Origin of the sequence: Streptomyces sp. NPDC086023 (genome assembly GCF_044540325.1) — a bacterium.
GTDB lineage: Bacteria > Actinomycetota > Actinomycetes > Streptomycetales > Streptomycetaceae > Streptomyces.
The window spans coordinates 171,485-228,020 of record NZ_JBITRX010000012.1; the positions used below are offsets into that span (position 1 = coordinate 171,485).

The 56,536-nt window shown below is 72.9% G+C and carries 49 protein-coding genes, 1 tRNA gene, 1 pseudogene and 1 riboswitch (2 of these 52 cut by a window edge); of the genes and pseudogenes, 33 read left to right on the forward strand and 18 right to left on the reverse strand.

Going from position 1 to position 56,536, the window contains the following annotated elements; genetic code table 11:
• On the forward strand, positions 1-440 hold the final stretch of the coding sequence (mfd, locus tag ACIF6F_RS23970) for a transcription-repair coupling factor (protein ID WP_399949924.1). It extends 3,091 nt beyond the left edge of the window; the window shows 440 of its 3,531 coding nt (coding positions 3,092-3,531); its start codon lies off the left edge, out of view; the stop codon is at positions 438-440.
• A 73-nt stretch (positions 441-513) separates the two neighbouring features.
• On the opposite strand, the gene ACIF6F_RS23975 is transcribed toward mfd, so the two are convergent.
• Positions 514-690, reverse strand: a complete 177-nt coding sequence (locus tag ACIF6F_RS23975; RefSeq protein WP_399949927.1) for an antitoxin — start codon at positions 688-690, stop codon at positions 514-516.
• A gap of 108 nt (positions 691-798) precedes the next feature.
• On the opposite strand from ACIF6F_RS23975, the gene ACIF6F_RS23980 reads away from it, so the two are divergent.
• A complete protein-coding gene (locus ACIF6F_RS23980) occupies positions 799-1,524 on the forward strand; it encodes an HNH endonuclease family protein (RefSeq protein WP_399949930.1) in 726 nt (241 codons plus the stop codon).
• Between the two features lie 39 nt (positions 1,525-1,563).
• Here ACIF6F_RS23980 and ACIF6F_RS23985 read toward each other — a convergent pair whose 3' ends face one another.
• Positions 1,564-2,289, reverse strand: a complete 726-nt coding sequence (locus ACIF6F_RS23985) for a hypothetical protein (protein WP_399949933.1) — start codon at positions 2,287-2,289, stop codon at positions 1,564-1,566.
• 197 nt (positions 2,290-2,486) lie between these two features.
• On the opposite strand from ACIF6F_RS23985, the gene ACIF6F_RS23990 reads away from it, so the two are divergent.
• On the forward strand, positions 2,487-4,607 hold the full coding sequence (locus tag ACIF6F_RS23990; protein WP_399949936.1) for an N-6 DNA methylase: 2,121 nt from the start codon (positions 2,487-2,489) through the stop codon (positions 4,605-4,607).
• Here the strand turns inward: ACIF6F_RS23990 and ACIF6F_RS23995 are convergent.
• Positions 4,604-5,827, reverse strand: a complete 1,224-nt coding sequence (locus ACIF6F_RS23995) for an RNA-guided endonuclease InsQ/TnpB family protein (protein WP_399949939.1) — start codon at positions 5,825-5,827, stop codon at positions 4,604-4,606. The two genes, ACIF6F_RS23990 and ACIF6F_RS23995, sit on opposite strands and share 4 nt — an antisense overlap.
• Positions 5,828-6,107: 280 nt before the next feature.
• On the opposite strand from ACIF6F_RS23995, the gene ACIF6F_RS24000 reads away from it, so the two are divergent.
• Both ACIF6F_RS24000 and ACIF6F_RS24005 read left to right on the forward strand, forming a co-directional pair.
• Positions 6,108-6,752 carry a hypothetical protein gene (locus ACIF6F_RS24000; RefSeq protein WP_399949942.1) on the forward strand — a complete coding sequence of 215 codons (645 nt, stop codon included), beginning with the start codon at positions 6,108-6,110 and terminating at the stop codon, positions 6,750-6,752.
• On the forward strand, positions 6,749-8,266 hold the full coding sequence (locus ACIF6F_RS24005) for a protein kinase (protein WP_399949945.1): 1,518 nt from the start codon (positions 6,749-6,751) through the stop codon (positions 8,264-8,266). Before ACIF6F_RS24000 ends, ACIF6F_RS24005 begins: the two co-directional genes overlap by 4 nt.
• Positions 8,267-8,317: 51 nt before the next feature.
• On the opposite strand, the gene ACIF6F_RS24010 is transcribed toward ACIF6F_RS24005, so the two are convergent.
• From ACIF6F_RS24010 to ACIF6F_RS24020, 3 genes are read right to left on the reverse strand one after another with little or no spacing between them, the layout of a single operon-like run.
• A complete protein-coding gene (locus tag ACIF6F_RS24010) occupies positions 8,318-8,524 on the reverse strand; it encodes a hypothetical protein (protein ID WP_399949948.1) in 207 nt (68 codons plus the stop codon).
• Positions 8,521-9,000: a hypothetical protein gene (locus tag ACIF6F_RS24015; RefSeq protein WP_399949951.1), complete on the reverse strand. Its 480-nt coding sequence runs from the start codon at positions 8,998-9,000 to the stop codon at positions 8,521-8,523. Before ACIF6F_RS24015 ends, ACIF6F_RS24010 begins: the two co-directional genes overlap by 4 nt.
• A 36-nt stretch (positions 9,001-9,036) precedes the next feature.
• The gene (locus tag ACIF6F_RS24020) at positions 9,037-11,481 is read right to left on the reverse strand and encodes a YfhO family protein (protein WP_399949955.1); all 2,445 of its coding nucleotides are present in this window, start codon (positions 11,479-11,481) and stop codon (positions 9,037-9,039) included.
• Positions 11,482-11,691: 210 nt separating this feature from the next.
• Here ACIF6F_RS24020 and ACIF6F_RS24025 point away from each other — a divergent pair, with 210 nt between their 5' ends.
• Positions 11,692-12,312, forward strand: a complete 621-nt coding sequence (locus tag ACIF6F_RS24025) for a SurA N-terminal domain-containing protein (protein ID WP_399949958.1) — start codon at positions 11,692-11,694, stop codon at positions 12,310-12,312.
• An 82-nt stretch (positions 12,313-12,394) separates the two neighbouring features.
• Positions 12,395-13,369, forward strand: a complete 975-nt coding sequence (locus ACIF6F_RS24030) for a nucleoside triphosphate pyrophosphohydrolase (RefSeq protein ID WP_399949961.1) — start codon at positions 12,395-12,397, stop codon at positions 13,367-13,369.
• A 20-nt stretch (positions 13,370-13,389) separates the two neighbouring features.
• Here ACIF6F_RS24030 and ACIF6F_RS24035 read toward each other — a convergent pair whose 3' ends face one another.
• From ACIF6F_RS24035 to ACIF6F_RS24045, 3 genes are all read right to left on the reverse strand, one after another.
• A complete protein-coding gene (locus ACIF6F_RS24035) occupies positions 13,390-14,607 on the reverse strand; it encodes a globin domain-containing protein (RefSeq protein WP_399949964.1) in 1,218 nt (405 codons plus the stop codon).
• Between the two features lie 229 nt (positions 14,608-14,836).
• Positions 14,837-15,040, reverse strand: coding sequence for a hypothetical protein (locus ACIF6F_RS24040; RefSeq protein WP_399949966.1), 204 nt, complete (start codon positions 15,038-15,040; stop codon positions 14,837-14,839).
• Between the two features lie 11 nt (positions 15,041-15,051).
• Positions 15,052-15,903 (reverse strand): helix-turn-helix domain-containing protein, encoded by an 852-nt coding sequence (locus tag ACIF6F_RS24045; protein WP_399949968.1) that lies wholly within the window; start codon positions 15,901-15,903, stop codon positions 15,052-15,054.
• Positions 15,904-16,220: 317 nt separating this feature from the next.
• Between ACIF6F_RS24045 and ACIF6F_RS24050 the strand changes: the two genes are divergently transcribed.
• The 13 genes from ACIF6F_RS24050 (at position 16,221) to ACIF6F_RS24110 (ending at position 28,898) form a co-directional block, all read left to right on the forward strand.
• Positions 16,221-16,748: an ATP-binding protein gene (locus tag ACIF6F_RS24050; protein ID WP_399949970.1), complete on the forward strand. Its 528-nt coding sequence runs from the start codon at positions 16,221-16,223 to the stop codon at positions 16,746-16,748.
• 145 nt (positions 16,749-16,893) lie between these two features.
• A complete protein-coding gene (locus tag ACIF6F_RS24055; protein WP_399949973.1) occupies positions 16,894-17,115 on the forward strand; it encodes a hypothetical protein in 222 nt (73 codons plus the stop codon).
• On the forward strand, positions 17,099-17,656 hold the full coding sequence (locus ACIF6F_RS24060) for a DUF6879 family protein (protein ID WP_399949976.1): 558 nt from the start codon (positions 17,099-17,101) through the stop codon (positions 17,654-17,656). The genes ACIF6F_RS24055 and ACIF6F_RS24060 overlap by 17 nt, the downstream gene beginning before the upstream one ends.
• An 82-nt stretch (positions 17,657-17,738) precedes the next feature.
• Positions 17,739-17,951 (forward strand): hypothetical protein, encoded by a 213-nt coding sequence (locus tag ACIF6F_RS24065; protein ID WP_399949978.1) that lies wholly within the window; start codon positions 17,739-17,741, stop codon positions 17,949-17,951.
• A gap of 329 nt (positions 17,952-18,280) precedes the next feature.
• The gene (locus tag ACIF6F_RS24070) at positions 18,281-19,543 is read left to right on the forward strand and encodes a cytochrome P450 (RefSeq protein ID WP_399949981.1); all 1,263 of its coding nucleotides are present in this window, start codon (positions 18,281-18,283) and stop codon (positions 19,541-19,543) included.
• A gap of 116 nt (positions 19,544-19,659) precedes the next feature.
• A complete protein-coding gene (locus ACIF6F_RS24075) occupies positions 19,660-20,712 on the forward strand; it encodes a transglycosylase family protein (protein ID WP_399949984.1) in 1,053 nt (350 codons plus the stop codon).
• A 288-nt stretch (positions 20,713-21,000) separates the two neighbouring features.
• Positions 21,001-21,173: riboswitch (cyclic di-AMP (ydaO/yuaA leader) on the forward strand.
• Positions 21,174-21,178: 5 nt separating this feature from the next.
• Positions 21,179-21,862, forward strand: coding sequence for a transglycosylase family protein (locus tag ACIF6F_RS24080; protein ID WP_399949987.1), 684 nt, complete (start codon positions 21,179-21,181; stop codon positions 21,860-21,862).
• Positions 21,863-22,219: 357 nt separating this feature from the next.
• On the forward strand, positions 22,220-23,506 hold the full coding sequence (eno, locus tag ACIF6F_RS24085) for a phosphopyruvate hydratase (protein ID WP_399949990.1): 1,287 nt from the start codon (positions 22,220-22,222) through the stop codon (positions 23,504-23,506).
• A 101-nt stretch (positions 23,507-23,607) separates the two neighbouring features.
• A complete protein-coding gene (locus ACIF6F_RS24090) occupies positions 23,608-24,084 on the forward strand; it encodes a septum formation initiator family protein (RefSeq protein ID WP_399949993.1) in 477 nt (158 codons plus the stop codon).
• A 108-nt stretch (positions 24,085-24,192) separates the two neighbouring features.
• Complete coding sequence (locus ACIF6F_RS24095; RefSeq protein ID WP_399949996.1) at positions 24,193-24,756, forward strand: DUF501 domain-containing protein; 564 nt, start codon at positions 24,193-24,195, stop codon at positions 24,754-24,756.
• On the forward strand, positions 24,753-25,694 hold the full coding sequence (locus tag ACIF6F_RS24100; protein WP_399949999.1) for an exopolyphosphatase: 942 nt from the start codon (positions 24,753-24,755) through the stop codon (positions 25,692-25,694). Before ACIF6F_RS24095 ends, ACIF6F_RS24100 begins: the two co-directional genes overlap by 4 nt.
• A 359-nt stretch (positions 25,695-26,053) precedes the next feature.
• Positions 26,054-27,439: an NAD(P)/FAD-dependent oxidoreductase gene (locus tag ACIF6F_RS24105; protein ID WP_399950002.1), complete on the forward strand. Its 1,386-nt coding sequence runs from the start codon at positions 26,054-26,056 to the stop codon at positions 27,437-27,439.
• A 172-nt stretch (positions 27,440-27,611) separates the two neighbouring features.
• Complete coding sequence (locus tag ACIF6F_RS24110) at positions 27,612-28,898, forward strand: class I SAM-dependent methyltransferase (protein ID WP_399950005.1); 1,287 nt, start codon at positions 27,612-27,614, stop codon at positions 28,896-28,898.
• A gap of 152 nt (positions 28,899-29,050) precedes the next feature.
• Here ACIF6F_RS24110 and ACIF6F_RS24115 read toward each other — a convergent pair.
• The 3 genes and pseudogenes from ACIF6F_RS24115 to ACIF6F_RS24125 all read right to left on the reverse strand — a co-directional run.
• Positions 29,051-30,067 (reverse strand): annotated as a pseudogene (locus ACIF6F_RS24115) (PQQ-binding-like beta-propeller repeat protein); the annotation flags it as partial.
• A 139-nt stretch (positions 30,068-30,206) separates the two neighbouring features.
• Positions 30,207-32,753, reverse strand: a complete 2,547-nt coding sequence (locus tag ACIF6F_RS24120) for an ABC transporter permease (RefSeq protein ID WP_399950007.1) — start codon at positions 32,751-32,753, stop codon at positions 30,207-30,209.
• Between the two features lie 56 nt (positions 32,754-32,809).
• Entirely contained in the window at positions 32,810-33,571 is a 762-nt protein-coding gene (locus tag ACIF6F_RS24125) for an ABC transporter ATP-binding protein (RefSeq protein WP_399950202.1), read from the reverse strand.
• Positions 33,572-33,984: 413 nt separating this feature from the next.
• Here ACIF6F_RS24125 and ACIF6F_RS24130 point away from each other — a divergent pair.
• From ACIF6F_RS24130 to ACIF6F_RS24145, 4 genes are all read left to right on the forward strand, one after another.
• A tRNA-Leu gene (locus ACIF6F_RS24130) sits at positions 33,985-34,067 on the forward strand.
• A 244-nt stretch (positions 34,068-34,311) separates the two neighbouring features.
• Entirely contained in the window at positions 34,312-35,481 is a 1,170-nt protein-coding gene (locus ACIF6F_RS24135) for a hypothetical protein (protein WP_399950010.1), read from the forward strand.
• Positions 35,482-35,736: 255 nt separating this feature from the next.
• The gene (locus tag ACIF6F_RS24140) at positions 35,737-37,986 is read left to right on the forward strand and encodes an FG-GAP repeat domain-containing protein (protein ID WP_399950013.1); all 2,250 of its coding nucleotides are present in this window, start codon (positions 35,737-35,739) and stop codon (positions 37,984-37,986) included.
• 117 nt (positions 37,987-38,103) lie between these two features.
• The gene (locus ACIF6F_RS24145) at positions 38,104-38,955 is read left to right on the forward strand and encodes a Bax inhibitor-1/YccA family protein (protein ID WP_399950016.1); all 852 of its coding nucleotides are present in this window, start codon (positions 38,104-38,106) and stop codon (positions 38,953-38,955) included.
• A 111-nt stretch (positions 38,956-39,066) separates the two neighbouring features.
• Here the strand turns inward: ACIF6F_RS24145 and ACIF6F_RS24150 are convergent, their stop codons facing one another.
• On the reverse strand, positions 39,067-39,297 hold the full coding sequence (locus ACIF6F_RS24150; RefSeq protein WP_399950019.1) for a DUF4287 domain-containing protein: 231 nt from the start codon (positions 39,295-39,297) through the stop codon (positions 39,067-39,069).
• Positions 39,298-39,400: 103 nt separating this feature from the next.
• Here ACIF6F_RS24150 and ACIF6F_RS24155 point away from each other — a divergent pair, with 103 nt between their 5' ends.
• A complete protein-coding gene (locus ACIF6F_RS24155) occupies positions 39,401-39,721 on the forward strand; it encodes a hypothetical protein (RefSeq protein WP_399950022.1) in 321 nt (106 codons plus the stop codon).
• A gap of 85 nt (positions 39,722-39,806) precedes the next feature.
• Here the strand turns inward: ACIF6F_RS24155 and ACIF6F_RS24160 are convergent, their stop codons facing one another.
• The 3 genes from ACIF6F_RS24160 to ACIF6F_RS24170 all read right to left on the reverse strand — a co-directional run bounded on the left by ACIF6F_RS24160 (position 39,807) and on the right by ACIF6F_RS24170 (position 44,121).
• Positions 39,807-40,637: a hypothetical protein gene (locus ACIF6F_RS24160; RefSeq protein ID WP_399950205.1), complete on the reverse strand. Its 831-nt coding sequence runs from the start codon at positions 40,635-40,637 to the stop codon at positions 39,807-39,809.
• 388 nt (positions 40,638-41,025) lie between these two features.
• Entirely contained in the window at positions 41,026-42,246 is a 1,221-nt protein-coding gene (locus tag ACIF6F_RS24165) for an acetyl-CoA C-acetyltransferase (protein WP_399950025.1), read from the reverse strand.
• A gap of 855 nt (positions 42,247-43,101) precedes the next feature.
• The gene (locus ACIF6F_RS24170) at positions 43,102-44,121 is read right to left on the reverse strand and encodes an SGNH/GDSL hydrolase family protein (RefSeq protein ID WP_399950028.1); all 1,020 of its coding nucleotides are present in this window, start codon (positions 44,119-44,121) and stop codon (positions 43,102-43,104) included.
• A 137-nt stretch (positions 44,122-44,258) separates the two neighbouring features.
• Between ACIF6F_RS24170 and ACIF6F_RS24175 the strand changes: the two genes are divergently transcribed.
• Positions 44,259-45,644: a cystathionine beta-synthase gene (locus ACIF6F_RS24175; protein WP_399950208.1), complete on the forward strand. Its 1,386-nt coding sequence runs from the start codon at positions 44,259-44,261 to the stop codon at positions 45,642-45,644.
• Positions 45,645-46,047: 403 nt separating this feature from the next.
• Here the strand turns inward: ACIF6F_RS24175 and ACIF6F_RS24180 are convergent, their stop codons facing one another.
• Positions 46,048-46,416 (reverse strand): hypothetical protein, encoded by a 369-nt coding sequence (locus ACIF6F_RS24180; protein WP_399950031.1) that lies wholly within the window; start codon positions 46,414-46,416, stop codon positions 46,048-46,050.
• A gap of 184 nt (positions 46,417-46,600) precedes the next feature.
• Between ACIF6F_RS24180 and ACIF6F_RS24185 the strand changes: the two genes are divergently transcribed.
• Complete coding sequence (locus ACIF6F_RS24185; protein WP_399950034.1) at positions 46,601-47,446, forward strand: MurR/RpiR family transcriptional regulator; 846 nt, start codon at positions 46,601-46,603, stop codon at positions 47,444-47,446.
• A 74-nt stretch (positions 47,447-47,520) separates the two neighbouring features.
• Here the strand turns inward: ACIF6F_RS24185 and ACIF6F_RS24190 are convergent, their stop codons facing one another.
• Positions 47,521-48,882 carry a diaminopimelate decarboxylase gene (locus ACIF6F_RS24190; RefSeq protein ID WP_399950037.1) on the reverse strand — a complete coding sequence of 454 codons (1,362 nt, stop codon included), beginning with the start codon at positions 48,880-48,882 and terminating at the stop codon, positions 47,521-47,523.
• 105 nt (positions 48,883-48,987) lie between these two features.
• Here ACIF6F_RS24190 and hutU point away from each other — a divergent pair, with 105 nt between their 5' ends.
• The 6 genes from hutU to ACIF6F_RS24220 all read left to right on the forward strand — a co-directional run.
• Entirely contained in the window at positions 48,988-50,652 is a 1,665-nt protein-coding gene (gene hutU, locus ACIF6F_RS24195) for a urocanate hydratase (RefSeq protein ID WP_399950039.1), read from the forward strand.
• Positions 50,653-50,711: 59 nt separating this feature from the next.
• A complete protein-coding gene (locus ACIF6F_RS24200) occupies positions 50,712-51,902 on the forward strand; it encodes an allantoate amidohydrolase (protein ID WP_399950210.1) in 1,191 nt (396 codons plus the stop codon).
• Positions 51,893-53,293 carry a formimidoylglutamate deiminase gene (locus tag ACIF6F_RS24205; protein WP_399950042.1) on the forward strand — a complete coding sequence of 467 codons (1,401 nt, stop codon included), beginning with the start codon at positions 51,893-51,895 and terminating at the stop codon, positions 53,291-53,293. The genes ACIF6F_RS24200 and ACIF6F_RS24205 overlap by 10 nt, the downstream gene beginning before the upstream one ends.
• 239 nt (positions 53,294-53,532) lie before the next feature.
• Positions 53,533-54,702, forward strand: coding sequence for an imidazolonepropionase (gene hutI, locus ACIF6F_RS24210; protein WP_399950045.1), 1,170 nt, complete (start codon positions 53,533-53,535; stop codon positions 54,700-54,702).
• A 160-nt stretch (positions 54,703-54,862) separates the two neighbouring features.
• Complete coding sequence (locus ACIF6F_RS24215) at positions 54,863-55,534, forward strand: LPXTG cell wall anchor domain-containing protein (RefSeq protein ID WP_399950048.1); 672 nt, start codon at positions 54,863-54,865, stop codon at positions 55,532-55,534.
• A 50-nt stretch (positions 55,535-55,584) separates the two neighbouring features.
• Positions 55,585-56,536, forward strand: the 5' portion of a protein-coding gene (locus tag ACIF6F_RS24220) for a hypothetical protein (protein WP_399950051.1). It continues 122 nt past the right edge of the window; the window shows 952 of its 1,074 coding nt (coding positions 1-952); it begins with the start codon at positions 55,585-55,587; its stop codon lies beyond the right edge, outside the window.

Genomic DNA, 56,536 nt, shown 5'->3' on the forward strand with positions numbered 1-56,536 from the left:
AGCTGCCGGTCGACGCACACGTGCCGCACGACTACGCGCCCGGCGAGCGGCTGCGCCTCCAGGCGTACCGCGCCATCGCGTCGGCCAACTCCGAGGAGGACGTCAAGGCGGTCCGCGAGGAGCTGACCGACCGGTACGGCAAGCTGCCGGAGCCGGTGGAGAACCTGCTGCTGGTGGCCGGCCTGCGGATGCTGGCGCGGGCCTGCGGGGTCGCCGACATCACCCTCCAGGGCAACAACGTCCGCTTCGGGCCGGTGGAGTTGAGGGAGTCCCAGGAGCTGCGGCTCAAGCGGCTCTACCCGGGCTCGGTGCTCAAGCCGGCCACCTCGCAGGTCCTCGTGCCGCGGCCGAAGACCGGCAAGATCGGCGGCAAGCCGCTGGTCGGGCGGGAACTGCTGGCGTGGACCGGGGAGTTCCTGACGCAGATCCTGGGATCTTGACGCGCCGGAACCGCCCGCGCTCCGTGCGGGCGGTTCCGTACGTCTGCGGTCCGTGTCAGGGCGGACGCAAGGCCTACCTGGTCGGGTCGTCGTCGATGCCGAGCTTCTCCTCCACCTGCTGCTGGGCCTGGTCGACCTGCCCGGTGTACTTTCCGCCCGTCTTCTCGTTGACCTTCTGCTCCACCGCGTCGGAGGCCTGCTTGCCCCTGCCGCCGTGCAGCATCTCCCTGGCCTTGTCCATGATCCCCATGTGAGGGCTCCTTCCGGTTTCCCGAATGAGACGGTACGCCCGTTCGGAGTGGTTTGCCTGTTGAGGGGGTGATTGTCATGTACTGCGCGCCGTCTAGGATCTGGCGTCATGCATAGAACCCCTGCTTCCGCCGCCTTGTTGCTGGCCTGCGCCCTGGCCGTCTCCGGCTGTTCCGGGGCGAAGCCCTCCGAACCGGACGGCGGAGCCGGGGGAAGCGGCGGCGGGGGCGACGCGGCGGCCACCGCCCTGCGGGCCGTGGACACCCTCACGGTCAAGGGCCGGGCGCCGAAGAAGGGGTACTCGCGGGACGAGTTCGGCAAGGGCTGGCTGGACACCAACGCCAACGAGTGCACCACCCGGGACGACGTGCTCCGGCGCGACCTGGTGAACACCCGCTTCAAGGGCGACGGCTGCCGGGTGACCTCCGGCGTGCTGAAGAAGGACCCGTACGGGGGCAAGCGCCTGAAGTTCGAGCGGGGCGACTCGAACGTGGACATCGACCACGTGGTGGCCCTGTCCGACGCCTGGCAGAAGGGTGCGGGCAAGTGGGACCGCGCCAAGCGCATAGCCTTCGCCAACGACCCGCTGAACCTGCTGGCCGTCAGCGCCTCGGCCAACCGCCGCAAGGGCGACGGCGACGCGGCGAGCTGGCTGCCGGCCAACCGTGCCTTCCGCTGCCCGTACGTGGCCACGCAGGTGGCGGTGAAGAAGAAGTACGAGCTGTGGGTCACGGCGGCCGAGCGCGACGCGATGCGGCGGGTCCTGGAGGACTGCCGGGCCCAGACCCTCCCGTCCGGCGGCACCCCCACCCGCCCGCCGGGCAAGTACCGCTAGAACGGCCGCCGGACGCGGCCGCCGGTCGTCCGCCGGGGCCTAGGACTTCTTCCAGTCCTTGCAGCCCGCGGTCTTGAAGTACGCGTCCTTCGCGGTGATCGTCACCACGGCGCTGCCCGAGGCGTTGTCGTTCGCCGCGATCGAGTCGATGCCGTGCTCGGCGTCCTTCGCGCGCTCCCAGTAGCACTGGTCGTCGCTGTTGCCGGTGGACCGGTACGTGCCGGGCGCGATGTCCGTGCCCACCTTGTACATGCCCCCGTCGCCCTTCATCGCGGTGGCGGGGGTGCCGGCGGCCTTCGGGTCCACCGCCTCCCAGTCCTTGCAGCCGGTGGACTTGAAGATCTTGTCGCTCGCCTTCACCTCCACGTAGCTCGTGCCCGTGACGTTGTCGTTGGCGATGATCGAGTCGGCCTCGCCGCTGGAGTCCTTGGCGCGCTCCCAGTAGCACATGCCGTCGGTGTTGCCCGTGGTCCGGTACAGGCCCGGCTTGAGGTCGGAGCCGACCTGGAAGTCGCCGTCGCCGCCGAGCGCGGCCTTCCTGGCGCCGCCGGTCTTCTTCTTCGCGTCCTTCTTGGCGTCCTTGCTCGCGCCCTTGTCGGCGCCGGACGAGTGGCCGGTCTTCCTGCCGCCCGAGGATCCGTCCGTACCCGTGTCCGTGCACGCCGTGAGGGCGATCAGCGCCGCCGCGGCGCCGAGTCCGGCGAGCACCTTGCGGGCCGACCGGCCGTGACGGGGGCGCTGGTCCTGCTGCATGTTCTGGCTCATGACGATGTGTGCCTTCCTGCGTTCGGATTCCCTTGCGACGAACGGCATCACAGCAGATCGTTGTGAACCGAGTCAACGCGATTCACAAGGATTCCATGATTCACGCCGTGAAGGGATCCGTGTCGCGTGTACGGGTATGCTCGGCCGACACACCCGCCGACACGCCCGCAGAGACGGGCCGACCAGGGGAGCAAGAGGTGCCGGAGAACGCCGCAGAGGTCACCGCAGCCGAGATCGCCCGGCTCGCGGGCGTCGGCCGCGCCGCCGTCAGCAACTGGCGCCGCCGCCACGCCGACTTCCCGCGGCCCGTCGGCGGCACGGAGACCAGCCCCTCCTTCGCCCTCGCCGACGTCGAGGGCTGGCTGCGGGCCCAGGGCAAGCTCGCCGAGGTCCCGCTCCGCGAACGCGTCTGGCAGCAGGTGTCCGGCCATCCCGCCGGAGCCGTCGCCGCGCTCGTCCACGCGGGCTGCGCCCTGCTCGTCGTACGCGACCGGCCCACCGACTGGCTGGAGCTGTCCGCCGTCTCCGACGAGCGGATGGCCGACCTGCTGCGCCCCGCCCTGGCCCAGGTGCTCGCCGCCCGCCTCGGCCCCGGCCACCCCCTCGCCGGCCGGGAACCCGGCCCCGAGGACGTGCCGCTGCTGCGCGCCGCCGCCGAACTCGCCGCCGAACTCGGCGCCCGCCAGGCCTTCGAGTTCCTGCTGGGCCGTCACCTCGACGCCAACCCCCGCCAGTACACGCTCACCCCGCCCGGCCCCGCCGAGCTGATGGCCGCCCTCGCCGGCGCCACGGCCACGGGCAACGGCACCGCCGCCGCGCCCCTCACCGTCCTCGACCCCGCCTGCGGCACCGGCGGCCTGCTCCGCGCCGTACGCCACCCCGGGGCCAGGTATGCCCTGTACGCCCAGGACACCGCCCCCGAACTCGCCGCGCTCACCGCCCTGCGGCTCGCCCTGCACGGCGACGCCGACATCCGCGCCGCGGCCGCCGACAGCCTGCGCGCCGACGCCTACCCACAGCTCACCGCCGACGCCGTGCTCTGCCACCCGCCGTTCAACGAGCGCAACTGGGGCCACGACGAACTCGCCTACGACCCCCGCTGGGAGTACGGCTTCCCCGCCCGCACGGAGTCCGAGCTGGCCTGGGTCCAGCACTGCCTCGCCCGCCTCCGCGAGGGCGGCACCGCCGTCCTGCTGATGCCCCCCGCCGCCGCCTCCCGCCGCTCCGGCCGCCGCGTCCGCGCCGACCTGCTGCGCCGCGGCGCCCTGCGCGCCGTCATCGCCCTGCCGGCCGGCGCCGCGCCCCCGTACGGCGTCCCGCTGCACCTCTGGGTGCTCCGCAAGCCCGCCCCCGGCCTCCAGCCGGCCCCCGAACTGCTGCTCGTCGACGCCGCCGGCCTCGCCACCGGACCCGCGGGCGAACCCGCCGGCGGCCGCGACAAGGCCGCCTGGCCCGCCGTGCACGACGCCGTACTGGCCGCCTGGACCGCGTACGAGCAGACCGGCGGCGTCGAGGAGCAGCCGGGCGTCAGCCGCTCGGCCCCCGTCATCGAACTCCTCGACGACGACGTCGACCTCGCCCCCGCCCGCCACCTGCCCCCGCCCGCCGCCGGCGGCGGCCCCGCCGAACTCGCCGCCGTACGCGAGCGGCTGGACGCCACCCTGCAGCGCGCCGCCCGCCTCACCCCCACAGCCGCAGAGCCCGCCGCCCCCGAGGCCCGCCCCCGCCCGGCCGGCTCAGCGGGACCCGCCGCCACCACGCTCGGCGAACTCGCCCGGGCCGGCGCCCTCACCCTGCGCACCGGCACCGCCGGCGCCCCGCCCGGCACCCCCGTCCTCACCGAAGCCGACGTGTACGCGGGCACCGCTCCCTCCGGCACGGCCGCACCCGACCCCGGCGCCGCGGCCGACGAACCGGTGCTCACCGAGCCCGGGGACGTCGTCGTGCCCCTCCTCGGCGGCGGCTCCGTCGCCCGCGTCATCGACGCCGCCACCGCCGGCGCCGCCCTCGGCCGCAACCTCCAGCTGCTGCGGCCCGATCCGGCCGCGCTCGACCCCTGGTTCCTCGCCGGCTTCCTCCGCGGCACCGCCAACACCCGCCAGGCCAGCAGCTACGCCTCCACCGCCACCCGCCTCGACGCCCGCCGCCTCCAGCTGCCCCGGCTGCCCCTTGCCGACCAGCGCCGCTACGGCGAACGCTTCCGCGCCCTCGCCGAGTTCGAGGACGCGCTGCGGCTCGCCGGACGCCTCGGCGAACAGCTCGTCCAGGGCCTGTACGACGGCCTGACAGACGGTTCGTTGACGTGCTCACCGCCCTAAAGGACAGCGATTCCAGCCTGGGCCGTCGGGCCCTTCCGGGGGCTTCCTGTTTCACGGCGCTGTGCGGGCGCAGGGGCCCGTCTTACCGGCGCTCCACAGGCGTTTAGCCTGTCCGCCCGTCCGGCGGCCAGGACGTTGCGTGCGGCGTTGATGTCGCGGTCGTGGACGGTTCCGCATTCCCGGCATGTCCATTCGCGGACGCACAGGGGCTTGGGTCCGTCCTTGATCCCGCAGGCCGAGCAGACCTGGGATGTCGGCTCGAAGCGGCCGATCCTGCCGAAGTACCGGCCATGCTTGGCTGCCTTGTACTCCAGCATGCCGACGAACGCCGACCATCCGGCGTCGTGTACGGACTTGGCCAGGCGGGTGCGGGCGAGGCCGGACACCGCTAGGTCTTCCACGTACACCGCTTGGTTGTCGCGGATGATCTTCGTGGATTCCCTGTGGTGCCAGTCCCGGCGCCGGTCCGCGACGCGGGCGTGCTGCCGTGCGACCTTGATGCGGGCCTTGGCCCGGTTCTTCGACCCCTTGGTCTTGCGGCTGAGGTCCTTCTGCAACCGCTTGAGCTTGCTCTCGGCGCGGCGTAGGAAGCGCGGGGATGCGATCTTCTGTCCGTCGGAGAGGACCGCGAATGCCGAGAGGCCCAGGTCGATGCCGGTCTCAGCGGTCGTCTCGGGGAGGAACTCGGGGGCGGTGTCGACGACGAAGGACGCCCAGTACCGGCCGTCCGCATCCATGGTGACCGTGACCGAGGTCGGCACGGCCGGGAGCCGGCGGGACCAGCGGACCCGCAGGTCGCCGACCTTCGCCACATACAGGCAGCCGTTGTCGCGCAGGGAGAACCCGTTGGCGGTGAGGCGGATCGACTGCCTTCTGTCGCGCTTGGACTTGAAGCGGGGCGGCGCGACCCCGGGTCCCTTGCGCTTGCCGGTGACGGAGGCGAAGAAGTTCCGGTAGGCGGTGTGCAGATCACGGAGCGACTGCACCAGCACGACGGAGGACACCTCGCCCAGCCACACCCGTTCGTCGGTGCGTTTCGCGGCGGTGATGACCTGCTTCTGGAGGTCGGTGTCCTTGATGTACGGCAGTCCCGCCGCGTGGGCTTCCTTACGGACCCGCAGGCCGTCGTTGAAGACCACGCGGGCGCACCCGAACGCCCTGGCCAGCGCGTGGCGCTGGCCAGGCTCGGGGTACAGGCGGAAGTTGTACCGGAGCTGCACGGCCGTGATCCTATTCGCCGCGTCCTGCGGCGGCGCCCCGCTCACGGTGGTGCGGCAGTGCATCGAGCAGCAGCGCCGCCCGCTCCACCTTCGCATTGCGGACCGTTTCGGCTCACCCCACCCTGAAGGACAAGGCTTACGCCAGGCCATCTGGTCACGCCGGGGTGATCAACCCGGCAACGGTTCGGCACAACCCGGACCGACTGTCGGCATCGGTGTATACGCTCTTCACGCGACCCGACGCATCTCCACACGCCCGCCCCGCCCTGTCAGGAGCAGCATGCACGGCCCCGGCTTCCCACAGCAGCACCAGCCGCAGCCCGTCAACCGGCCCTCCGACGGGGCCCTGGTGGGCCTGCGCGTGCTCTTCTGCAGCCTCTCGCTGTTCAGCTGCGGGTTCCTCGCGTGGGCCGCGCCCCTGCGCATCGCCGTCGTCAACGGCAGCCGCCGCAACTGGTCGGTCTTCGCGGGCTGCCTCGCGCTGAACATCCTGGCGCTGGTGGGCATCGCCACCGACTCCACCGACGACCTCAGCACCTGGCACGGCAACCTCGGCATGGTCGTGATGCTGTCCACCGCCGTCGCGGCCCTCGGCTGGTTCCTGTACGCGGACATCACGTACTACGCCAGGCCGGCCGGCAACTGGGCCCCGCCCACCGCCTCCGCGCCGTTCCCCGGCCCGTACCAGGGGCCCCAGCAGGGGTACGGCTACCCGCCGGCCCACCACACGCCCGTGCCGCAGCCGCCGGTCGGCCAGAACCCGGCCCACCAGACCCCGGTCCCGCAGCCGCCGGCGCACCAGACGCCCGTACCCCAGCAGCCCGTACCGCCGCAGCGCCCCCAGAACCACGACATCGGGCAGGTCCGCGCCGAACTGGACGAGCTGAGCGAGCTGCTCCGCCGTGACCAGGAGCGCGACAAGTGACCGGACGCGTCATCGCCGACCGGTACCAGCTCGCCACCGTCCTCGGCCAGGGCGGCATGGGCCAGGTCTGGACGGCGTACGACCAGCGGCTCGACCGCCGCGTCGCGGTCAAGCTGCTCCGCCCCGACAAGGTCAGCGGCGGTGCCGCCGAGGCCGAGGAGATGCGGCGCCGCTTCGTGCGCGAGTGCCGCGTCACCGCCCAGGTCGACCACCCCGGGCTGGTCACCGTCCACGACGCCGGCAGCGACGACCAGGACCTCTACCTCGTCATGCAGTACGTCGAGGGCGCCGACCTCGCCGACCACCTCGCCGAACACGACCCCTACCCCTGGCCGTGGGCCGTCTCCGTCGCCGCGCAGCTGTGCTCGGTGCTCTCCGCCGTCCACGCCGTGCCCATCGTCCACCGCGACCTCAAGCCGCGGAACGTGATGGTCCGCCCCGACGGCACCGTCCTCGTCCTCGACCTCGGCGTGGCCTCCGTCATGGACGCCGACACCACCCGCCTCACCAACACCGGCACCCCCATCGGCAGCCCCGCCTACATGGCGCCCGAGCAGGCCATGGGCGGCGCCGTCGGCCCGTACACCGACCTCTACGCCCTCGGCGTGCTGCTGCACGAACTCCTCAGCGGCGGCGTGCCCTTCTCCGGCACCACCGCCCTCGGCGTCCTGCACCGCCACCTGTACGAGCCCCCGCTCCCGGTCCGCCAGCTCCGCCCCGAGGTGCCGCCCCAGCTGGAGGCCCTCGTGCTGCGGCTGCTGGCCAAGGACCCGCAGCACCGGCCGGCCTCCGCCCAGGAGGTGTACGAGGCCCTCGCACCGCTGCTGCCCTCGCACGGCACGCCCGGCGGCCCGCTCGACCCCACCCGCCCCTTCCTGCGCCCGCACGCGCCCTGGCCCGACCGGGCCGGAGCCGCCCCGGCCGCGCCCGTGGTGCCGCCCCAGCAGGCCCGCGCCGACGTGGCCGGCGCGGTGGAGGAGGTCAAGCGGCTGCTGGACCAGGGCCGGCTGACCCAGGCCGTGGACATCCTGGGCGGCATCCTCCCGGCCGCCGCCGCGCAGCACGGGGAGAGCTCACCCGTCGTCCGCTCCCTGCGCAAGCAGTTCGCGGCCACCCTGATGCACGACGGCCAGTACCGCCGCGCCCTGCCCGAACTCCGGCGGCTCGCCGACGAGTACGCGGCCGAGTCCGGCATCGGCCAGCCGCAGTCGCTGCGCTTCCGGTACGAGGCCGCGCAGTGCCTGGAACAGCTGGGCGAGCCGGCCGCGGCCCTGGCCGAGTACCGGTCGCTGCTGCCGTACTTCGAGAACCAGTACGCCAACTCCGACCGCGAGCTGCCGCTGGAGATCCGCCGCCGGATCGGCCACCTGCTGCTCGCCCTCGGCGACCGGGCGGCGGCCCACGACACCCTGGCCCGCCTCCTCTTCGACGCCGAGCGCCAGCACGGCCCGAACCACCCCTTCCCGGGCGAACTCCGCCGCACCCTCCACTGGCTGGGCCAGGTCCACGGCTGAAGTTCAGCGCGGGTCGGTGGCTCGCGGATGCCCTGTGCTTGCGAAGGTGATTCAGCAGCTCCTGAGGCGGTGGTGCCGGGGTGTCTCCGTGACCGGTCCGGGCGTGGTGCGCATGGTGACCCAGGCGCGGTAGGTGTTCTCACGGGCCTGCTGGGCGAGGCTTTCCCAACCCTTGGCCGCGGCCGCATCTGCGAAGCGGACCTCCCAGTGCCCGTGGGGCGCCGGTGGGGCGGCGCGGTCGCCGCGACCCGCGGTCATGCGAGGTCTCGCGGGTCCGGTACGGGGCCGTAGTCGTGGCCGTGGTCCAGCGTCAGCGCGGCCAGCAGGTCGGGGTCGGAGTAGACCTCGGCGGTGTGCTGCCAGGCGATCAGCATCTGCGCGACGGACGCGCTGTTGCCGAGCGAGTCGGCGGCTCGCATGGTGTCGACCAGTTCGACAGCGAAGGCGTGGAGATCGCGCTCGGGCAGGAAGCGGATCCACGGGAAGGCGTCCGGCAGTATGTCGAGGAGCAGTTCCATGCTGCCGGGCTCGCGGCGCGCCATCGCGGCCAGCATCCTGGTGGCTGCCGAAACCACGGTCTGGTCCTGCTCGGCTCGCGCCGCGGTGGTGAGGACCAGGTCTTCGCCGTCTCTGCGGTGCAGGAGCAGCCTCGGCGATTCCTGGAGCCTGGCCAGCGTTTGCTTGTTCTTGTTCACCAGCTCGGAGAAGTTGACGGCCGCGCTCTCGATGCCCATAACTTTGAAGTTACTTTGAAAGTCTCCCCGGTGTCATCACCCGGAAGAGGGGCGTGCCGGGGCCGGGGGAAACCGGCGCCTTGCAGCCGCCAGCACCAGCAGCAGCGCCCCCGCGCCCCCCACCGCCGCGCCCGCGAGCAGGCCCGGCGGGCGGAACGTGCAGTCCACCACCGTGCCCCGCACCGGCGTGGCCACCAGGCCCAGGTACGAGCCCGCCGGGGCGTCCCCGCAGCGCCAGCCCGCGATGCGCGGAGCGGCCAGCACGGCCGTGCCGGTGCTGCCCGGCGGCAGGTGGGCCCGTACCCCGTCGTCCCGGACCTCCACCCGCACCGCGCCTGTGGCCCGCAGCCGGGCCACCGCGGCCGCGAGGCGGGACCGGTCCAGGCAGCCCACGCTCCACTCGCGCGGCGCCGGCCGGTCGAAGAGCACCCGCGAACCGGGACCCGGGGAGGCGCCCAGCGGCTGCACGGCCGCCTGGTAGCGGGGCCGCCCGCCGATCATCCGCACCGGCTGCCCGGCCGCCAGCCGGACCGTGCCGTTGTAGTCCGGGGCCCACAGGTACACCTCCGTGCCGGGGCGGCACGAGCCGTCCGGGGCCGGGGCCTCGTACACCCGCGCGCCCAGCAGGAGTTCCTGGTTGCGGAAGGGGGACGGGCCGAAGCGGGGGGTGCCGGCGGGGCGGACCGTCACCAGCGGCGGCACGGCCGCCCGGGTCACGCGTACCGGCCCGTCCACCGCGCCCCGCGCCCGCGCGCCGACCGCGAACACCGCGTCCGTCACCGGGTTGTCCAGGCTCTGCAGGCTCCTGCCCCGCGAGGTCCACCCGGCCCCCAGCGCCGCCATCGTGCGGGTCAGCACGGCCGGGGTGTGGCTGCTGTAGTACGCCCCGCCCTCGCCCCCCAGCAGCAGCGGGTCGTTGCCGGACAGCTGCATCCGGCCCGGGTCGGTGCGGTACGCGGGCCAGCCCGAGGCGTCCGACACCGCGCGGAACCGGTCGTCGTGCGGCGCGCCCCAGGCCGGGTAGTCGTCCAGCCGCCCCAGCCGCGCCCGGTCCGCGTACGCGGTGGTCGCGGCGGCCTGTCCGGCCAGCGCCCCCGCCAGCAGCAGCGCGGCCAGCGGCACCGCCCGCCCGCGCCGCGCCAGCAGCAGCGCCCCGCCCGCCGCGAGCAGCCCCGCCCCGAACAGCGAGTGGCTCCAGGCGCCGGCCAGCCCGCTGCCCAGGGCGCCCAGGGCCAGTGCGCCGAGCAGCCCGGCCCCGCCGAGCAGGGCCCGTACGCCCGGCCAGCCGGGGGCCAGCGCCTGCCAGGCCGCGATCACGAGCACCCCCGCCAGCACGAAGGTCTGCCGGTACGGGCTGCCGTTCGGGGTCTGGAAGACGTGCCAGGCCAGGTGCGTCGGCTCCCACTGGAAGGAGAGGGCCACCGCCACCGCCAGCCCCGCCCACCCGCACCGCTCGCGCACCGGCACCGCCCGGTGGAAGCCCAGCGCGGCGGCGGCCAGCAGCGTCCCGGTCCCCACGAACACGGCGGGCGTGAAGAAGTCGTACGTCGCCGGCAGCGCCCGGGCCAGCACGTCGCCCCACCCGGCCGCCCGGAACTCCGACACCCACCCCGGGTACGCGTGCCGCGACCCGAGGAACACCGGTACGAGCACGGGCGCCGCCAGCGCGATCCCCAGCAGCGTGGTCCAGGCGGCCCGTGCCAGGACCCGGGCCCCCTCCCGTACGCCCCCGCTCACGAGCACCAGCCGCACCAGCAGCACCAGCGCGGCGCCCAGGGTCGCCATGTAGGCGGTGTAGAAGTTCGCGGTCCACGCCAGGGCCACCACCAGCGGGCCGAGCACCGGCCGGCGTCCCCGCAGCGCCCACTCGCCCACCAGGCACAGCAGGGGGAAGGCGATCAGGCCGTCCAGCCACATCGGGTTGTACGCGGCCTCGGTGACGGACCACCCGCACAGCGCGTACGAGGCGCCGAGCACCCCGGCGGCCCACCACCGGGGCCCGCCGCGGCGCATGGTCAGCAGCAGCCAGGTCATCGCGGCCGCCGCCACCCCGGTCTTCAGGACGCCGGCCAGGTAGACGGCGAGGTCGATCCGGTCCCGCGGGAAGAGCGCGACCAGCGGGGCGAAGGGGCTGGTCAGGTACGTGCCCAGGTCGGGCAGGAAGCTGGTGCCCCAGCCCGACTGCCAGTTGAGCAGCAGCCCGCCCTCGGCGCGGCCGTGCAGCAGGTCCCACAGGCGGGTGTGGAAGGGGATGAACTGGTTGTTCAGGTCGTTGACGGCGCGGTGGTGCGGGCCGAAGGGGAAGATCCGCGCCACGGCGTCCCCGGCGGTCACGGACAGGGCGGCGATCAGTCCCGCGAGGGCGGCCGCGCGAAGGCTCGTACGGCGGTTGCCGCGGCGGTCGCGGCCCCGGAGGCGGTCCACCCGGCTGTCCCGGCGGCGGTCCCGGCCCGGGCGGTTGCTTCGGTCGGTCTCGTGCATGGTGGGCGTGACGCTGCCAACCCCGTGCGCCGGGCCGGTGAACGCGACGGAACCGCAAGGGAATCGTTGGTCGAATCGGTAGCTCGGATCACCCCGACTGCCTACCATCGATCACCGCAAGGCCTTGTGAACCGAAGCGCCCACCCGTCACCCGACCACCACCCCCCCAACGAGGCGCTCCGCGCCGCCCCTGCCTTCTGGGAGGCTCTCTTGCACCGCCGCACCGCGCTCTCCGTATCCGCCGCCCTGCTCGTCGCGGCCCCCCTGCTGACCGCGTGCGCGGGCGAGGCCCGGCCGGGTACGGCAGCCGTCGTCGGCGGCGAGCGGATCGCCACCTCCGCCCTCCAGGCGCAGGTCAAGGACGTCCGGGCCGCGCAGGACCGGTCGCCGCAGGCCGCCCAGCTGATCGGGGCCTCGGCGGGTCTGGAGCGGGCCAAGCTGAACTCGATGATCCAGAGCCTGGTGCTCCGCAAGGCCGCCGCGGACGCGGGCCTGACGGTCTCCACCAAGGAGATCGAGGACGCCCGCAAGGCCGACGTGCAGCGCACGGGCGGCGAGAAGCAGTTCCAGGAGATGGTCCTCCAGCAGGCCTCGATCGCGCCTGGCCAGATCGACGACGCGATCCGCGACCGGCTGATCGTCAGCAAGCTGACGGACAAGTACGGCCAGGACAGGATCATCGAGCCGATCGCGGCCGCCGCGAAGGCGCTCGGTGTCGAGGTGAACCCCCGCTACGGCAGCTGGGACGCCGCCAAGATCCAGCTGACCGGCGGCAAGACCCCCTGGATCCTCCAGAAGACCACACCCCAGACGGCACCCCAGGGAGCCTGACCACCGGGCGGCGGACGCCCCGGGAGCACCGTCGGAGTGCCCCCGGGCGAGTACCCCCCGCGCGCGGAGGTAGTTTCGAAGGGTGACTGACACCCGTACCGACGCCACCGGCCGCATCGTCCTGCTCACCACCAGCCACCGGGTCGCCCCGGGCCTTCTGTCGTGGTCGGCCTGGGAGACCCTGCGCACCGCCGACCGGGTGCTGTGCGCCGACCCGGGCCACCCGCAGCTCCCGTACCTGCGGGAGGCCGGGATCGCGGTCGAGGGTGCCCGGCCGGACGCCCAGGAGCTGGTCGACGCCTGCGCGGGCGGCCGTACGGTTGTGGTCGTCCCCACGGGCGAGGGCGACCAGCGGCTCACGGACGGGCTGGCCCGGATGGCCGGCTCGGGCCGGTTCGCCATGCCCGACCTGGAGCTGCTGCCGGCCTCCTACGACCTGCCCGGTGCCCGCCTCCTCGACCTGGTGCAGGTGATGGACCGGATCCGGCGCGAGTGCCCCTGGTCCTCCCGGCAGACGCACGCGAGCCTGGCCAAGTACGGCATCGAGGAGGCGTACGAGCTGGTCGAGGCCATCGAGGACGGCGACCGGGACGAGCTGCGGGAGGAGCTGGGCGACGTCCTGCTCCAGGTGGTCTTCCACGCGCGGATCGCCGAGGAGGACCCGGAGGAGCCCTGGTCCGTGGACGACGTGGCCGGCGGCATCGTCGAGAAGCTGATCCACCGCCACCCGCACGTCTTCGGGGACGCGACAGCCGAGACGCCCGAGGAGGTCAAGGCGCACTGGATGCGGACCAAGGCGGTCGAGAAGCAGCGGGAGTCGGTCACGGACGGGATACCGCTGGGCCAGCCGGGCCTCGCGCTGGCGGCGAAGCTCGCGGGGCGGGTGCGCGGCGGCGGCGTCGACGTGGAGTTGCCCAAGGGTGAGGGCGTCGGGTACGAGCTGCTGGCCCTGGCGGCGCGCGCCGAGGCCGAGGGGGTCGATCCGGAGGCCGCGCTGCGTGCGGCGGCCCGGGCCTACCGGGACGCGATCCGTGTCGCCGAGGGCGTCGGCGGGTAGCCCTCAGCGTCAGGTGTGCGTCAGCGTCCCTGCCCGGTACCGCGCGGGGCGCGGCCGGCCGGGTTGTACCAGTGGGTGTCGGGGGTGTTCAGGAACCACTCGCCGAAGCCGAGCGGCCGGCTGCGCGGTCCGCCGGAGGCGGGCACCGCGTCGTAGAAGATCCGCGAGGGGTCCGCGCCGAGCTCCTCCACGAGGTGGGCGGTCTCGTCGATGAAGGCGGGCGGGCCGCTGACGTAGACGTCCTGGTGGGGCCAGAGGCCGCGGTTGCTGAGCGCGGTCGCGAGCCGGTCGGTGGCCTGGTTGCGGTGCTGGCCGGGGGCCGGGGTGATGTACGTGACGGCCAGCCAGGGGCAGTGCCGCCGGAGGTCCTCGATCAGCGGGCGGTCGTACAGGTGCGCCTGGTCGCGCGCGACGACGAAGAGCCGTACGCCGTGTTCCGGCGGGTGGCGGACCAGGTCCTCCAGCATCGCCCGGACCGGGGCCCAGCCGGTGCCGGCCGCGATGAAGCTGACCGGGCGGCCCGCGTCCCGGCGCAGCGTCATGCCCCCTCCCGCGGCGCCCAGCCGCAGCAGCTCCCCCGGCTGGGCCTCGTTCACCAGGTGGGAGCTGAGCCGGCCGCCGTCGATCCGGCTCACGTGCAGGTCGAGGGTGAGGTCGGCGCGGGGCGCGTTGCCGAGGGAGTACGTGCGCCAGGTGGTCGGCACCCGGTCGCTGCTCACGCTGACGTACTGGCCGGGGGAGTAGGGGAGCCGCTGGTGCGGCCGCAGGGTCAGTACGGCGATGTCCCGCCCGTACTGGAGGTGGCGCACGATCTCGGCGTCCCACCACGGCGGGTCCTCGCTGGAGGCGGCGCCGTCCGTCATGGCGTCGGCGATCACCTGGTACGCCTCGCCCCACGCCTTCTCGACCTCCGGCGTCCAGGCCTCGCCGGACGCCTCGGCGAGCGCGGCCAGCAGGCTGGCGCCGACGGCGGTGTAGTGCTCGGGCCCGGCCAGGAACTTGCGGTGGTCCCGGCCGAGGTCACGGAGGTAGGGGAGGAGGTCGGGGTCCTCCAGGTGGGAGACGACGTGCGTCAGCGCGGCGAAGAGGCGGTCCCGCTGCCTTTCCATGTCGGCGAAGGCGGGCGGGAACATCTCCCGGATGCCGGGGTTGTGCCAGAACAGGTGCGAGTAGAAGAACTTGACCGCGTGCTCGGCCCGTCTCTCCACCACCGCGAAGCTGTTTTTCAAGATCCTCACATCCACAGAACCGAAAGTAGGAATGTGAGACTTCCTCAGGTCAAGGTCTGTCCGATCTGCGGACAGCCGCGACGAACCGTGCTATATGGGGTGCCGGCCCGCGCCCGCGACGCGTGGCCGGGTCGCGTGCCGCCTCGGCTCCGCGGCAGGTCGGTGCCCCTGCAGCGCCGGGGGCGTACGGGGCCGGCTACGCCATCTGCGAGACCGGCCGCGTACGCCGTGCGGCGGGCTAGCTCTGGTCCAACAGGTGGTCCGCCTTGCCGGCCTTGATGTCCCGGATGAGCTGCCGGAGCGCTTCGACGCTGTCGGTCAGGGGGGAGTCCTCCGCCCCTGCGACGGCTATGTAGCTGTTGCCGAGCGCGTCGATGCCGATGCGGTAGCAGTTGTTGCCTGCACCGCAGTACGGCTCCTCCCATGCGATGTCGGGTGACATGGCCCGTCCCTTCAGAGTTGTTTGGCGATGCCGTGGATGAAGTCCCGCGACTCCCGCTCGGAGAGCGCCGTCTCGTCCATCCACCGCAGGTGGCTCCGGTACTGGGCGAGCTGAGCCTCTGCGTGGGCGAAGTGCGGGCCGTGCGCGGTGTCGAGCTGGGCGGTGTCCAGTTGCGGTACCGGTCCCTCGGCGTAGAGCAGGGCGTGTCCGGCACCGGGGAAGATGCCGTGCTCGAACGAGATCACGCGCAGGCTGATGTGAGGCTCCTGCCCGCGCTCGATCAGGTACTCCAGCTGCGCCCGGGCCACGGCGCGGCCGCCGAACTGCATCCGGAGAGCCGCCTCGTGGATGTACCCCACGTACGGTGTCGGGTTGTCGCCCGCCAGGACCTGGCCCCGCTCCTGGCGGTGCGCGACCCGCAACTCGACCTCCAGCCGCGACAGCTTCGGCAGGAACGAGTCGAAGATCGCGCGGGCGTAGTCCTCGGTCTGGAGCAGGCCCGGCAGGTGCACGGTCTGGGTGGTGTGCAGGCGGCCGGCGTGCCACTCCAGCTCGGAGATGTCGAGCATGCCTGCAGGCAGCTTGCCCCGGTACTCGTCCCACCAGTGACGCCGGAGCCGGGCGGCCATGGAGACGAGGCCGGCGATGTAGTCCTCGTCGAAGCAGCCGCAGTTGGCGGCCAGTGTCCGCAGGCGCTCCTCGTTGATCGTCCGCGTTCCGGACTCGATGTGGGGGATCTTCGACCGGTCCATGCCCATCAGGGCCGCCGCCTCTTCGGCTGACATGCCGGCCGCCGTCCTGATCCGCCGCACTTCGGCCCCCAGGCGCTGCCGACGGTAGGTCGGGATGGTCCTCGCTGACATCGCGCCCCTTCTCTCGCTCCGGGCAGTCTGCTACCTGACCCCCCGGTGGGTCCATAAATGGCTCATGTGCCAAGAACGCGGCGACACAAGAGCCATAGATGCCCTACAGTCAGTAACGCACCGCTCACGCAAGGGGAGCTGAAGCGCATCGGTGGCGCACGTCCGCGCCCGCCGACAGGCCACGACCCGCCCTGCCAGGGACACATGAGCCCGACCCACCGTGAAGCCATCCGTGCGCGCCGACCTCGCCACACGCCCTCAGTCACGTACGCCGCCGCTGACCACCACGCCACGTACCCAACTCGCGGGAGTTCGCGATGCTCACCCCCTTCCACCCTGCCCCGGCACGTCTCACCGGCTGCCCGGTCGCTCCGCCCGCGCCGCAGAACCCGACCGCACCCCCACCCGACGCGCTGGCCTGCTCCCTCACCCTCCCCGGGGAAGCCCACAGCGCCCGCATCGCCCGCGGCACCGTCCGCCTCGCCCTGCTGACCCACCGGCTGGACGGACTCGTCCCGGCGGCCGAGCAGGTCACCGGCGAGATGGTGGCCGCGGCCTGGCGCCTGAACCCGGGCCGGGACCTCTACCTCTCGCTCCGCTGGCGCGACGACGCGCTCCGCCTCACGGTCTACGACGGCCACGCCCCGCACGAGCACCCCCGCCTGGCCGCCGCCTGCGAGGCGCGCCGCCGCAGCGCGCTCCGCCTCCTGTCGGTGGTGGTCCGGGAGTGCCGTGGCCAATGGGGCTTCGGCGAATCCCGCGAACCGGGCGGCGGCACCCGTACCTGGGCCACCCTCCCCACAACCCCCACCCACACCTACGCCCACCCCGTCCGGCGCGCGTGACGGTCTCCTGCCTGCGGATGGTCGGGCCTCTTTATGCGACAACGCGCATAGTCGCGTCCACGCATGGGCGCCGACGGCGACAGCTCCGTACGGTCGTCCTGACCGGCCCAACACGGCCAGAAGGCAAGCAGCCAGGGGGCTCCACGTGGCACGTGAAGAACTGACGCGGCTCACCGGCAACGGGAACGGCAATGGCAACGGCGGGCCTTGCGGTCAGGGCGACTGCCCGAATGTCTACCGGACCGCGTCCGGCTCGTTCATCGTCCAGGGGGATCGCTCGGACGCTTTCGTCCCGCCCGCGGGGGAGGGCCTCGTGGAGATCCCCGAAGCGGTGCTCAGGGAGGCTGTCCGTGCTCTTGGATGGTGAGGAGTGGGCGGCGAAATTCCGGACTTTTCAGCGAGAAGCCTGGAGGCTCGAAACTCTGCCCCAGTACCTCGTTCCGCAGGAAGCGGAGGGATTCGCCGCCTTCAAGGCGGGGGCCCGCTTCCCAGGGCCGTACGAGGACTCGTGGACGGGCATGGTTCGCAAGCGCGCCGCGACCGGCGGCAGCGTCAGGCGAGTCCACATCCTCACCCGCGGACTGGTGCGCCGACCGGTTCGGCCGGTTCGTCCACCACGCCCCGAACTCCAAGGTCCGGACGCGGCGGCTGATGGTCTCGGTCGTGGAGCGGCTTCAGGGCGCCGGGTTCGCGGTGGACGAGGCGCTCTGGGGGACCGCGGCCGACTGCAACCAGCCCGCCTGTTGCAGCGACGGTCCCTGCTGCTGAGGCGGCGGTGGGCGCCAGGGACGGGGTCGCCGGCTCCGGCCGGGTCACCGTCTTCGAGATGTTCGGGGTCGTCTTCGGGTACGCGACGCACTCGCTCGACGCTCGGGGGCTCGGGGAGGTGGCCGTGGTCGGGCCCCTGACGCCCGGCGTCCACTGGGAGCGGCTGTGGGAGATGGAGCGGGACATGAACCGGGAGGCGGCCCGGCAGGACGAGCACGCCGCGTGGTGGCGCAGGCCTCCCGCGCGTACATCTGCGGGAGCGGACGGATCGTCCAGCTCCGCCGGGAGGAGTGGAAGCTCGCGCCCGGCGGGCGGAGCGTGCGCTTCCCCGGTACGTACTGCAGCCGCGACGAACTGTGGACGGGCGATCTGGTGGTCGAGTGGGTGACGCCCGAACAGGTGGCCCCGCGCACGTCGTCGCCTTACGGTGCGTAGCCCGGCAGCACCGGCCGGCCGGGCCGGCACGGCGCTTTTCGGCACCGCTGGGCGGCACCCGGGGGCTTTCGGGCACCGCCGGCCGGCACCCGGGGGCTTTCCGGCACCACCGGGCGGCTCCCAGGGGCTTCCGGCACCACCGGGCGGCACCTCAACCCCCGGCACCGCCGGAGGCACCCGGCACCTCAACCCCCGGCACCGCCGGAGGCACCCGGCACCTCAACCCCCGGCACCGCCGGAGGCACCCGGCACCCCAACCCCCGGCACCGCCGGAGGCACCCGGCACCACGCGGCGGCCACCTGCCAAGGTGACGGCTAGGGTCGGCCGTATGCACGACCAGGCCGCGCCCGATTCCCCGCCCACCCTCTTCGACTGGCAGTTCGCCACCGATCCGTACCCGGCGTACGCCTGGCTGCGGGAGCACTCGCCCGTGCACCGCACCGCGCTGCCCAGCGGGGTCGAGGCCTGGCTCGTCACCCGGTACGCCGACGCCCGGCAGGCCCTCGCGGACCAGCGGCTCAGCAAGAACCCGGCGCACCACGCGGAGCCGGCGCACGCCAAGGGGAAGACCGGCATCCCCGGCGAGCGCAAGGCCGAGCTGATGACGCACCTCCTCAACATCGACCCGCCGGACCACACCAGGCTGCGCAGGCTGGTCTCGAAGGCGTTCACGCCGCGCCGTGTGGCGGAGTTCACGCCGCGGGTGCAGGAGCTGACCGACCACCTCATCGACGGCTTCGCGGAGAAGGGGGAGGCGGACCTCATCCACGAGTTCGCCTTCCCGCTCCCCATCTACGCCATCTGCGAGATGCTCGGCGTGCCGCGCGAGGACCAGGACGACTTCCGCGACTGGGCCGGGATGATGATCCGCCACGGCGGCGGACCCCGCGGCGGGGTGGCCCGGTCGGTCAAGAAGATGAGGGGCTACCTGGTGGAACTGATCCACCGGAAGCGGGACGACCTGGGCGACGACCTCATCTCGGGACTCATCCGGGCAAGTGACCACGGCGAGCACCTCACTGAGAACGAGGCCGCGGCGATGGCATTCATCCTGCTTTTCGCCGGTTTCGAGACCACTGTCAATCTGATGGGGAATGGGCTGTATTCCCTGTTTCGGAATCCCGCCGAGCGGGCCCGGCTCCAGGACTCGCTCGCGGCCGGCGAGACCGGTCTGCTGGAGACCGGGATCGAGGAGCTGCTGCGCTACGACGGCCCCGTCGAGCTGGCCACCTGGCGGTTCGCCACCGAGCCGCTGACCCTCGGCGGGAAGGACATCGCCGCAGGTGATCCGGTACTCGTGGTGCTCGCCGCGGCCGACCGCGACCCGGCCCGCTTCGACGGGCCCGACACCCTCGACCTCTCCCGGACCGACAACCAGCACCTCGGCTACGGACACGGCATCCACTACTGCCTCGGCGCCCCGCTCGCCCGCCTCGAAGGGCAGACCGCGCTCGCCACCCTGCTGACCCGGCTGCCGGACCTGCGACTTGCCGTCGCCCCGGACGAACTCCGGTGGCGCGGCGGGCTCATCATGCGCGGCCTGCGCACCCTGCCCGTGGAGTTCACCCCCCGCGCCAAACAACGGAATTGAGCATTCCTCACTTTCGTGACCTCAACGTGATCTGCGCATCATCGACTTGTGACATCCGTTCGAACCCCGCTAGGTTCGCCGTCACTTCCTTTGCCGCCACGCGAAAGGTCCACCTCATGCGTTCCGGGAACGGCCGTCACCGGCGCCCCCGTCAGGCCCCTGCGCTCGTCGTCACGGCGGGCGTCACCGGCTCCGCACTGGCGCTGCCGCTGCTCGCCGCCACCAACGCCAGCGCCGCCGACGCCGCCACGTGGGACAAGGTCGCCGAGTGCGAGAGCGGCGGCACCTGGAGTGCCGACCTCAACAACGGCTTCTACGGCGGGCTGCAGTTCACCCAGGAGCTGTGGAAGGAGGCCGGCGGCCAGGAGTACGCCCCGCGCGCCGACCTCGCCAGCCGCTCGCAGCAGATAGCCGTCGCCGAGCGGGTGCTCGCCGAGAAGGGCCCCGGGGCCTGGCCGCTCTGCGCGGCCCCCGCCGGGCTCACCAAGACCGGCCCCAAGGCCGACGTGGACGACGGCCTCGGCAAGCCGAAGCCGGTCACCCCCGCGCCCGTGCGCCCCGACGAGGGCTCAGGCGCCACCGAGGAGGCCGGTACGGGTACGAAGACCCCCGCGCCCCCCGTGACGCGCACTCCGGCACCGCCGACCGCCGGCACCCCCTCGGGCACCGCCACCCCGGGCGCCACCATCACCCCCGGAGCCACCCCCGGCACCGCGACCCCCGGCACCCCCACGGCCCCCGGCACGGGCGCGCCCACCACGCCGGGCGCCACCGGCACCCCGGGCACGCCCGGCGCGACCGACGGGGCCACCCCGGGTGCGACCCCCGGGGCCACCGACGGGTCGGCCACCCCCGGCCCCGGCAGGCACCGCGGCAACGCGGCCGACGAGACGTCAGGGGACGTGTCGGGCGAAACGGACGGAACGGGACGTCACGCCCTGACCCTCGACCCGCTCGCTCCTGACGCCGGGTCGGGTACCGGTGTCACTCCCGAGGGCGCCGGGGAGTCCACGTACATCGTCAAGTCCGGCGACAGCCTCTCCGGCATCGCGGACGCGAAGGGCCTCAAGGGTGGCTGGGCCGCGCTGTACAAGGCCAACGAGCAGGTCATCGGCGATGACGCGGACCTCATCAAGCCCGGTCAGAACCTCGACCTAAGCCAGAACTAGGGGCACTTCGGGCATCCGTTAAAGCGGGCAATGTCCGGATTCGTGTAAGTCTGGCGTCAGTGAGACATGAGTCTCAGGCCGTCAACTGGCGTGTCCCGCCCGGAAGCTCGGCTACCGCCCCTTCTCACCTGCGCAAACGCCGGTTCCCGGTGCGCAAGTACGGGCCGTTTCTCCCCGATGTCCTGCCTTGAACATCGGGGAGCGGTCTGTCTACGGTCTGAACCGCTCGCCACCGCGGGCTCCTTCGACCGCATCGCCGAGTCCTGCCGGCGGACGGGGGAAACAGTCGTCGCGCAAGCGCCGAAGGCAGGAGCGGGGGACCCAAGGTTTGTGCCGGGCCCGGCCGTTGAAAGACGGTCACGGAACGGCTTGGGGTGAAGCCACGCGCTAGGACGCGAGGCCGGGCAACTCACTACGCCCGAACCCGACAGCTCACCTCGTAGGCGTCGGTGAGGAGAAGCCTCCAATGCTGCTTTCCAAGGGCAAGCACCGCCGTGCGTCCAAGGCCACCCGCATCGTCACCCTCGTCGGCGTGACCGGCGCGGCCGTCGCCGCCCCGCTGATGGTCGCGGGCACCGCCAGCGCCGCCACCGCCTCCGAGTGGGACCGCGTCGCGCAGTGCGAGTCCGGTGGCAACTGGTCCATCAACACCGGCAACGGCTACTACGGCGGCCTGCAGTTCTCCCCCTCCACCTGGGCTGCGTACGGCGGCACCGCCTACGCCCCGCAGGCCAACCAGGCCAGCAAGTCCCAGCAGATAGCCATCGCCGAGAAGGTGCTGGCCGGTCAGGGCAAGGGCGCCTGGCCGAGCTGCGGTGTCGGCCTCTCCGGCGCCAAGTACAGCGGCGGCGGCTCGGGCGAGTCCGCCCCGGTCAAGAAGAAGGCCAAGAAGAAGACGACGGAGACCCGCACGCAGCAGGCTCCGACCACCCGCTCCGAGCGCACCACCGCCGCCCCGAAGCCCGCGGCCCCGGCCACCGGCTTCAAGAAGGGCAACGGCTCCTACGAGGTGAAGGCCGGCGACACCCTCGGCACCATCGCCGACGCCCAGAACGTCAAGGGCGGCTGGGAGAAGCTCTTCGAGCTCAACAAGGACATCGTCACCGATGCCGACCTGATCTACCCGGGCCAGATGCTGAAGCTCTCCTGAACGGCTCCGGTACGGGAGTAGTCCCGGCCCGGCAGTAGCCACGCCCGCCCGGCGCGTCCTCCCCCCGATGCGCCGGGCGGGCGTTCCCCTTTCTCCGGCCGCCGACCCTCCGGAGAACCCCTCTGCCCTCTGGCACCCGACCCTCCGGTAACCCCCTCCGGGAGCCCCTTTGGGAGCCCCTGTGCTCGTTTGATCAGGGGTCTATGTCCTGGAAGACGGGTATTCGGTCCCTTTTTCGTCCCAGGACCCGGGCGGTCGAGCGGCCGACGCCCCCGACGGGGTTAGGCTCTAGGCGGCGAGGGCCGGTCCCACGGCCCCCCACGCCACCGCACATCTAGCGTCACATCCCAGAAGGAGATGCTCGTGCCGTCCATCGACGTCGTCGTAGCCCGGGAAATCCTGGACTCCCGAGGCAACCCCACGGTCGAGGTCGAGGTGGGCCTCGACGACGGCAGCACCGGCCGTGCTGCCGTTCCGTCCGGCGCCTCCACCGGTGCCTTCGAGGCCATCGAGCTCCGTGACGGTGACCCCAACCGCTACATGGGCAAGGGTGTCGAGAAGGCCGTCCTGGCCGTCATCGAGCAGATCGGCCCGGAGCTCGTCGGCTACGACGCCACCGAGCAGCGCCTGATCGACCAGGCCATGTTCGACCTGGACGCCACCGACAACAAGGGCTCCCTCGGCGCCAACGCCATCCTGGGCGTCTCCCTGGCCGTGGCCCACGCCGCGTCCGAGGCCTCGGACCTGCCGCTGTTCCGCTACCTCGGCGGCCCGAACGCGCACCTGCTGCCCGTTCCGATGATGAACATCCTCAACGGTGGCTCGCACGCCGACTCCAACGTCGACATCCAGGAGTTCATGATCGCGCCGATCGGCGCCGAGTCCTTCTCCGAGGCCCTCCGCTGGGGTGCCGAGGTCTACCACACCCTCAAGAAGGTCCTGCACTCCAAGGGCCTCTCCACCGGCCTGGGCGACGAGGGCGGCTTCGCCCCGAACCTGGAGTCGAACCGCGCCGCGCTCGACCTCATCGTCGAGGCCATCAAGCAGGCCGGCTACACCCCGGGCAAGGACATCGCGCTCGCGCTCGACGTCGCCGCGTCCGAGTTCTACAAGGACGGCAAGTACGAGTTCGAGGGCCAGTCCCGCTCGGCCGCCGAGATGACCGAGTACTACGAGGGCCTCGTCGACGCCTACCCGCTGGTCTCCATCGAGGACCCGCTGTTCGAGGACGACTGGGCCGGCTGGAAGGTCATCACCGACAAGCTGGGCTCCCGCGTCCAGATCGTCGGCGACGACCTGTTCGTCACCAACCCCGAGCGCCTCGCCCGCGGCATCGAGGAGGGCTCGGCCAACGCCCTGCTCGTGAAGGTGAACCAGATCGGTTCGCTCACCGAGACCCTCGACGCCGTCGAGATGGCCCAGCGCAACGGCTTCAAGTGCATGATGTCGCACCGCTCCGGCGAGACCGAGGACGTCACCATCGCCGACCTCGCCGTCGCCGTGAACTGCGGTCAGATCAAGACCGGCGCCCCGGCCCGCTCGGACCGCGTCGCCAAGTACAACCAGCTGCTGCGCATCGAGGAGATCCTCGACGACGCGGCGGTGTACGCGGGCCGCAGCGCGTTCCCGCGCTTCAAGGGCTGACCCGGCCGAACCGGCTGACAGCGCCCTGAGCCTCCGTACGTCCCCGCACTCGGTCCCGTACCGTGTGCGGGGACGTACGTGCTTATCAGGGGAGGCGGGACATGGCCGGGAACCGGGATCGGTTCTCCACCGCGACCAGGCTGAAGGCGCTCGGCGAGCGGACCGCGGCCCACGTCTACCGCTCCCAGTCCCGCCGGCAGGTCCGGCGCAGCCGCCTCACCGGCCGCGCGGCGCTGCTCGTGCTCGTCCTCTGTACCCTGGTCGTCGCCCTCGCGTATCCGATGCGCCAGTACGTATCCCAGCGCTCGGAGATCGCGGAGCAGCAGCGGGAGGCCGACCGGGCGCGGCAGCGCCTGGAGGAACTCCGCGACGAGAAGGCACGCTGGCAGGACCCGGCGTACGTCGAGCAGCAGGCCCGCCGGCACCTGCACTACGTCCGGCCCGGGGAGATCGGCTACACCGTGATCGACCCGGAGGCCGAGGAGCGGCGCAGCGCAGACGAGGGCGCGGCCGACCGACCCTGGTACTCCAACGTCTGGGACGGCGTCGACAAGGCCGACCGCCCGGACGAGGATTGACGCGCCGCCCGACTGACGCACCGCCCACTGACGCACCGTCCCACCGACGTACAGCCCGACTGACGTACCGCCCACAACAGCACACGAACGAAGAGACGCATCCCAGGCATGGACACGCCCCCGCCCCAGACCGACCGGACCGAGCCCACGGACGCGGACGTCGCCGCGTTCAAGGAGCAGCTGGGCCGCCCGCCGCGCGGTCTGCGCGCCATCGCCCACCGCTGCCCCTGCGGTCAGCCCGACGTGGTCGAGACGGCTCCGCGGCTGCCCGACGGCACGCCGTTCCCGACGCTGTACTACCTGACCTGCCCGCGCGCCGCCTCCGCCATCGGCACCCTGGAGGCCAACGGCGTGATGAAGGAGATGCAGGCCCGGCTCGGCACCGACCCGGAGCTGGCCGCCGCCTACCGCGCCGCGCACGAGGACTACATCGCGCGCCGCGACGCGATCGACGTGCTGGAGGGCTTCCCGAGCGCCGGCGGCATGCCCGACCGCGTGAAGTGCCTGCACGTGCTGGTCGGCCACTCGCTGGCAGCCGGCCCCGGCGTGAACCCGCTGGGCGACGAGGCGATCGCGATGCTGCCCGAGTGGTGGGCGAAGGGTCCCTGCGTGACCCCTTGCACCGAGAAGGACGAGACGGGCGAGCAGGACGAGAAGGAGGAGTCCGCATGACCCGCGTGGCGGCGATCGACTGCGGTACGAACTCCATCCGCCTGCTGGTCGCGGACTGCGACCGGGAGACCGGCGAACTGACCGAGCTGGACCGCCGGATGGTCATCGTCCGGCTGGGCCAGGGCGTCGACAAGACCGGCCGCCTGGCGCCGGAGGCGCTGGAGCGGACCTTCGCGGCCTGCCGCGAGTACGCGGCCGTCATCAAGGAGCTGGGCGCCGAGCGGATCCGCTTCGTGGCCACCTCGGCCTCGCGCGACGCGGAGAACCGCGACGAGTTCGTGGCCGGTGTGCTGGGGATCCTGGGCGTCGAGCCCGAGGTGATCACCGGTGACCAGGAGGCGGAGTTCTCCTTCACCGGCGCGACCAAGGAGCTGGCCGCCCGTCCCGACCTGGCGAAGCCGTACCTGGTGGTGGACATCGGCGGCGGCTCGACGGAGTTCGTGGTCGGCGAGGAGCACGTGCGCGCCGCCCGCTCCGTGGACGTCGGCTGCGTCCGGATGACCGAGCGCCACCTGGTCCACGACGGCGAGATCACCGACCCGCCCACGGAGGCCCAGGTGGCCGCCATGCGGGCGGACATCGAGGCCGCGCTGGACCTGGCCGCCGAGACCGTCCCGCTGGCCGAGGCCCGTACGCTGGTCGGCCTGGCCGGCTCGGTGACCACCGTCGCCGGCATCGCGCTGGGGCTGGCGGAGTACGACTCCGAGGCGATCCACCACGCGGTGGTCTCCTACGAGCAGGTTCGAGAGATCTGCGAGCGGATGATCGGCTCGACGCACGCCGAGCGCGCCGCGATCGGCGTCATGCACCCCGGCCGGGTGGACGTCATCGCCGCGGGGAGCCTGGTGCTGCTGGCCGTCATGGAGCGCGTGGGCGCCTCCGAGGTCGTGGTGAGCGAACACGACATTCTGGACGGTATCGCCTTCTCGATCGCCTAGGCCGGGGGCCCTTCGGCCTCCCGTCCACACGAACTTCGTGAAGTTCTTCACAAGGAAAAAGGGCCTGTTGGCCGCCGGGAAAGGCCCTTCGCGGGGTGTCGGCGGCCGACAGGCCCGTTTCGTGTGATGTGCAGCGGCTGCGGGATCCGTATCGGATGTATCGACGAATCCCGTGGTCCAGTCCTCCTGGACGCCTGCGGGCCAGTTCAGCGGGGGTGTCAACGTCTCGCCGTACACCCTGGTTCCCGTATCGCGCCATGACCTCGGTCACGTGGGCCGCGCAGTGTAGCAGAGCCCTTCTCTCTCCTTGTGAAGGCCCTCACGAGCATCCCCCTAGCGGGTGCTGGATACTCGATGGCATGAGCACCACGGAGCGTCCCAGGATCCTCGTAGTAGGCGGTGGGTACGTAGGCCTGTACGCGGCTCGGCGCATTCTCAAGAAGATGCGCTACGCCGAGGCGACCGTCACGGTCGTCGACCCGCGGTCGTACATGACCTACCAGCCCTTCCTGCCCGAAGCCGCCGCCGGCAGCATCTCGCCGCGCCACGTCGTCGTCCCGCTGCGGCGCGTCGTGCGTGGGGCCGAGGTCCTCACCGGCCGCGTCACCAGCATCGACCAGGACCGCAAGGTCGCCATGGTCGCGCCGCTCGTCGGCGAGGCCTACGAGCTGCCCTTCGACTACCTCGTCGTCGCGCTCGGCGCCGTCTCCCGTACCTTCCCGATCCCCGGCCTCGCCGAGCAGGGCATCGGCATGAAGGGCGTCGAGGAGGCCATCGGCCTGCGCAACCACGTCCTCGAGCAGCTCGACAAGGCCGACTCGACCACCGATGAGAACGTCCGCCGCAAGGCGCTGACCTTCGTCTTCGTCGGCGGCGGCTTCGCCGGCGCCGAGACCATCGGCGAGGTCGAGGACATGGCCCGCGACGCCGCGAAGTACTACACCAACGTGAAGCGCGAGGACATGCGCTTCATCCTGGTCGACGCCGCGGACAAGATCCTCCCCGAGGTCGGGCCCGAGCTCGGCAAGTGGGGCAAGGAGCACCTTGAGGGCCGTGGCATCGAGATCTACCTCTCGACCTCCATGGACTCCTGCGTCGACGGCCACGTCGTGCTGAAGAACGGCCTTGAGGTCGACTCCAACACGATCGTCTGGACCGCCGGTGTGAAGCCGAACCCGGCGCTGGCCCGCTACGGCCTGCCGCTCGGCCCGCGCGGCCACGTCGACACCGCCCCGACCCTCCAGGTCCAGGGCAGCGACTACATCTGGGCCGCCGGCGACAACGCCCAGGTCCCGGACCTCGCCGCCCGCAAGGCCGGCGTCGAGAACGCCTGGTGCCCGCCGAACGCCCAGCACGCGCTGCGCCAGGCCAAGGTCCTCGGCGACAACGTGGTCTCCGGCATGCGGGGCTTCCCGCAGAAGGAGTACAGCCACGCCAACAAGGGCGCGGTCGCGGGTCTCGGCCTGCACAAGGGCGTCGCGATGATCGTCATGGGCAAGATGAAGATCAAGCTCCGCGGTCGTCTCGCCTGGTACATGCACCGTGGCTACCACGGCATGGCCGTCCCGACCTGGAACCGCAAGATCCGCGTCTTCGCCGACTGGACCCTGGCGATGTTCCTGAAGCGCGAGGTCGTCTCCCTGGGTGCCATGGAGACCCCGCGCGAGGAGTTCTACGAGGCGGCCAAGCCGGCCCCGGCGCCGGCTGCCGCCGCCGCCCCGGCCGAGAAGGCCAAGGCCTCCTAAGCACGACCCTCGAAGGGGCCGCCTGCCATCCGTGGTGCGGGCGGCCCCTTCGGCGTGCCGGGACGGCGCCGCCCGAGCGCCCTTCCGGTTCCTCCGTACGGAACCGGAAGGGCATGTTCGGCCGGCTCCGCGGGTACGCGATCCTGATGGGTAATCCCTCGGGAGGTGTGCCATGTCCGACGCCGCGCAGCGGCTGACCAAGCTCGCCGGAGTTCTTCTCGGCGCCCCCCTGCCCCTCCGGATCCGCGCCTGGGACGGCAGCGAGGCCGGCCCGCCCGACGCCCCGGTGCTCGTGGTCAGGCACCGGCGGGCCCTGCGCCGGCTGCTGTGGAAGCCGGGCGAGCTGGGACTGGCCCGCGGCTGGGTCGCCGGCGAGCTGGACGTGGACGGCGACCTCTACGAACTGCTGGACGCGCTCGCCGGACTGCTCTGGGAGCGCGAGCCGGGGCTGCGCACCGGAGCCTCGCTGCGCGACCCGAAGGTCCGCAGCGCCCTGCGCTCCCTGGCCGCGATGGCCGGGCCCTGGCCGGCGCCCGCCCCGCCGCCCGAGGAATCGGTACGCCGCGCGGGCCCCCTGCACACCAGGCGCCGCGACCAGCAGGCGATCAGTCACCACTACGACGTGGGCAACGAGTTCTACGAGCGGGTGCTCGGCCCGTCGATGGTGTACTCCTGCGCCTACTGGCGCGAGGACGGCACCCTGGAGGAGGCCCAGCACGAGAAGCTCGACCTCGTCTGCCGCAAGCTCGGCCTGCGCGAGGGCGACCGGCTCCTCGACGTCGGCTGCGGCTGGGGCTCCATGGCCCTGCACGCCGCCCGCGAGTACGGGGCCCGGGTCACCGGCGTCACCCTCTCGCGGGAACAGGCCGCGTACGCCCTCAAGAGGGTCGCCGAGGAGGGCCTGGCCGACCGGGTGGAGGTCCGGGTCCAGGACTACCGCGACGTCAGGGACGGCCCGTACGACGCGATTTCGTCGATCGGCATGGCCGAGCACGTGGGCTCCGAGCGCTACCGCGAGTACGCGCGCACGCTGTACGGACTGCTGCACCCGGGCGGGCGCCTGCTGAACCACCAGATCGCCAGGCCGCCGGAGCAGGACGAATCGGCGTACCGGATCGACGAGTTCATCGACGCGTACGTGTTCCCCGACGGCGAGCTGTCCCCGCTGGGCAGCACCGTCACCGAGCTGGAGCGCGCCGGCTTCGAGGTCCGGGACGTGGAGTCGATCCGGGAGCACTACGCCCTGACGCTGCGGGCCTGGGTGCGGAACCTGGAGGAGCACTGGGAGCGGGCCGTCCGGCTCACCTCGCCGGGCCGCGCCCGCGTCTGGCGCCTCTACATGGCCGCCTCGGCCCTCGGCTTCGAACGCAACCACCTGGGCGTCAACCAGATCCTCGCCGTCCGCACCTCACCGACCGGCGACTCGTCCTTCCCCCTCCGCACCCGCGAGTGGACCTGAGCCGGGCCGTCACCACCGCTCGAAGGCGGTGAAGGGACGGTCGCCGCCCGACCCGGCGACGATGATCCGCCCCCGGTGCTCGAAGAAGTCGGCGCCGGGCACGTCGTCGCGGAACCGGCGCTCGTCGAGTTCCTCCCCGTCCTCGCCGTCAGCGCGTACATCCGCTCGCCGACGATGGCCGTCTGGGCGGCGTCGGTCAGGTCGATCTTGTCGTCGCCGCCGCTGAAGGCGATGCCCGGCCGCGGCCGCCCGTCCTGGCCGAAGGAGATGAACGTGGCCTCGTCCAACCTCCCGGAGCGTCCGACGGCGAGTACCAGGGGGTCGGTCGACTCGATGCGCACCTTGGCGCGCAGGTCCACGGGACGCCGGGCGTCGAGGGGGACGTTCCACTTCAGCGCGCCGGTGCCGCGGTCGAAGGCCGCCATCGTCAGCTCGGCGCCGTCGGTGCTGCCGATGCCCAGCTCGTCGCCCTCTTCGCCGCCGCAGTCCAGGACGGCGAAGACCTGCTCCTTGCCGACGGAAACCAGCTCCGGGCCGCACCCGCCGGGCAGGGCCGCCGTCCAGCGGGGCTTGCCCGTACGCAGGTCGAGGGCGCGCAGGGAGGTGTGGTCGTCCTTGGCCCGTCCCATCAGCGGGGTCCGGTGGTGGTGGGCGACCACGGCGATGTCGCCGCCCGCGTCCAGGAACCCGCCGCCTCCGCCGAGCCGGCCGGTCGCGGCCTTCCGCCCGGTGGTCCACAGCTCCCGCCCGTCCTTCACGTCGAGCGCCAGGACGGTCGTGCAGCCCTTTCCCCGCGGGGCGGGTTCGGCGACTCCGCCGCCCTCCTCCCCGTACGCGACGAGCAGCACCGAAGCGTCCGCGTGGGTCGCGCTCCCGCAGATCCGGGTGCGGCCGGGCGGCACGTACTCCCAGAGCTTCCTGCCGTCCTGCCCGTCGGCGATGCCGTAGCCCGTCACGGCGTCGAACCGGCCCCGGACTGCCACGTCGCCGACGATCCACCGCTCGTTGGCGCCGTCGGCGGGCCGGTCCTTCGCGGTCGCCCAGGTCCGCACCACGGCGTCGCCCGGCAGGTAGCCGTTGTACGACAGGATCCATGCGGTGACGGACCCGATCACCGCCAGAGTGACGACCGTCGTCGTCAGCACCTTCGCGAGCCTGCTCCCCGACATCGTGCGCCCCCCGGCCGTTCGATCTTGGAACGACGGTCAGCGTAGGCCAGGGCCGCCCCGCGGTCCACGGTTACGGGGAAGGGCCCCGGCGACACGAAGTCGCCGGGGCCCTTCCCCGTGGCCCGTAACCGCCGGGCGGCTACTCCGTCTTGATGGCCGTCAGCATGTTCAGCCGCGCGGCGCTGCGCGCCGGCCACATCGCCGCCAGCACGCCGACCACACCGGCCAGGGCCAGGAAGAGCCCGATGCGGTCGAACGGCAGGACCAGCTCGTAGCCCGGCACCTGGTCGGCGAAGGTGCTGCCCACCGCCCAGGCGAGGAACACGCCCACCACGATGCCCAGGACGGCGCCGAAGAGGGAGATCACCACGGCCTCCAGGCGGATCATGTTCTTGACCCGGCTCCGGTCGAGGCCGATCGCCCGCAGCATGCCGATCTCCTGCGTCCGCTCGAAGACGGACATGGCCAGGGTGTTGACGACGCCGAGCACCGAGATGATCAGGGCCATGCCGAGCAGGCCGTACATGATGTTCAGCGCCAGGTTGACGATGCCGCCCATCTCGTTGCGCATGTCGGTCTGGGTGGCGATGGTCAGCGCCGGGTTCTTGCCGAGCGCGTCCACGACCTTCTGCTGGTTGGCGTCGGACTCGCCGCCGGTGCTCACGTACACCTCGGGGATGTACGGGTGGTCGCTGTGCGCGCTCAGCACCTTGTCGTCGATGACGAAGGGCGACAGCAGGCCCTCCATGTCCTTGTAGACGGCGCCGACCCGGAGGTCCGCCTTCTTCCCGTCGTCGAACTTCGCCTTGATCGTCGAACCGACGGACAGGCCCTGGGACTTCGCCGTCTTCTCGGCGACCGCGACCTCGCCACGGCCCAGGCTGCTCAGCGAGCCGCTGACCACGTCGATGTTGAGCAGCTCGCCGATGCCGGCCGGGTTGACGCCGGAGGCGGCGTGGAAGTCGTTGCCGAAGTAGAGCGTTCCGGCGGTCTGCTGGGAGACGGCCTTGATGCCGGGGGCCTTGGCCAGGGTCTCGGCCACGGACTTGTCGAGGTTGCCGCCGCCGGCCATGGAGACCTTGTAGTCGGCCTTGATCTTGTCCGTGCTCATCCGGTCCACGGCCTTGCCCATCGTGATGCCGATCACGGAGAGGGTGGTGACCAGGGTGAGGCCGATCGCGAGGGAGGCGGCGGTCACGGCGGTGCGGCGGGGGTTGCGTACGGCGTTCTGCGCGGCCAGCTTGCCGGGCACCCCGAACACGCGCTGCAGCAGCGGGCGTACGGCTGCGATGACCGGACGGGACAGCAGCGGCAGCAGGACGATCAGGCCGAGGAGGATCAGGAAGGCGCCGGCGCCGATGGTGTAGCGGCCGTTCTCGCCGCCGGTGGAGACGCCGAGGAAGACCAGGGCGATGCCGGCCACGCTCAGCACGATGCCGAAGATGTTGCGGACCAGCAGCGACTTGGCGGTCGACGGCAGGTGGGCGCTGCCCATCGCGGCGACCGGGGGGATCCGGCCGGTGCGCCAGGCGGGCAGCAGGGCGGAGAGGGTGGTCACGAGGACGCCGATGACCAGGGCCCAGACGATGGTGGCGGGGGCCACGACCAGCGGGCCGGCCGGGATCCTGGCGCCGAGGGAGTCCATGACGGAGCGCATGCCGACCGCGAGGCCGACGCCGCTGACCAGGCCGAAGAGGGCGGAGACCAGGCCGATCAGGGAGGCCTCGGCGAGCACGGAGCGCATCACCTGGCCGCGCTTGGCGCCGACGGCGCGCAGCAGGGCCAGCTCCTTCGTGCGCTGGGCGACCAGCATGGTGAAGGTGTTGTAGATCAGGAAGATGCCGACGAAGAGCGAGATCAGGGCGAAGACCAGCAGCATGGTGCTCATGCCGCTCATCTCGCGCTCGATGGACATGGCCTGGTCACGGGCCAGCTCGGCGCCGGTCTTGACCTCGGTGCCCTTGCCGTCGACCAGCGGCTTGACCTCGCCGAGCAGCCGGTCGGCGGAGACGCCGGGCTTGGCGGCCACGGACAGCTCGTCGTAGAAGCCGGGCTTGAGGTACAGCTTCTGGGCGACGGAGGTGTGGAACAGCACCAGGCTGCCGCCGGCGTTGACCGCGCCGTCCTCGGTGGTGAAGACGCCGGAGAGGGTGTACTCCTTCACCGGGCCGTTGGTGGCGACGCGGATCCGGTCGCCGACCTCGTACTTGCCGGTCTCGGCGCTGGCCTTGTCGAGGGCGACCTGGCCGGCGCCGGCCGGGCCGCCGCCCTCGGTGAAGTCGTAGCGGGGGTCCTTGCCGTCGCCCGCGGGGTCGAAGTTGGAGCCGCGGTTGGACCAGCCGGTGCCGATCAGCTTGCCGTTCCGGTCGCCGACGCCGGCGAAGCCGGAGACGCGTCCCGAGACGCTCGCGACGCCGTCGAGGGCCGCGACCTTGTCGAGGGTGCGCTGGCTGATGCCCGGGTCGCCCTCCAGCTTGCCGTTGTCGTCGCGGACCTGCCCGTACGAGGTGACGGAGACGGCGACGTCCTTGAAGCTCTTGGCGGACTGGCTGGAGAGCGCCTTGCCCAGGGTGTCGGTGAAGACGAGGGTGCCGGCGACGAAGGCGACGCCGAGGGTGACGGCGAGGACCGTCATCAGCAGCCTGGCCTTGTGCGCGAGGATGTTGCGCAGGGCTGTACGGAACATGGTGGAGGAGTCCAGAAGTCTCGGGGGGCTGAGGCGGATCGGGGCTGGGCAGGGCCTCAGCTGGTACGGCCCTTGGCGTCGAACGCCTTCATGCGGTCCAGTACGCCGTCGGCGCTGGGGCGGTACATCTCGTCGACGATGCGGCCGTCGGCGAGGAAGATGACGCGGTCGGCGTAGGACGCGGCGACCGGGTCGTGGGTGACCATCACGACGGTCTGGCCCAGCTCGCGCACGGAGTTGCGCAGGAAGCCCAGGACCTCGGCGCCGGAGCGGGAGTCGAGGTTTCCGGTGGGCTCGTCACCGAAGATGATCTCGGGGCGGGAGGCCAGGGCGCGGGCGACCGCGACGCGCTGCTGCTGGCCGCCGGAGAGCTGGGTGGGGCGGTGGGAGAGGCGGCCGGACAGGCCGACCATCTGGATCACGTTCTCCAGCCACTGCTTGTCGGCCTTGCGGCCGGCGATGTCCATGGGGAGCGTGATGTTCTCCAGGGCGGTGAGCGTCGGCAGCAGGTTGAACGCCTGGAAGATGAAGCCGATCTTGTCCCGGCGGAGCTGGGTGAGCTGCTTGTCCTTCAGCGAGCCCAGCTCGGTGTCGCCGATGCGCACCGAGCCGCTGGTGAAGGTGTCCAGGCCCGCGACGCAGTGCATCAGCGTGGACTTGCCGGAGCCCGAGGGGCCCATGATCGCGGTGAACTGGCCGCGCCCGAACTCCACGGAGACCCGGTCCAGGGCGACCACCTGGGTCTCGCCCTGCCCGTAGACCTTCGACAGTTCCGTGGCGCGGGCGGCCACGGCGGTGGTCTGGGGGGCGAGGTTCATGGTGGTCACGAGGTGCTCCAGTCGGGGCTCGGTACGCGGTCTGCGGGACCTTTCCATCGTCACCGGGGAAAGCGCGCGGGGGATCAGCCGCCAAGCTCGTTCCGGGGTCCACCGGAGTCTTACCGGGATGGGCGCCGGGTCCTCCTTTGGTATGACGGCGGAAGCGGTCCGTCCCCCTCGCGGCGGTCCGCCCCGGGGGGTGGCCCGGGGTGGCGCGGTGCCGTCGAAATCCCGTCATTCCGATCGCGGGCGGGGGCCGGGCGCGCATGGTCCGGACCGTGCGTTCTCACGCCTGACGGTCCCTCAAGCGTCAATAAAATCAGACAACATCGGGATGATCTTCGCCTGAAGGGAGGACTGTTCCGGTTAGGCTCACCACTGCGTTCAAGGCTTTTCGCGGAGCCCGACGTCTTGCCCGGATGGTGGAATGCAGACACGGCGAGCTTAAACCTCGCTGGCCTACGCGGCCGTGCCGGTTCAAGTCCGGCTCCGGGCACTCACCTTCGCGTCCCCGCCGGCCGTGCCGGCGGTTCCGGGCCCCCGGGGCGCGGGGGTGGCGTCGGATTCCGCTTCCCGGCGCGAACCGGGGCGCGCCCCGGTTTTCGCGCCGGCTCCCGCCGGTTTCCCCCTCCGTCGCGTACCACCCCCGCGCCCCGTCGCGAGTCCGTACACCCGACCGTGTACCACCACTCAGTAACCGGGGGATCCCCTTGTCCCATCACCGCGCATCCAGACGGCTGTTGGCCACCGCCGTGGCCGTCGGACTCGCTGCGGCCGCCGCACCGCCGGCGGCCCTGCCGGCCTTCGCGGCGCCGGCGGCCGTGCCCTCCTCGGGCTCGACGGGCTCCGGAGTCGCTGCCGAGGCAGACCTGCCGAAGATCGCCTCCCGCTCCCATGTCGTCAGCGCGGGCCCGACCGGCTTCCTGAGCATCGAGCCGTCCTACGACGTCTACTGGAACGGCTACTCGGGCGGGCAGCCCGTCAAGGTGGCCCAGGACGGCAGCCAGTCCGCCCATCACCAGTACCACGGCGCCCTCTCCGACACAGTGGCCACGGGCGACAACCCGTGGACCGGCATGTCCAAGACCGTGACGCTGAAGGACATGGCCACCGGCACCGCCGCCGAGCCGCTGAGGCTCGGCACCCACGGCCTCGACCAGTACCTGGGCACCGTGGGCTCCCTGCTGGTGGCCCGCAGGAACATCGGCGTCCAGGCCCAGGAGGTGCACCTGGTGGAGCCCGGCTCGGGCGCCGGCGCGCGCTCCGACCGCACGGTCACCGGACTGCCCGCCGGCGCGTGGGGGATCAGTCTGGAGAGCGTCGCCCCGGGCGCCGCGCTCTTCGAGTACCGCCTGGGCGACGGGCCGGCCACGCGCTACCACTACGCGGTGGTCGACCTGGGCGACGCGGCGGTCACGCACACCTTCGAACGCGTCGGCTTCTACCCCTCGCCCGGGGGCACGGCCCTGTCGGCCACCCACGCCGTCTGGGTCGAGGACGGGACCTCGGAGGCGGCGACCACCCTGGCGGTCGCCGCCCGCGGTTCCGGCAAGGTGGAGCGGATCCAGGTGCCGAGGCTCTGGAGCGCGGGGATCGCCCTGGCCGGCGACACGGTGGTCTACGGCTCTCGCGTGGACCTGGAGCACGGCGGTGAGCCGAGCGACCTCGCGATCAAGGCCATGCCAATGACCGGCGGCGCCTCCCGCACCGTGCTCGACCACGCCACCTCCTTCACCCCGGCCCCCGACGGCTCGGTGCTCGCCATGGGCGGCACCCTCGCGGGCGGCGAGGGTGTCTACCGCATCTCCCCGGCCGCGCCCGGCGCGCCCACGGTGACCAAGGTGGCCACCACGGGCGAACCGACCGGCACGGCCGTCCTCTTCTCCCCGCCGTACAACGCGGTCGCCTGACCGCCGCCGCGGACGCGCGCCCGGGCGACCACCGCCGGGGCGCGCGTCCCGGCTGCCGCCACCACGCTCGCGCGGGGCGGGAATCCGCTGGTCGAGGGCCCCGGTGCCGTGGTTATGATCCGCCTGGATCGAACAAAGGGGGGCCGGCTCGATCTGTTCGCCTTCTCCGTTTCCCCGTGCTTCCGCCGCGCGGCACTACCCGGCAGCGGACCTCCGCGCCCTCCTGCCGTGTACCGCCGTTCCCCTGGAGGGCCGATGCCCCGCCGACTTTCCCGCCCGTTGCTCGCGACCGCCGTCGCCGCGGCCCTGGCGGCGACCGGGGCGCCGTTCGCGGCCGTGCCGGTCGCCGCGGCGTCCTCGGCGGCCGGTTCCGAGACGACGGCTGTGGTGAAGCTGGCGCCGGGCTCGGTGGTTCTCAGCGCGGGCACGACGGGCTTCCTTTCAGTCGACCGCCAGGAGAACCTCGTCTGGACGCGGTATGCGGACGGTGCGGCCACCAGGGTCGGGACGACCGAGTACGACTGGGGTGCGGCACCGAAGACCTACGGCGGTGCCTCTGACGTCGTGGCCGTGCCCGACAACCCGTACACGCACATCGCGACCTCCGTCACGCTGCGGGACATGGCCGCCGGCACCTCCGACGTGATCGAGTTCCCCAAGGCGCCGCGGGGCAGCCGGGAGTACATGTACGCCGGTGCGGTCGGCCGGGTCGTCGTGGCCTGGAAGCAGTTCGGTACCGAGGCCCCGGAAATGCGTCTGCTGAGCACAGCCAACGGGGTCCTGACGGAGCGCAGGGTGGCACTGCCCGCCGGCGCCCGTGCGCGGGGCGGCGTACGCCCGCTCGGAGCCGGCCGCGCGTACATGGACTACGACCTCCGGACCTCCACGGGCACGGAATCGACCTACACCGCGGTCGTCGACGTCACGACGGGCCGCGTGGAGAAGTCCGTCCGGAAGACGGGGGACGAGCAGCACCTCGCCGCGTCAGACGGGCACATCGCGGTGGCGGCGGTCGACTACGAGGACAGGGAGGGCACCCTGCGGGTCTGGGACCGGGCAGCCGCCCGGTGGACCGCGCTCGAGCCGCCGAACGTCGGCAGCCAGGTCGTCGCCGTCACCGGCGGAGCGGTCGTCTACGGCGCCGATGCCCCGCTGAGCGGCGGCGACGAGTGGAGCGGGGACTGCGCCTTGAGGGCGTTCCCGGTCAAGGGCGGCGCCGGCCACAAGGTGCTCGACCACGCCACCTCCCTCATCCCCGCCCCGGACGGCTCCGTCCTGGCGCTGGGCGGAACCCTGGCCCAGGGAGAGGGCGTCTACCGGATCACCGCCGCGGCCGACGGCACGCCCACGGTGCGGCTGGTGGCGAGCACGGGCGAGCCGACGAAGATCACCCTGCTCGACTCGGAGGTGCCCCCGGTCGCCGACATCGACCGCGAGGCGTGGCGCCCGCGCTGGTACCTCTCGCGCTGGCGGGGCACCCAGATCGGCGTGACGATCCGGCACGTCGCCACGGGCGCCGAAGCCTTCCTCGGCCCCGACACCAATTACCCCAACGGCGCGAACTGGATCGAGTGGAACTGGGACGGACTGCTCCAAGCGGGCGGGCAGGGACTGTCCGCCCCCGCCGGGGACTACACGTGGTGGGTTCGCAGCACCCCGCAGAACGGGATCGGCCCCGCGCTCTCCGTCGGCGGGACGTTCAAGGTGGTCCGCAAGCCCGGCCCGCACGACTACACCGACAACGCCTCGCCGGACCTGCTCGCCAGGGACGCCGGCGGCCGTCTGTGGCGTGAGGACACCTGGTACGGCCGCCAGTACGCCGACTTCGGCTCCCGGCCCCGGAAGTACATCGGCTCCGGCTGGCAGACGTACAACAGGATCGCGGCGGCCGGGAACCTCGGTGGCCGGAAGACCGGCGACCTCGTGGCCCGTGACGGCTCCGGTGTGCTCTGGCTGTACCTGGGCAACGGCGACGGCACCTTCTCCAGCCGTGTGCGGATCAGCTCCGGCTGGGGCGGCTACACGCAGCTCACCGGCGGCGGGGACGTCACCGGCGACGGCCGGGCCGACCTCCTGGCCCGCGACGGCTCCGGCACCCTCTGGCTGCACCGGGGCACCGGCGACTGGAAGGCGCCGTTCGCCTCCCGCAGGAAGGTGGGCACAGGCTGGAACGCGTACAACCAGCTGACCTCGGTCGGCAACGTCGCCGGTGCCTCCGCGGGCGACCTGGTGGCGCGCGACAAGGACGGCGTGCTCTGGCTGTACCTCGGCAAGGGCGACGGCACCTTCGCCTCGCGCGTGAAGGTCGGTGCGGGGTGGAGTGCGTACGCGACCCTCGTGCCTCTCGGCGACGTCAACGCCGACGGGAAGGCCGACGTGATGGCCCGAACCCCGGGTGCGAGCGGCGGCTACGTCTACCGGGGAACAGGTGACTGGCGGGCGCCGTTCACCCCTCGGAAGGCGACCTGGGTCCTGATGCACGAGGGTTACAACACCGTGCTCTGACCGAAATCCGCCCCCCACTGCTGGCAGGAAAAGATCCTCCCTGAGCAGTAGGGTGGATTCTTTGCTAACGCATTACTCTTGACGCAAGGCCGCGCTCGGTGGCCATGGAGGAGTGAGATGAGGAGCAGCAACCCGGTCTTCTCGCGACGGGGGTTCAGCCGCGACAACGGCTACGCGGGCTTTGACGCGCAGCAGGTGCAGGCCGGGACCGCGACCAACCCGTACGCGACCAACCCCTATGCCGCGGACCCGCAGACGGGGCTGCCGCAGGCGCCCGCGCGCGGCAGCGTGATGACCATCGACGACGTCGTGAGCCGTACGGCCATGACGCTCGGCACGGTCATCCTGACCGCCGTCCTGTCCTGGGTCCTGCTGCCGGTCGACCCGGCGAACATCAACAAGTCGTACGGCATCGCCGTGGTCGCCGCCCTCGTCGCGTTCGTCCTCGCGATGGTGCAGTCCTTCAAGCGCAAGCCGTCGCCCGCGCTGATCCTGGGCTACGCCGCGTTCGAGGGCGTGTTCCTCGGCGTCATCAGCGCCGCGACCAGCACGTACATCTCCTCCGGCGTGGTCATCCAGGCCGTGCTCGGCACCATGTGCGTGTTCGCGGCCGTGCTCTTCGCGTACAAGATGCGCTGGATCCGCGTGACCCGCCGCTTCTACGGCTTCGTGATGGCCGCCGCGCTGGGCTTCGTCCTGCTGATGGTCGCCAACTCGCTGTTCATGCTCTTCGGCGGCGGTGACGGCCTCGGCTTCCGTTCCGGTGGCCTCGGCATCGTCTTCGGCATCGTCGGCGTCCTCCTGGGTGCCGCGTTCCTGGCCCTGGACTTCAAGCAGGTCGAGGACGGTGTGACCTACGGCGCCCCGCGCGAGGAGTCCTGGCTGGCCGCCTTCGGCCTCACCATGACCCTGGTGTGGATCTACCTGGAGCTGCTGCGGCTGTTCCAGATCCTCTCCGGCGACGACTAGTCCCGGGACCGGTCCGGTGGACCGGCGCATACGGGAAGCCCCCCGCGAGCACTGCTCGCGGGGGGCTTCCCGTATGTGAGGGGGTGGGTGGGACTGAGGGAGTCCTTTCGGCTAGCCCAGCTTCCGGGCGGCCCGGCGCAGGTCGTACTCGTGGATGATCGCCTTCGCCTGGCCGTACGACAGCGGGTGCTGACCGCGGAGCCAGTCGACCTTCTCCTCGAAGCGTACGAGTGAGGGGCCTTCGTCGACGGCGCGGAGCCAGTCGGAGAGATCACGACCGGTTGCCTCGGGGATACGGGAGAGCATGTTCCGGTGGGTTTCCTCGGAGAACTCTTGGGACATGGGCGCCTCCGGACGCATGGGACGTGCCTGGTTCTCTTCACGCCACGGTGCCCGAGCATTCGGCTGTTGGCAACACTGCCGGGCGGCCGCGTAGGGTCGCCGCGTGCTCGATACCTCACCTCTGACCACTGCCGTGGAACGTTTCGCCGACCGGCTCAGGGCCGCCCCGCAGAGCCGCCTCCAGCGCGGCGCGGCCGCCGAGGGACTGGCCGTGGCCAGGCAACTGGCCGCCCGTGCGCTGGAGCTGGAGGGGCTGGAGCCGCGCGAGCTGCCCGACGCCGGGATCTTCGTGGTGGGCGATCAGCTGTCCGTGGCGGGGCGGGATCTGGCCGAGGCGCTGCGCACAGCGGAAACGGCCCCGTCCATGGTGCTGGACGAGGCCGTTCGGCTGGTCGTGGAGGCGGAGGCGCGGGCCCTGGGGTGACCGCCCGGGGCGGCCGCCGGCCCGGGCGCTCCGCCCGGGGTGCCGCTCGCCGCTCGCCGCTGTGGCGGCGGCGCCGGCGCCGCCGCTACAGCGAGGCGATGACGCGGTCCGCCAGGATGTAGACGTTGTCCTCCGGGTTCTCGGCGTCGCCGCCGCACGAGAACGTCAGGGCGTACGCGCCGGAGATGCCGGACCCGCCCAGCAGCACCGGAGCCGTGCCCGAGCGCAGCGCCTCGGCGAGCCGCTCCGCCGTCTCCCGGTGGCCCGGGGTCATGCAGAGCGTGGTGCCGTCGGTGAACACGTACACGTCGAGCGTGCCCAGCGGGCCGGGGCGGACGTCCGCGAGCGCGGTACGGGCCTCCGCGAGCTCCTCAAGGCGGCTGACGGTGCGCTCGTGGTCGGCGCCCGGCGTGGCCTGGACCGGTACGAAGTCGGGGTGCGAGGGGTGCCGGCGGCGGGCCGCGGCCAGCTCGGGCGAGTCCTCGGGGTACTCGGGGTCGGCCGGCTCGTCCAGCAGCGGCTCCAGGCCCACCAGGTCCGCCTGACGGGGCAGGAAGACCGGGCCGTCCTCGCCCAGTCCGGGGAGCCCGCCCAGCAGCGACGCGGAGGCGTCACCGGCGAAGCGCGGCGCGGCGTCCGCGGCGTCACGGGCCTCCTGCGCGGCCCAGAAGGCGCGCGCCTCGGCCAGCTCGCGCTCGCGCTCCTCGGCCAGGGCCTCGGCGACGGCGGCTCGTATTTCGGCGGCCGGGCTGTCGGCGGCGGCGCGGGCGTGCGGGACGGTCGTGCCGCGCGGGTGCGGGGCCGCGAGCTCGCTGCGGAGGGCGGTGACCTGCTTGCGCAGACCGTGGACGGCGTGCAGCGCAGCAGCGCCCACGGCCGTGGCAGCGGCCGTGGTCAGCAGCAGGGCAAGAGACATGGCGCTCACTGACTAACTCCTGATGTGTTCCGATCCCCCGACTTCCTACATCAGCTTGTATCGACCTGGGAATGGCGTGCAGTGCATTACGTCACGAAATGGACAGGTCTTTCGTCACAGTCGAAGGGCCTGGACAGGGGCTGACCTGCGTAAATGCCAAACCCCCAGGACGTAGGTCACATCCTGGGGGAAATTCGGTCACAGGTCGGCCGCGACGCGGTTGGCGCGCGTGGCCCGCGGGGGACGCGCGAGGCCTCCCCGACCGGGCGTGGCCTGGGCGGGAAGGCTCTCGGGGTGCCGGGCGCGGAAGGTCACCCGTAGCCGGGCGGCAACGCAGCGCGACGAGGGGCGAAGGCGCGTGGAGGACGTCGTCCCCGCCCCGGGGGCGTCAGCTCAGGCGCTCGATGACCATCGCCATGCCCTGGCCGCCGCCGACGCACATGGTCTCCAGGCCGAACTGCTTGTCGTGGAACTGGAGGCTGTTGATCAGCGTGCCGGTGAGGCGGGCGCCGGTCATGCCGAAGGGGTGGCCCACGGCGATGGCGCCGCCGTTGACGTTCAGCTTGTCGATGTCGATGCCGAGGTCCCGGTACGACGGGATGACCTGGGCGGCGAAGGCCTCGTTGATCTCGACCAGGTCGATGTCGCCGATGGTCAGGCCGGCGCGCTTCAGCGCCTGCTTCGAGGCCTCGACCGGGCCCAGGCCCATGATCTCGGGGGAGAGGCCCGAGACGCCGGTGGAGACGATGCGGGCCAGCGGGGTCAGGCCCAGCTCGCGCGCCTTGGTGTCGCTCATGACGACCAGCGCCGCGGCGCCGTCGTTCAGCGGGCAGCAGTTGCCGGCGGTGACCAGGCCGTCGGGGCGGAACACCGGCTTCAGGCCCTGCACGCCCTCCAGCGTGACGCCGGCGCGCGGGCCGTCGTCCGTGCTGACGACCGTGCCGTCGGGGAGGGTCACCGGGGTGATCTCGCGCTCCCAGAAGCCCTTCTTGATGGCTTCCTCGGCGAGGTTCTGCGAGCGGACGCCGAACTCGTCCATGTCCTGGCGGGTCACGCCCTTCAGGCGGGCCAGGTTCTCGGCGGTCTGGCCCATGGCGATGTACGCGTCGGGGATCAGGCCGTCCTCGCGCGGGTCGTGCCAGTCGCTGCCCTCGCTCTGCGCGACGGCCTTCGTACGGGCCTCCGCCTCGGCGAAGAGCGGGTTGTGCGTGTCGGGCAGGCCGTCCGAGGAGCCCTTCACCGAGCGGGAGACCATCTCGACGCCGGCCGAGATGAACACGTCGCCCTCGCCCGCCTTGATGGCGTGCAGCGCCATGCGGGAGGTCTGGAGGGAGGACGAGCAGTACCGGGTGATGGTGCAGCCGGGCAGGTGGTCCATGCCCATCTGCACCGCGACGATGCGGCCGAGGTTGTGGCCCTGCTCGCCGCCGGGGAGGCCGCAGCCGAGCATCAGGTCGTCGATGTCGCGCGGGTCCAGCTCGGGGATCTTCGCGAGGGCGGCCTGGACGATGGTCGCGGTGAGGTCATCCGGACGGAGGTCCTTCAGCGACCCCTTGAAGGCGCGGCCGATCGGTGAGCGGGCTGCGGAAACAATGACGGCTTCGGGCATCACGGCTCCAGGGGAGGCGGTACGGAAAAGGGCAGGACCGCAGGTGAAGTTACCGGTCCGTACGGTCGAGGTCACCGCCTGACGCGTGTGACGAGTGCCGCATCCCTCCCGGGGGTCCCTCACCCCGCCCCACCGCAGCCATCGCCCCGGGCGGCGCTGGGGTCGGCCCCGCAGGGCGGCCCCAGCGGCGCCCGTGGCCCCCGTACGCGGCCTCAGCGGGCGAGAGGGGCTCCCCTGGCCCTGGGGCGGCTCCTGGGGGCGTGTGGGGCCCCTGGGGGCTTCGCCCCCCTCGGGGCCCGCCGGAGGTGTCACCCGCACACGGGCCGGCCGGTGACCGGCAAGGAGGCCGCCCTGGCGCAGGCGCAGGCCCCGGCACCAGGCAGGGCCGGGGTCGGAGCCGGGACAGGCGCCTCCCCGCGTAGCCCTAACCCCGCAGGGGGTAGGGCCCCCTCGTCCTGTAGCCGGGCCGACAGCCTCCCCTGCGGTACGGGCCGGCAGCCTCGCCGACGGCCGCGGGCCCGCCCCGGCACGGTCCGCGCACCGCCCGGCACGGGCCGACAGCTGGCCCCTGGTACGGGCCGGCAGCCTCGCTCCTGGCACGGGCACCGCGCTCCCAACTTCCCCGGCACTGGGCCCCCACTCCCGCCCCCGGCACGGGAATGGCACCCCGCCCGGCGCCGGCCGCCACCCCCGCCCCCGGCACGGGCGGGAGCGGCACCGGCAGGTCCGCGGGCAGCCCCCGCACGGGCCCGGGCGCGACCGGCAGGTCCGCGAGCGGCACCCGCACGGGCCGGAGCGGTACCCGCACGGGCCGCGGGCGGTGCCGGGGGGCGGTGGTGGGCCCGCCCCGCAGGGTTACGGCTGGGCCGGGTTCTGGGCCGCCGCCGCCGTGACCTCGGCCGGTTCCAGCGAAGCGACGCGCCGACGGCGCCGGTGCTTCAGCAGGGCCCAGGGCGCGCGGGCCGCCGTGACCTCCGTACCGGCGACGGCCACCGCTGCGGACGCCGCCTTGGCCACCGGCAGCATGTCCTCGTTCCGCGTCGTGTCCAGCCGGTCCGACTCCGGCCACAGGCCCAGCGACGCGCACAGCGTCGGCAGCACGGCCATCGCCGCCGTGGCGTACCCCTCCGCCGACGGGTGGTACGCGTCCGGCCCGAACAGCTCCCGCGGGTTCGCCGCGAACTCCGGCCCCAGCAGGTCGCCCAGCGACACCGTCCGCCCGCCCTGCTCGACCACCCCTATGGTCTGCGCGGCGGCCAGCTGCCGCGAGACGCGCCGGGCCACCCACCGCAGCGGCTGGTACACCGGCTCGATGGTCCCCAGGTCGGGGCACGTGCCCACGACGACCTCGGCCCCCGCCGCCCGCAGCTTGCGCACCGCCGTGGTGAGCAGCCGCACAGACTGGGTCGGAGGCATCCGCCGGGTGACGTCGTTCGCGCCGATCATGATCACGCAGACGTCCGGCACGTACGTCGACGGGTCCGCCAGCAGCGCACCCACCTGCCGGTCCAGGTCGTCCGACATGGCACCCGACAGCGCCACGTTCCGCAGCTCCACCGGCCGCTCCGCCACCGCCGCCAGCCCGGAGGCCAGCAGCGCCGCCGGGGTCTGCCCGGCCCGGTGGACGCCCAGTCCGGCCGCGGTCGAGTCGCCCAGCATGGCCAGCCTCAGCGGCCGCGCGTCCGGGCCGCCGAACTCCGAGCCGTACCGGCCGTCCGCCCGCGGCGGATCCGGCTGCCCGGTCCCGACCACACGCTTCGCCAGCTGCACCTCGGCCAGCACCAGCCCCACGGCTGCCGCCCCGAGCAGACCGATGCCGCCACCGCCGTAAGCGGCGCCCGCCGCGATGCGGCGCGCCGTCCTCGCTCTCGACACCCTTCCGGCCACCTCCTCGTCGCGACCCGGCCGTACATGCCTGTACCTGCCCCGTACCGCCGGTCTGCCAATCGCTTTCGGCTTACTCTGACGGTGCCTCCCGGAGAACCCGTGGAGTCCCCTCCCTGGAGAACATGGTGCAATTCCACGACTCGATGATCAGCCTCGTCGGCAACACCCCGCTGGTGAAGCTCAACCACGTGACCGAAGGCATTCAGGCGACGGTTCTGGCCAAGGTCGAGTACTTCAACCCTGGCGGGTCCGTGAAGGACCGCATCGCCGTCCGCATGATCGAGGCCGCCGAGCAGAGCGGCGCGCTGAAGCCCGGCGGCACGATCGTCGAGCCCACGAGCGGCAACACGGGGGTCGGACTCGCCATCGTGGCCCAGCAGAAGGGCTACAAGTGCATCTTCGTCTGCCCTGACAAGGTGTCCACGGACAAGATCAACGTGATGCGCGCGTACGGCGCGGAGGTCGTGGTCTGCCCGACCGCCGTCGACCCGGAGCACCCGGACTCGTACTACAACGTGTCCGACCGCCTCGCCCGCGAGCCCGGCGCCTGGAAGCCCGACCAGTACAGCAACCCGAACAACCCCCGTTCGCACTACGAGACCACCGGTCCCGAGCTGTGGGAGCAGACGGAGGGGAAGATCACCCACTTCGTCGCGGGCGTGGGCACCGGCGGCACCATCTCCGGCACCGGCAACTACCTCAAGGAGGTGTCGGGCGGCACGGTCAAGGTCATCGGCGCCGACCCCGAGGGCTCGGTGTACTCCGGCGGCTCCGGCCGTCCGTACCTGGTCGAGGGCGTCGGCGAGGACTTCTGGCCGACCGCCTACGACCCGAACGTCACGGACGAGATCATCGCGGTGTCCGACAAGGACTCCTTCCAGATGACGCGCCGCCTCGCCAAGGAGGAGGGCCTGCTCGTCGGCGGCTCCTGCGGCATGGCCGTGGTGGCCGCGCTGCGCGTCGCCAAGGACCTCGGGCCGGACGACGTGGTCGTCGTACTGCTCCCGGACAGCGGCAGGGGCTACCTGAGCAAGATCTTCTCGGACGAGTGGATGGCCGGTCACGGCTTCCTGGAGGAGGCCGGCCCGGCGGCCCGCATCGGCGACGTCCTGGCCGACAAGGAGGGCGGCAGCATGCCGTCCCTGGTGCACATGCACCCCGAGGAGACCGTCGGCGAGGCCATCGAGGTGCTGCGCGAGTACGGCGTCTCGCAGATGCCCGTGGTGAAGCCGGGCGCCGGCCACCCGGACGTGATGGCCGCCGAGGTCATCGGCTCGGTCGTCGAGAAGGAGCTGCTGTCGGCGCTCTTCGCGCAGCGGGCCGCCCTGTCCGACCCGCTGGAGAAGCACATGAGCGCGCCGCTGCCGCAGGTCGGCTCCGGCGAGCCGGTGTCCGACCTGATGGCCGCGCTGGGCGAGGCGGACGCCGCGATCGTGCTGGTCGAGGGCAAGCCGACCGGTGTGGTCAGCCGCCAGGACCTGCTGGCCTTCCTGGCCAAGGGCGCGAAGTAGGGCTCAGGCCCGCCGCTGCCCCGCCACGCGCCGGGCGGGCGGCGGGCCAGACCGCGGACCGGACGACGGACCGGACGACGGACCGGACGGCGGCCTTCGCGAAACCGGTACGAGCGCGACACGTGACGGCAGCACCGGCTTAACACGGCTCCGGCACAGTGGTCTTCGTCGGCAGGGCCCGGGAGGGACCGGCCGGCACACCAACGGCGCCAGGAACCTCCGGAGCGGCTCCCGGACCTCCAGGCAGCCTCGGACGCGGCACCGGCCCTGACCCGGAGCCCGTGTCCTCCGCGGGGACCGCCGTCGTCCCGCCCCCCGGGCCCGCCCCGGGGGTGCGGCGGTCCCCGCGCCAGCCCACCGGCGCGGCCCGCGCCCGCCGCATCCGCCCGCTTCCCCCTGCGGATCAGTCCTGCGCGTCGCGGCGCCAGGACTTCGCGGCCGCGCAGAAGTTCACGCCGAGGATGCCGCCCCAGGCCACCAGCAGGCCCCCGATGCCCGCGTTGGCGACGCCGATCGCCGACAACGGGACCGCCAGGACCAGACTGAGCGCCGCAAAGCCGTACCGCGCGCCGAATCCCCGCAGGTCGGGGCCCTGGTCCGTGCCGCGCGCGGCCGCGACGCGCTGCTCGGCCAGCCGGCGCGTGAGCTGTACGTCGACCTTGTCCAGGAACGACTCGACCAGCGCGGGCTCGTACTCCGGACCGAGGTCGCGGCGGGTCTGGAGCGTCGCCTCCAGATCCTTCTTCAGCACGTCCTTCTCCACCGCGTCCATGACGACCGTCCTCCTCCAGGTGCCCGGGCGGCCCCGGGTCTCCGGGTGCCCACGCCCGCCACGGTAGGAAAGACCGCATTCCGGGTCACTGGGGCCAGCACCCGTATCCGTCCTTCGGTCGCCGCTTGCCGTGCTGCATAGATGCATGCACAGTGCAGGGTGACTGAATGGATCGGAGGGGCGGATGAGTGACAGCCCGGCAGCGCGGCTGCAGAAGCTGTTCGAGGGGCACCGCCTGACGCCGACGCAGCGGCGGATCGCCCACTGCATGGTGCGCGGTGCCGCCGACGTGCCCTTCCTGTCGAGCGTGGAGCTCGCGGAGCTGGCCGGCGTCAGCCAGCCCTCGGTGACCCGGTTCGCTGTGGCGCTGGGCTTCGACGGCTATCCCGCGCTCCGGCGCTACCTCCGCGAGGTGGCCCCGGCCGCGGCACCGCCCGAGGCCGGCGCGGAGGACTCGTACAACTCCTACCAGCAGGCCGTGCAGGCCGAGATCGACAACCTCCGGCACCTCTCGGCGATGCTGGCCGACCCGGCGCCGGTCGAGGAGGCCGGACGCCTGCTGGCCGCGTCCCGCCCGCTGCCGGTGCTCGGCCTGCGGGCCGCCTCGTCGCAGGCGCGGGGCTTCGCGTACTTCGCGGCCAAGGTCCACCCGGACGTACGACTGCTCGACGAGGGCGGCTCGATGCTGGCCGACCGGATCGACGCGTGCGCGCAGGCCGGCGCCTCGGCCCTGCTGTGCTTCGCGCTGCCGCGCCACCCGCGGGAGGTCGTCGAGGCCCTGGAGCACGCACGGGAGGCAGGCCTGACCGTGGTCACGGTCGCGGACTCGGCCTTCGCACCGGTGGCCCGCGTCTCGGACCTGCTCATCCCGGCCGCGGTGGGCACCGGCCTGGCCTTCGACACGGCGTGCTCGCCGATGCTGCTGGGCCGGGTGCTGCTGGAGGCGATGGCCGACGCCCTCCCGGACGCGCAGGCCCGCCTGGAGGAGTTCGACGCGAAGGCGGCGGCCAGGGGCCTGTTCGTGGACTAGGGATGCGGCCTGATGGTGCGGGCCGTGCCCGGCCTGGCCGCCAGGCCAGGAACGGCCCGCACCACCTCACCCCCCTACAGCAGCGCGTCCCGCTGCCCGCCCCCCGCCTCCGCCACGATCGACGCCGCCCCCTGCGCCTCGCGGACCAGCGCGAAGCGCACCGCGGGCCCGTCTGCCGTGAAGCCGTAGACGGCCGGGCGCGGCAGGCTGTTGTAGCCGTACGGGGTGGCGAAGCAGTACGCGCCCGTGTCCGGTACGACGATCAGGTCGCCCGGCGACAGCTCCGGCAGCGCCCGCCCCGCCGCCAGCAGGTCGCCCGCGAAGCAGGCCGGGCCCGCGACGTCCTGGACCACCGGCGGTCCCTCCTTCGGGGTGCCCTTGGCGTCGTACGCCAGCATCCGCAGCGGCCAGGCCTCCGGCACGTACACGGTCCGCGTGGCGAGCTGCACGCCCGCGTGGGTGACCGCGATGGCCCGGCCGCCCGAGGCCTTGGTGTACTCCACCCGGGTGATGACGAGCCCGTGCCTGGCCAGCAGCGACCGCCCGAACTCGGTGACCAGCCCGTAGGCGCCGCCGAACAGCTCCGGCACGGCGGACCGCAGGGCGCCCACGTACTCCGCGTACGTCGGGGACCCGGCGTCGGAGGTGAAGTCGACCGGCAGCCCGCCGCCGATGTCGAGGGTGTCGACCTGGCGCCGCCCGGCCGCGGCGTTGATCTCCCCGGCCAGGGCGTGGACCTCCCGCACGCCTTCCGCCATCCGGGCGAGCGGCACCCCCTGGGAGCCGGAGTGGACGTGCAACCGGGTGAGCCAGGGCCGGTCCCGGTAGGCGGCGACCAGCCACTCCCGCATCCCCGGGTCCCGCAGCGCGAAGCCGAACTTCGAGGTGGCGGTGGCGGTGGACAGCGCGCCGATCGCGCCGGCCCCGGTCTGCGGGTTGATCCGCAGCCCCAGCGGCGAGCGGGTCGGGGCCGAGCCCACCAGGGCGTCGAGCCGGGCCAGCTCCTGGGCGTTGTCGGCGTTCACCGCGATGCCCAGGGCCAGCGCCTCCCGCAGCTCGGCCGGCGTCTTCGCGGGGGAGTCCAGCACGGTCCGCTCGGGCGGCACCCCGGCCGCCCTGGCCAGGGCGAGCTCGCCGGGGCTGGCCACCTCGCAGCCCAGCCCCGCGTCCGCCAGCAGCCGCAGGACCGGCACCAGGGGCGCGGCCTTCACGGCGAAGGCGTGCAGCACGGGGGTGCCGGCGGGCAGGGCGGTGGCGAAGGCGGCCGTCAGGGCGGCGGCCGACGCGCGGATCCCCGCCACGTCCAGCAGGCACACCAGGGGCTCGTCACCGTCCCCGCCGCCGATCAGCCCCTGGTCGACGGCGGCGCGTACGGCCAGGTCACGGCGTACGGCGGCGTCCTGCGCGGAGCGTTCCGGTGCCCGGTCTGCGGCCATGGGACCCAGCCAATCACCGGGGAGTCACCCGCGCAGCTGTTGACTGAATCTATTCAGCCCGCCAGGATGTGAATGGATTGACCAACATCCTCAGGAGGCAACGCCATGTCAGGACCCCGCCCCGTACGTGCCGCGCGCGGTACCGAGCTCAGCGCCCTGGGATGGCAGCAGGAGGCCGCCCTCCGGATGCTGCAGAACAACCTCGACCCCGAGGTCGCCGAGCACCCCGACAAGCTCGTCGTCTACGGCGGCACCGGCAAGGCGGCCCGCGACTGGCGCTCCTTCGACGCGATGGTCCGCACCCTGCAGACCCTCAAGCAGGACGAGACCATGCTGGTCCAGTCCGGCCGCCCGGTCGGCGTCATGCAGACCCACGAGTGGGCCCCCCGCGTCCTGCTGGCCAACTCCAACCTGGTCGGCGACTGGGCCAACTGGGAGGAGTTCCGCCGCCTGGAGCACCTCGGCCTGACCATGTACGGCCAGATGACCGCCGGCTCCTGGATCTACATCGGCACCCAGGGCATCCTCCAGGGCACGTACGAGACCTTCGCCGCCGTCGCCGCCAAGAAGTTCGGCGGCACCCTGGCCGGCACCATCACCCTCACCGCCGGCCTCGGCGGCATGGGCGGCGCCCAGCCCCTGGCCGTCACGATGAACGACGGCGTCGCGATCTGCATCGACGTCGACCCGCGCGCCATCGAGCGCCGCATCGAGCACCGCTACCTGGACGTGAAGGCCGACAACCTCGCCCACGCCCTCCAGCTGGCCACCGAGGCCCGCGACGCCCGTCGCCCGCTCTCCATCGGCCTCCTCGGCAACGCCGCCGAGCTGCTCCCGCAGATGCTCGCCGAGGGTGCCCCGATCGACATCGTGACGGACCAGACCTCCGCCCACGACCCGCTGTCGTACCTGCCGGTCGGCGTCGCCTTCGAGGACATGGCCGACGCCGCCGCCAAGGACCCGGCCGGCTTCACCACCCGCGCCCGCGAGTCGATGGCCAGGCACGTCGAGGCCATGGTCGGCTTCATGGACGCCGGCGCCGAGGTCTTCGACTACGGCAACTCGATCCGCGGCGAGGCCCAGCTGGCCGGCTACGACCGCGCCTTCGCCTTCCCCGGCTTCGTCCCCGCCTACATCCGCCCGCTGTTCTGCGAGGGCAAGGGCCCCTTCCGCTGGGCCGCCCTGTCCGGCGAGGCCTCCGACATCGCCAAGACCGACAAGGCGATCCTGGAGCTCTTCCCGGAGAACGAGTCCCTGCACCGCTGGATCAAGATGGCCGGCGAGCGCGTCCACTTCCAGGGCCTGCCCGCCCGCATCTGCTGGCTCGGCTACGGCGAGCGCGACAAGGCCGGCGAGCGCTTCAACGACATGGTCGCGAGCGGCGAGCTGGCCGCCCCGCTGGCCATCGGCCGCGACCACCTCGACTGCGGCTCGGTGGCCTCCCCGTACCGCGAGACCGAGGCCATGCTGGACGGCTCCGACGCGATCGCCGACTGGCCGCTGCTGAACGCCATGGTCAACGTGGCCTCCGGCGCCTCCTGGGTCTCCCTGCACCACGGCGGCGGCGTCGGCATGGGCCGCTCCATCCACGCCGGCCAGGTCACCGTCGCCGACGGCACCCCGCTGGCCGGCGAGAAGATCCGCCGCGTCCTCACCAACGACCCGGGCATGGGCGTCATCCGCCACGTCGACGCCGGCTACGACATCGCCGAGTCGGTCGCCGACGCCAAGGGCGTCCGCGTCCCGATGCGCGAGGGTGACTCCGCGTGACCTCGTCCGACGACCGGTCCCCGGCCCCCGCGCCGGGGGCCGGGGCCTCGTTCCACACCATGTGGGAGGAGCTCCGACCGATCGGCCGCAACGCCGACACCGGCGGGTACCGCAGGTACGCCTGGACCGGCGCCGACCGGGACTGCCGCGACTGGTTCCGGGCGCAGGCCGAGTCCCGCGGCCTCGCCTACGAGGTCGACCGCAACGGCAACCAGTGGGCCTGGCTCGGCGACCCCGCCGCCGGCGACGCCGTCGTCACCGGCAGCCACCTCGACTCCGTTCCCGACGGCGGCGCCTTCGACGGCCCCCTCGGCGTCGTGTCCTCCTTCGCGGCCCTCGACGAACTCCGCTCCCGCGGCGCCCGGCTCACCAGGCCCCTCGCCATCACCAACTTCGGTGACGAGGAGGGCGCCCGCTTCGGCCTGGCCTGCGTCGGCTCCCGCCTCGCCGCGGGCCGGCTGACCAAGGAGCAGGCGTACGCGCTGCGCGACGCGGACGGCACCAGCCTCCCGCAGGCCATGGCGGCCGCCGGGTACGACCCGGAGACCATCGGGCCCGACCCCGAACGCCTGGCCCGCATCGGCGCCTTCGTCGAGCTGCACGTGGAACAGGGCCGCGCCCTGGACCTGTCGGGCGACCGGGTCGGCATCGCCTCCGCGATCTGGCCGCACGGCCGCTGGCGGTTCGACTTCCACGGCGAGGCCAACCACGCGGGCACCACCCGCCTGGTGGACCGCCGCGACCCGATGCTCACGTACGCGCAGACCGTCCTGGCCGCCCGCCAGGAGGCCGCGCTCGCCGGCGCCGTCGCCACCTTCGGCAAGATCTCCGTCGAGCCGAACGGCGTGAACGCCATCCCCTCCCTCGTCCGCGGCTGGCTCGACTCCCGGGCCGCCGACCAGACCACCCTCGACACGGTCGTCACCGCCATCGAGAAGGCCGCGCGGGAGACCGCCGAGCGACACGGCATCGACCTCGCCGTCGTGCGCGAGTCCTTCACGCCGGTCGTGGAGTTCGAGCACGCCCTGCGCGACGAGCTGAACCGGATCCTCGGCGGGCAGGTCCCCGTCCTCGGCACCGGGGCGGGACACGACGCCGGAATCCTCTCCGAGTCCGTCCCGACCGCGATGCTGTTCGTACGCAACCCCACCGGTGTCTCCCACTCCCCGGCCGAAACCGCGGCCGAGGACGACTGCGTCGCCGGTGTCCTCGCACTCGCCGACGTACTGGAAGGTCTCGCATGCCGGTGACCACTCTCTGGCTGGAGCACGCCTGGCTCGGCACGAATGTCGAGCCGGGCGTCGCCCTGGACGTGGCCGACGGCCGCATCACCGCCGTCCGCACCGGGGTCGACACCCCGCCCCCCGGAGCCGAGGTGCTCCGCGGCCTCACCGTCCCGGGCCTGGCCAACGCCCACTCGCATGCTTTCCACCGGGCCCTGCGCGGCACCGTGCAGGTCGGCTCGGGGACCGGATCACCCCCACACACGCGGGGAACGCGCGCGGCAGAAGGCATGGGGCGTGCGCCGGATTCATTCTGGACGTGGCGCGAGGTCATGTACGGCGTGGCCCAGAAACTCACCCCGGAGAACTACTTTTCGCTCGCGCGTGCGACGTACGCGGAGATGGCGCTGGCCGGCATCACCTCGGTCGGCGAGTTCCACTACGTGCACCACGCGCCCGGCGGCACCCCGTACGCCGACCCCAACGCCATGGGCGAGGCACTGATCGCGGCCGCCGCCGAGGCCGGCATCCGCATCACGCTCCTCGACACCGCCTACCTCTCCTCCGGCTTCGGCGAGGCCCCGAACGCGCACCAGCAGCGCTTCTCCGACGGCACCGCGGAGGCCTGGGCGGAGCGCGCCTCGGCCCTCAAGGACCGCGAGCACGCCCGTATCGGCGCCGCGATCCACTCCGTACGGGCCGTCCCGGCGGACCAGCTGTCCACCGTCGCCCGGTGGGCCGAGGAGCGCCGGGCCCCGCTGCACGTGCACCTCTCGGAGCAGACCGCGGAGAACGACGCCTGCCTGGCCGCCCACGGGGTCACCCCGACCCGCCTGCTGGCGGACCACGGCGTCCTCGGCCCCCGCACCACCGGCGTCCACAACACGCACCTCACGGACGCGGACATCGCGCTGCTCGGCGGCACCACCACCGGCACCTGCATGTGCCCGACCACCGAGCGGGACCTCGCCGACGGCATCGGCCCGGCCCTGCGCCTCCAGCGCGCGGGCAGCCCGCTCTCGCTGGGCAGCGACAGCCACGCCGTCATCGACCTGCTGGAGGAGGCGCGGGCCATGGAGCTCAACGAGCGCCTGGCCAGCCGGACGCGCGGGCACTGGACCGCCGCCGCGCTGCTGCGGGCGGCCACCGCCGACGGCCATGCGGCGCTGGGCTGGTCCGAGGCCGGCACGATCGAGGCGGGTGCGCTGGCCGACCTCACGACGATCGCGCTGGACTCGGTCCGCACGGCCGGTCCGCTGCCGAGCCTCGGCGCCGAGACGGCGGTCTTCGCCGCCACCGCCGCCGATGTCCGGCACGTCTTCGTGGGCGGCCGCCACATCGTCCGCGACGGCGCCCACCAGTCCGTCCCGGACGTCCCGTCGGCCCTGACCGAAGCCATCGCCGCCGTCCGCAGCTGAGCAGTTCCCGACCCCGCCCTCCCCCACACTTCGTGCGGGGGACCCCCGTCCCGAAACCGGGGGCTCCGCCCCGGACCCCCGTGCCTCAAACGCCGGCGGGGCTGGAATTCGCTGCGCGAATCCAGCGCCGCCGGCACATCAAGCCCTCCGGCGTTCGAGGAGCGGGGTCCGGGACGGAGCCCCGGTGAACGGGAGAAGGGCGGGGTGGGGAACCGGCAACGCCCTGAGAGGAACCCCGCATGACCACCACCCTCATCAAGAACATCGGCAGCCTCGTCACCAACGACCCCGCCCTCGGTGAAGGCCCCCTCGGCCTGGTCCAGGACGCGGCAGTCGTCCTCGAAGGCGACCGCATCGAATGGGTCGGCCCCACCGCCAAGGCCCCGTCGGCGGACGAGTCGTACGACGCGGAAGGCCGCGCCGCGATCCCCGGCTTCGTCGACTCCCACAGCCACCTCGTCTTCGCCGGCGACCGCACCCAGGAGTTCAACGCCCGGATGTCCGGCCGCAGCTACTCCGCCGGCGGCATCCGCACCACGGTCGCCGCCACCCGAGCCGCCACCGACGCGGAGCTGGAGGCGAACCTGCTGCGCCACCTCCACGAGGCCCGCCGCCAGGGCACCACCACCTTCGAGACCAAGTCCGGGTACGGGCTCACGGTCGCCGACGAGGCCCGCGCCCTCCGCATCGCCGCCGCCCACACCGACGAGGTCACCTACCTCGGCGCGCACATCGTCAGCCCCGACTACGCCGACGACCCGGCCGGGTACGTCGCCCTCGTCACCGGCGAGATGCTGGACGCCTGCGCCCCGTACGCCCGCTGGGTCGACGTGTTCTGCGAGAAGGGCGCCTTCGACGGCGACCAGGCGCGCGCCATCCTGACCGCCGGCAAGGCCAAGGGGCTCATCCCGCGCATCCACGCCAACCAGCTCAGCCACGGTCCGGGCGTCCAGCTGGGCGTCGAGCTCGGCGCGGCCTCGGCCGACCACTGCACCCACCTCACCGACGCGGACGTCGACGCGCTCGCCAACTCGGAGACGGTGGCCACCCTGCTGCCCGGCGCCGAGTTCTCCACCCGCGCCCAGTGGCCCGACGCCCGACGGCTGCTGGACGCGGGAGCCACCGTCGCGCTGTCCACGGACTGCAACCCCGGCTCCTCGTACACGAGTTCCATGCCCTTCTGCATCGCGCTCGCCGTCCGCGACATGGGGATGACGCCGGACGAGGCCGTCTGGTCGGCCACGGCAGGCGGCGCCCGCGCCCTGCGCCGCACGGACATCGGTACGGTCACCCCCGGCGCCCGCGCCGACCTGGCGCTCCTCGACGCGCCCAGCCACGTGCACCTCGCCTACCGCCCCGGCGTCCCGCTGGTCTCGGCGGTCTGGCAGCGGGGCGAGCGGGCGGCGTAGCCCGCGACGGGCGGCGCGGCCCCCGTACGACCTCCAGGACGAGCCGGACGGCACCCGCCGATCCGGCTCGTCCTTTGTCTTCCCTCGGCAGGGCCCCCGGCGTACCTTGACGGCCAATCTGATGTGTCGTCAGTAACTTTGGCCCGAGGGGAACTCAGAGGTGTCCACGCAGAAACGCTCCGCCGCGCTCGCGCTGGCCGCGGCACTGGCCGGTTCGGCGGTACTGACGGCCGCCCCCGCCGCCCACGCCGACGTCGTCGACGTCAAATACGACTGCAAGACCCCGATCGGGCCGAAGTCCGCGGTCTCGCCCATCGACATCACCGCCGTCAGGAACGGCGGCTCCTACACGCTGACGATGTCCTTCCAGAAGGGCGTCTCCTCCAGCCCGATCGAGCTGGGCAAGGGCGCGATGAACCCCAGCGCGGTCATCCGGGTCGGGGGCGCCGAGACCGGCACGGTCGCCGTCTCGGGACCGCCCAACGCCGTGGCCGCGCCCGCCAACACCCCCATCAAGATCAGCGACCTGTCGGGCACCTACACCCCGAAGAAGAGCGGCACGGTCACCTTCACCGCGGACGTCCTCACCATCAAGGCGATGATGACCGAGACCACCTGCACCCCCGGCAACAGCCCGGGCCCGTCCCTCCGGATGGACGTCACCGCCGCGGGCGGGGCCCGGCCGCAGACCGCCGAGAAGGCCGCCACCCTGCCCCAGACCGGGCCCATGGACTCCGCGCTCGCCCTCGGCACCCTCGGCGGCACCGTCCTGCTGAGCGGCGCGGCCGGGGTGCTGTGGCTGACCCGGCGCGGCCAGGGGTCCCGGGCCTGACCGGCGCCGCACCACACCACGACGCCGATCTGCGACAGGGAGACCCGTACATGCCGTCGCGCCGCAGCCGGCCAGCCGCACTCGTCACGCTCGTCACGTTCGCCGCGGCGGCGCTCCCGGCCCTGCTCTGCCCGCACCCGGCCGGTGCCGCCGTGCCCGGCACCGCCCTGACGGCCACCGCCGCCCTGCCCGGCACCGCTGCCCGCGGCCCCCTGCGTGACCCCGGAGGCCCGGGCTGGACCGCGCGGCCCGCCGCCGGACCGGCCACGGACGGCGCCGAGGTCCGCCCGTACTTCTACCTGGAAGGCGTTCCGGGCACCGTCCTGGAGGACCGCCTGGCCCTCGACAACCCCACCGGCGAGACCCGCACGCTCACCCTCCGGGGCGCCGACGCCTACAACGCCGAGGGCGGCGCCCTCGCCGTGCGCCCGGCCCGGGAGACCCGCGCGGCCGGGAGCTGGGTGAGCTTCGGCGCGGCACCGGCCACGGTCCGGATCCCCCCGCACACCCGCGCGGTCGTGCCCTTCACCGTCACCGTGCCGGACGGCGCGGCGCCCGGTGACCACCCGGCCGCCGTGGTCGCCGCCGAGGGCACCCGCGAGGCGGCCGTCCGGGTCCGGCTGCGCGTGACCGGCCCGGCCCTGTCCGCGCTGACCGTCGAGGACGTCGCCGTCACCGGCGAGGGCGCCGCCGGCCGCATCACGTACGCCTTGGTCAACCGCGGGAACACGGCCGTGGTCCCGGAGCTCGTGGTCGCCGCCGAGGGCCTGTTCGGGGACCTGCCGGACGTCCGCGCCCACTCGCTCGGCCTGGAACTGCTGCCCGGCCAGCGGGCCGAGCTGACCGAATCCTGGCCCGGGGCACCGGTGTTCGGCCCGGCGGACGTGACGCTGACCGTCACCGCCGCCGGGGGAGCGCGGGCCGAGGGGAGCGCGTCCGCGTGGTTCGTGCCCTGGGGCGCGCTGGGCTGGACCGGCGCCGGCGTGCTGGTCCTGGCGGGCA

Bases quoted from the DNA above. Each gene is read 5' to 3' on its own strand.
- ACIF6F_RS24100 (WP_399949999.1), top strand. From the start codon at position 24,753: ATGACCCGCGTGGCGGCGATCGACTGCGGTACGAACTCCATCCGCCTG.
- hutI (WP_399950045.1), top strand. From the start codon at position 53,533: ATGACCACCACCCTCATCAAGAACATCGGCAGCCTCGTCACCAACGAC.
- ACIF6F_RS24095 (WP_399949996.1), top strand. From the start codon at position 24,193: ATGGACACGCCCCCGCCCCAGACCGACCGGACCGAGCCCACGGACGCG.
- ACIF6F_RS24045 (WP_399949968.1), bottom strand. From the start codon at position 15,903: ATGTCAGCGAGGACCATCCCGACCTACCGTCGGCAGCGCCTGGGGGCC.
- ACIF6F_RS23980 (WP_399949930.1), top strand. From the start codon at position 799: ATGCATAGAACCCCTGCTTCCGCCGCCTTGTTGCTGGCCTGCGCCCTG.
- ACIF6F_RS24070 (WP_399949981.1), top strand. From the start codon at position 18,281: ATGCACGACCAGGCCGCGCCCGATTCCCCGCCCACCCTCTTCGACTGG.
- ACIF6F_RS24205 (WP_399950042.1), top strand. From the start codon at position 51,893: ATGCCGGTGACCACTCTCTGGCTGGAGCACGCCTGGCTCGGCACGAAT.
- ACIF6F_RS24075 (WP_399949984.1), top strand. From the start codon at position 19,660: ATGCGTTCCGGGAACGGCCGTCACCGGCGCCCCCGTCAGGCCCCTGCG.
- ACIF6F_RS24020 (WP_399949955.1), bottom strand. From the start codon at position 11,481: ATGCACGAGACCGACCGAAGCAACCGCCCGGGCCGGGACCGCCGCCGG.
- ACIF6F_RS23975 (WP_399949927.1), bottom strand. From the start codon at position 690: ATGGGGATCATGGACAAGGCCAGGGAGATGCTGCACGGCGGCAGGGGC.
- ACIF6F_RS24165 (WP_399950025.1), bottom strand. From the start codon at position 42,246: ATGCCCGAAGCCGTCATTGTTTCCGCAGCCCGCTCACCGATCGGCCGC.
- ACIF6F_RS24185 (WP_399950034.1), top strand. From the start codon at position 46,601: ATGAGTGACAGCCCGGCAGCGCGGCTGCAGAAGCTGTTCGAGGGGCAC.
- hutU (WP_399950039.1), top strand. From the start codon at position 48,988: ATGTCAGGACCCCGCCCCGTACGTGCCGCGCGCGGTACCGAGCTCAGC.
- ACIF6F_RS24150 (WP_399950019.1), bottom strand. From the start codon at position 39,297: ATGTCCCAAGAGTTCTCCGAGGAAACCCACCGGAACATGCTCTCCCGT.
- ACIF6F_RS24125 (WP_399950202.1), bottom strand. From the start codon at position 33,571: ATGAACCTCGCCCCCCAGACCACCGCCGTGGCCGCCCGCGCCACGGAA.
- ACIF6F_RS24200 (WP_399950210.1), top strand. From the start codon at position 50,712: ATGTGGGAGGAGCTCCGACCGATCGGCCGCAACGCCGACACCGGCGGG.
- ACIF6F_RS24160 (WP_399950205.1), bottom strand. From the start codon at position 40,637: ATGTCTCTTGCCCTGCTGCTGACCACGGCCGCTGCCACGGCCGTGGGC.
- ACIF6F_RS24105 (WP_399950002.1), top strand. From the start codon at position 26,054: ATGAGCACCACGGAGCGTCCCAGGATCCTCGTAGTAGGCGGTGGGTAC.
- ACIF6F_RS24145 (WP_399950016.1), top strand. From the start codon at position 38,104: ATGAGGAGCAGCAACCCGGTCTTCTCGCGACGGGGGTTCAGCCGCGAC.
- ACIF6F_RS24050 (WP_399949970.1), top strand. From the start codon at position 16,221: ATGCTCACCCCCTTCCACCCTGCCCCGGCACGTCTCACCGGCTGCCCG.
- ACIF6F_RS24010 (WP_399949948.1), bottom strand. From the start codon at position 8,524: ATGACCGCGGGTCGCGGCGACCGCGCCGCCCCACCGGCGCCCCACGGG.
- ACIF6F_RS24140 (WP_399950013.1), top strand. From the start codon at position 35,737: ATGCCCCGCCGACTTTCCCGCCCGTTGCTCGCGACCGCCGTCGCCGCG.
- eno (WP_399949990.1), top strand. From the start codon at position 22,220: ATGCTCGTGCCGTCCATCGACGTCGTCGTAGCCCGGGAAATCCTGGAC.
- ACIF6F_RS24120 (WP_399950007.1), bottom strand. From the start codon at position 32,753: ATGTTCCGTACAGCCCTGCGCAACATCCTCGCGCACAAGGCCAGGCTG.
- ACIF6F_RS24180 (WP_399950031.1), bottom strand. From the start codon at position 46,416: ATGGACGCGGTGGAGAAGGACGTGCTGAAGAAGGATCTGGAGGCGACG.
- ACIF6F_RS23985 (WP_399949933.1), bottom strand. From the start codon at position 2,289: ATGAGCCAGAACATGCAGCAGGACCAGCGCCCCCGTCACGGCCGGTCG.
- ACIF6F_RS24040 (WP_399949966.1), bottom strand. From the start codon at position 15,040: ATGTCACCCGACATCGCATGGGAGGAGCCGTACTGCGGTGCAGGCAAC.
- ACIF6F_RS24000 (WP_399949942.1), top strand. From the start codon at position 6,108: ATGCACGGCCCCGGCTTCCCACAGCAGCACCAGCCGCAGCCCGTCAAC.
- ACIF6F_RS24110 (WP_399950005.1), top strand. From the start codon at position 27,612: ATGTCCGACGCCGCGCAGCGGCTGACCAAGCTCGCCGGAGTTCTTCTC.
- ACIF6F_RS24015 (WP_399949951.1), bottom strand. From the start codon at position 9,000: ATGGGCATCGAGAGCGCGGCCGTCAACTTCTCCGAGCTGGTGAACAAG.
- ACIF6F_RS24190 (WP_399950037.1), bottom strand. From the start codon at position 48,882: ATGGCCGCAGACCGGGCACCGGAACGCTCCGCGCAGGACGCCGCCGTA.
- ACIF6F_RS24090 (WP_399949993.1), top strand. From the start codon at position 23,608: ATGGCCGGGAACCGGGATCGGTTCTCCACCGCGACCAGGCTGAAGGCG.
- ACIF6F_RS24080 (WP_399949987.1), top strand. From the start codon at position 21,179: ATGCTGCTTTCCAAGGGCAAGCACCGCCGTGCGTCCAAGGCCACCCGC.